Source organism: Brevundimonas vesicularis (genome assembly GCF_027105095.1).
GTDB lineage: Bacteria > Pseudomonadota > Alphaproteobacteria > Caulobacterales > Caulobacteraceae > Brevundimonas > Brevundimonas vesicularis_E.
The window spans coordinates 2,817,570-2,874,207 of record NZ_CP114278.1 but is presented as its reverse complement, the minus strand read 5'-3'; the positions used below and the strand labels follow the sequence as shown (position 1 = coordinate 2,874,207).

Genomic DNA, 56,638 nt, shown 5'->3' with positions numbered 1-56,638 from the left:
GGCACTGACGGGCGCGCTTGTTCAGCTCGCGCTCGGGCGGGGTCTGACAGCCGGGCAGGGTGCGGCTGACGGACTTCAACACGTCGATGGCGGGGAAGCGCCCACGCTCGGCGATCTTGCGATCCATGACGATATGCCCGTCCAGAATACCGCGCACGGCGTCGGCGATCGGCTCGTCATGGTCGCCGCCGTCCACCAGCACGGTGAACAGGGCGGTGATGGGCGCCGCCGTCGTACCGTCGGGCCGGATCGGCCCCGGCCCAGCGCGCTCCAGCAGCTTGGGCAGTTCGGTGAAGACGGTGGGGGTGTAGCCCTTGGTGGTCGGGGGCTCGCCGGCGGCCAGCCCGATCTCGCGCTGGGCCATCGCAAAGCGGGTGACGCTGTCCATCAGGCACAGGACTTCGAGATCCTGGTCGCGCAGATATTCGGCGATGGCCATGGTCATATAGGCCGACTGGCGGCGTTTCAGGGCCGGTTCGTCCGAGGTGGCGACCACGACGACGGCGCGTTTCAGCCCCTCTTCGCCCAGGGTCTCTTCCACGAACTCGCGCACCTCGCGGCCCCGTTCGCCGATCAGGCCGACGACCACGGCGTCGCACGTCGCCTCCTTGGCCAGCATGGACAGCAGCACCGACTTGCCCACGCCCGACCCGGCGAAGATGCCCAGGCGCTGGCCCCGGCAGGTGGTGGTGAAGACGTCCATGGCCCGCACGCCCAGGTCCAGCCGCTCGCCGACCCGGCCGCGCGAATGGGCCGGTGGGGGCGGGGCGCGCAAGGGATAGGGGGCGGGACCTTGGGGCAGCGGACCCTTGCCGTCGATCGGCTGGCCGAAGGCGTCGATGATGCGGCCCAGCCAGGCGGTTGTCGGGCGCACGCTGGCGGCCTGATCGATGATGCGGATGTCGGCGCCGGGGGCCACGCCCTCGACCGGGCCGAAGGGCATCAGCAGGGCTTTGGAATCGCGGAAGCCGACGACCTCGGCGGGCAGGGGATCGTGGCCGCGCCGTCCGATCTCGGCCCGGGCGCCGACGGCGAGGCGCGACAGGCCGCCGCGCGACTCGATCAGCAGGCCCGACACGCCCGCGACCTTGCCGGTCACGACCAGCGGGTCGATCGCTTCGACGGCGGCGACGAGATTGCGCAAAAATCAGACCCCAGGAACAGGCCTCAACAGATGCGGCAACGTGGTTAACGACCGATGAAGTCGCCTATGCATCTACAAACCTTATCCGCAAAAGTACCTAAGCGTTGCAACTCAGGCGAGAAACCATTTTTCAATGATTGGACGCGCTAATGTTGCAACCGAGGCGGGCGGGGGTCTGCCGATAGCGAAGAGGTTGGGGCCTATGTTCGCGCATAAATTCAAGTCGCCGGAAGCGCACGGTCGACTGGCTGATCTGAACGGAAAGCTGGAGGCCATCGGCCGGTCGCAGGCGCTGATCGAGTTCAATCTGGACGGAACGATCATCGACGCCAATGCAAACCTGCTGAACACGATGGGCTACAGTCTGGAGGAAATCCGCGGCGAGCATCACCGCAAGTTCATGGACCCGGTCGAGGCGGAGTCGCCCGACTACGCGGCCTTCTGGCGCGAGCTGAATGCGGGGCGGTTCCTGGCGCGCAAGTTCCGGCGGATCGCCAAGGGCGGGCGCGAGGTCTGGCTGCAGGCCTCCTACAACCCCGTCTTCGGACCCGACGGACGGCCGGTGAAGGTCATCAAGCTGGCCATCGACATCACCGCCGACGAACAGGAGGCCGCGCGTCGCGAGGCCGAACGGGTCGAGGCGGAAAAGGCGCAGGCCTTGCTGGTCGACGCGCTGGCGGGGGTGCTTAACAAGCTGTCGGCCGGGGATCTGACCGCGCGTATCGACGCACCCATGCAGGGCGCGCACGTGAAGGTGCGCGACGACTATAACTCAGCGGTCGAAAGCCTTCGGCAAGCCCTGGATCAGGCGTTGCGCGCGGTCGAGGGTCTGAGGGGCGGGGTCAGCGAGATTTCGGGCGCCTCCGACGACCTGGCGCGGCGCACCGAACGTCAGGCCGCCAGTCTGGAAGAGACGGCGGCGGCGCTGGACCAGATCACCGCCACGGTGAAACGCAGCGCGGAGGGCGCCAAACAGGCGTCGACGGCGGCCGTGGGCGCCCGGACCGAAGCCGACCGCTCCGGCGAGGTGGTGCGTCAGGCGATCGCCGCCATGGACGGCATCAAGCGCAGTTCGACCCAGATCAGCGACATCATCGGCGTCATCGACGAGATCGCCTTCCAGACCAACCTTCTGGCCCTGAACGCTGGGGTCGAGGCGGCGCGGGCGGGCGAGGCGGGACGCGGCTTCGCCGTCGTGGCGTCCGAGGTGCGGGCCCTGGCCCAACGCTCGGCCGAGGCCGCCAAGGAGATCAAGATCCTGATCACGACGTCCGGCCAGGAGGTGGCGCAGGGCGTGCGTCTGGTGGACGAAACCGGAGAGGCCCTGTCGGCGATCACGGTCAAGGTGGCCGAAATGGACGCCCTGATCTCGGAGATCGCCAGCTCGGCCCAGGAGCAGGCCGCCGGATTGAGCCAAGTGAACACCGCCATCAATCAGATGGATCAGCTCACCCAGCAGAATGCGGCCATGGTCGAGGAGACCACGGCGGCGGCGATGAGCCTGAAGAACGAGACCGAACAACTGGCGCATCTGGTCGAACGGTTCGAGACCGGAGAGGCGTCCGCGCCGGTCCGCGTCCACGATCTGTCCAAGAGCGCCGAACCCATCTCGCTGGACCGCGAGCGCGCTCGCGTCCGCGCCTATGCCGGCGGCGGCGGGCTGTCGGCGGCCCCGACGCAGGACTGGGAGGCGTTCTAGGGCGCGCTGGGCTCCAACTCGATCTTCGCATCCCGCGTCGTCGCGATCGCGCCGACCGAGGCGGCGACGATGGCGGCGATGGCGAGCCATTGCTGGCCGGTCAGGTGCTCGTGCAGGATCAGGAGCCCGGCCAGGGCGCCGACCGCCGGCTCGGCGCTGAGCACCACGCCGAAGGTGCGTTTGGGGATGCTGCGCAAGGCCACCATTTCCAGTGAATAGGGCAGGGCGCTGGAGAAGATCGCCACCGCCACGCCCGCCAGGATGATGGCGGGGTTCAGCAGGGCGGCGCCCGCATGGGCCACGCCGAACGGCACGACGACCAGGGCGGCGACGCTCATGCCCAGCGCCACCGACTGACCGGCGTGCAGGTGCGACAGCCGCTTGCCGAAGACGATATACAGCGCCCAGCACAGGCCGGCGAAGGCCGCCAGCGCCATGCCGACAGGGTCCAGCGCGCCGGCCCCGGCCTTGATCGGCAGCAGCAGGCCCAGCCCCACGACCGCCAGACCGATGCAGGCGAAATGTATGGGTTTGCGCGAATGGATCAGGGCCAGAATCAGGGGACCCATGAACTCGATGGCGATGGCCAGACCCAGCGGAATGGTGCGCAGGGCCATGTAGAAGCTGAGGTTCATCGCGCCCAGCACGACGCCATACAGCGCGATGGCGCCTAGGTCCGCGCGGGTCAGCCGGAACCGCCAGGGCCGGAAAACGGCAACCAGAAGAACGGCCGAAATGCCGACGCGATAGGCCGAGGTCCCCTCCGCCCCGATCACCGGAAACAGGGTCTTGGCGAAGGAGGTGCCGCACGCCAGCGTCACCATGCCCGCAAACAGCGCCAGATAGGGGATCAGGCGCGCCGCCAGCGGCGAGTTCAGATGGGTTTTCAGGGCCAGCGACGTCATGGCGTAAAGCTAGCGTAACGCCGCTTGCGCTTCCCGGCGATTTTCCGCTTGAATGCGACGGAAATCGTCGATGGAGGTTCCGTAATGACGAATTTCGTCACGCTCGACGATTTCGACCATAAGCTGCTGATGCGGGTCCGGCGCAACAATCTGGAGCCGGCGCGGGTGACGGCCGAGGCGGTGGGCCTGTCGGAATCCGCCGTCCTGCGCCGCCTGCGTCGCCTGCGGGCCGAGGGCGTCATCGCCGCCGACGTCGCCGTCATTGATCCCGCCCGTGTCGAACCGCGCATCGTCCTGCATGTCCAGGTCGAGATGAACACCCAGGATCGTAAAGTCATGGACGCCTTCCAGCGCGCCATGAAGGCCAGTCCGGAGGTGCAGGGCTGCTGGGATGTGACGGGCGAAACCGACTATCTGCTCACCGTCGCCGTCCGCTCCATGCAGGACTACGAGGCCTTCGGCATCCGCGAACTGGTCCCCGAAAAGGGCGTGCGCGGCTTCAAGAGCATGATCGTGATCCGCGAGGTCGTCGGCTTCGACCCCGCCCGCGCGGTGCTGGCGCGCTGAACCGTCAGAACAGCGGCACGGTGACGCGCAGGGACACCACTACGACATCGTCCGCGTCGCGCACTCCGCCCGGATTGCGGATCAACTGGATGTCGGGCTGGACGCCGAACCGGCCGATCGTGTCGGCATAGGTCAGTTCGATCCCCTCTTCGTGACGGCCGGGATCGAGACCCGTGTCGGCGATGTTGGCGCGCGCCTTGTCCGACAGCCAGCCCTGGTGAATGCCGAAGGACAGCTGACCGTCAGGACGGGCGGCGAAGATGCGCTGCATCAGCAGCCCGGCCTGCCAGCCGCCCTTGAAATCCGTGGTGTCGCCGTCCGACAGTCCCAGACGCGTGAAGCCGTCGATGCGCGGCCCCTCCTCGGCGTCTCCGAAAAGCTTGCCTTCCAGCAGGGCGTAGGCGCCGTGGGCGCGGCTTTGGGCGGGATCGCCGTCGGGGGTCAGGTCGCGGATGTCGTCCTGACGCTGGTCGTAGCGCCAGACGCCCACGGCGTAGCGGATCGGGCCGCTCATGCCGGCCTCGGCGATGCCCAGCACCCCTTCGTCCAGGCTGGTGTCCACGCCGCCGCGATCGCCCAGAGTGCGGGCGTCCGCGTTGACGACGGCGACCTGACCGTAAGGTCCCTTGGCCTGTCCCACCCGAAGGCGCGCCGCCAGCGACGACGACGGGAAGATGGCCGGGCCGTTCGGGCCGGTGGAGGCCAGTTCCGACCCGATGCCGAAGGGCGGCGCGATCAGCAGGCCGGACGCCTCTGTGGCGTAGAATTCGCTGTTGAGATCATACAGGCCCGCCAGCAGCGAGGCCGAGCCGCCCAGATCCTGTTCGATCCAGGCCTCGAACAGGCGCGCGCCCTGCTGGGCCACCTCGATATTGTCGACGCCCTGCAGCGTGCCGGCCAGGGCGTTGGGTTCGCCCCCGCCATTGTACAGGCCCGACATATGCAGCCGAGCCCCGCGCCAGCCCATCGCCTGTTCGAGGTCGCCGTCCAGCGTGACCGACAGTTTGTCCAGATAGCGACCCGCTCTGGTCGCTCCACCCGAGACGACGCCCGAGACATCGGCCGTGTATTCCGCCGCCACCCTCCAGGAGGGCTCGGCGACGCGGGCCGCGGCCGGAACGGCCGTTAGAGCGAGGCCTGCGGCCAGAACGGCCAGCAGGCAGGCGGTCTTCCGTGGCGTCGCATTCTGCATGCCAGGTCTCCTTCTTGTCGGAGACCTTCGTAATCCGAAAAGATGAAGAACGACCTTACCGTCGCCGTCGCCTGCCCTGACGCGGCGGAAGCGAAGCGTTAACCCTGGTTCGTCTATCGCTGCTATCCGCATCGTCATCGGGAGCGCGGCCATGATCTGGACTATCGGCAAGAAGGTCACGGCGACCGGGATCGGTGTGCTGCTGCTCTCCGTCGGCACAGCCAGTGTCGGACTGATGGTGAACACCCGGCTGGGCGAGGCCCTGGACCGCGCGGCGGTGTCCGGCGAGGTTCTTCGCAACCACATGCAGGCCGACATGATGCACGACGCCCTGCGCGCCGATGTCTTCGCCGCCCTGCTGTCCGCCGATCCGAAGAACGGCGTCGCCCTGGATGACGTCCGAGCCGGCCTGAGCGAACATCGCGCCACGTTCGAAAAGGCGATCGCCGAAAACACGGCCTTGGCGACGGACCCGGCCATCAAGGCGGCGCTGGAATCGGTTGATGCGCCGCTGAAGACCTATGTCGACGCGGCCGGCGAGGTCGTGGATGCCGCCGGGCGGGACCCGGCGCAGGCGCAGCGAATGATGCCGGAATTCCTGACGCAGTTCTCGACCCTGGAGACCGCCATGGGGGACGCGGCCGACAAGATCGAGGCGGCGGCGCTGAAGAACCATGACGCGGCCGAAGCGACGGCGGTCGAAGGGCGGCTGATCATGATTGGCGCGGTGATCCTGAGCCTGCTCATCAGCATCGGCCTGATTCTGGGCGGCGTGCGCGGCCTGGTGGCGCCCATCCGACGGCTGACCGGCGGCCTTCGCGCCATGGCCGAGGGCAAGACCGAGGTCCATCTGGGCGAGGCGCGCCGCAAGGACGAGATCGGCGACATCGCCTGCGCCGTGGTCGATATTCAGGCCCTGATCGTCAGCCGCGCCCAGGCCGAGGCGGCCCAGGCGGAACAGCGACGTTTGAGGGAAGATGAAGACCGCGCTGCCGGCGATCAGGCGCGTCAGGCCGCCGCGCGCGAGCAGGCCACGGTCGTGACCGGCCTGAGCCAGGGGCTGGAAGCTTTGGCCGGCGCCGATCTGACCTATCGCATCCAGGATCCGTTCCCCAGCGCCTATGAGCAGCTGCGCGCCAACTTCAACGCGGCGCTGGACGGGCTGCAGCAGGCCATCGGCTCGATCGCCGCAAACGCCGGGGCCATCAACGCCGGCGCCGGAGAGATCGCCCAGGCCGCCGACGACCTGTCGCGTCGGACCGAGCAACAGGCCGCCAGCCTGGAAGAAACCGCCGCCGCCCTGGACCAGATCACCGCCACCGTGCGGGCCACCGCCTCGGGCGCCGTTCAGGCCGCAGGCGCGGTCCAGGCGGCCCGCGGCGACGCCGACAAGAGCGGCGCGGTGGTCCGCGACGCCATTACGGCCATGGGCGAGATCGAACGCTCGTCCAACGAGATCGGCCAGATCATCGGCGTGATCGACGAGATCGCCTTCCAGACCAATCTTCTGGCTCTGAACGCCGGGGTCGAGGCGGCGCGGGCCGGCGAAAGCGGCCGGGGCTTCGCCGTCGTCGCCTCCGAGGTCCGGGCGCTGGCCGAACGCTCGGCCCAGGCCGCCAAGGAGATCAAGTCCCTGATCACCCAATCCGCCGGACAGGTGGAATCTGGCGTGCGTTTGGTCGGGGAAACGGGCGCTAGCCTGGAGCGGATCACCGCCCATGTGGCGCAGATCGAGACCCTGGTGACCGACATTTCCGAATCGGCCGCCGAACAGGCGACCGGGCTCCAGCAGGTCAATACGGCCGTCAACCAGATGGACCAGATGACCCAGCAGAATGCGGCCATGGTCGAGCAATCCACCGCGGCCAGCCATTCCCTGTCGCAGGAGGCCGGGGGGCTTAACGCCGCCGTCGCGCGCTTCAAGGTGGGGCAGACGTCTCAGCGCCAGCAGCGCCCGGCGCCCGCACGGCCCGCCCCATCGCCAGCGCCGCGCACGGTCACCGCCATGAAGACGCTTGGGCGCGGCGGCGCCGCCCCCGCGCCGATCTCCGACGCCGAGGGCTGGGAAGAGTTCTAAATCAGTGTGTCTTGGGTTCCGGCAGGCCTGCGGCGCCGGAACTCATCCGACCTTGCAGAAATGATCTCGTCGGCGCCCTTGCGGATCGAGATCGCGGTCTATCTTTTAGGCGCCGAGATTTGACCGGAGACCTTTTCCATGACCGACTTCAGCTATGACGCGTCCCGCCACCTGAAGAAGGGCCGGGGCAAGGTCTATGACTCGATCGTCGACACTATCGGCGACACCCCCATCGTGCGTCTGCCGCGTCTGTCGGCGGAATACGATACGAAGGCGACGGTTCTGGCCAAGCTGGAGTTCTTCAACCCGATCGCCTCGGTCAAGGACCGGATCGGCGTGGCCATGGTCGAGGCGCTGCAGGAGGCGGGCAAGATCGATCAGGACACGGTGCTGATCGAGCCGACCAGCGGCAACACCGGGATCGCCCTGGCCTTCGTGGCGGCGGCCAAGGGGCTGAAGCTGACGCTGTGCATGCCTGAAAGCATGTCGATCGAGCGGCGCAAGATGCTGGCGCTGCTGGGCGCGCGGCTGGAGCTGACGCCGGCCGAAAAGGGGATGAAGGGCGCGATCGCGCGGGCGCAGGAACTGCTGGAGACCACGCCGAACTCCATCAGCCCGTCGCAGTTCGAGAACCTGGCCAATCCCGCCATTCACCGCGTCACGACGGCCGAGGAAATCTGGAACGACACGGCCGGGGCGGTGGACATCGTTGTCGCCGGCGTCGGCACCGGCGGCACCATCTCGGGCGTCGGCCAGGCGCTCAAGGCGAAGAAGGCGTCGGTGCAGTTCATCGCCGTCGAGCCCGAGGCCTCTCCGGTGCTGTCGGGCGGCGCGCCCGGCCCGCACAAGATCCAGGGCATCGGCGCCGGCTTCGTGCCCGCCATCTATGATCCGTCGGTGGTCGATGGGGTCGAGCAGGTGTCGAACGACGACAGCTTCGACATGGCCAGAAAGGCTGCGCGGGTCGAGGGCATCCCGGTCGGCATCAGCTCGGGCGCGGCGCTGACCGCCGCCTTCCGCATCGCCGCGCGCGAGGAGAATGCGGGCAAGACGATCGTGGTGATCATCCCGTCCTTCGCCGAACGCTATCTGTCGACGGCGCTTTTCGAAGGGCTTTGATCCGGCTCACGCCCGATTAACCGCTCGCGTCTAGGGTGGGGGGATGGGCGATCCCGCAGGCATGATCGAGGACGAGGCGACGCCGCCGCCGCTGCGTGCGCGCCGGGCGCTGCTGAAGCGTCTGGCCGATGTGGTTTCGCTGCCCGCCAGCCGGATCAACGCCTTCGAGCGGGCGGTGACGGGCGACCTGCTGGTCGAGATGCTGCGGCTGGCCTCGCACGACGAGCGCAAGCGCGTGGCCTCGCGTCTGGCGCCGCTGGCTGAACTGCCCAACAGCGTGGCGCGCATCCTGTTGCGTGACGATCCGGACATCGCCGGCCTGCTGATCGAACAATGCGCCTCGCTGAGCGATGCGGACATCGTCGGCTGCGCGCGCGACGCCAGTTTCGAGCACCGGCTGCTGATCGCGGCGCGACGCGGTCTGTCGGAGATCGTGACCGAAACCCTGTTCTCCTTCGGCGAGATGGGGGTGATCGAGGCGGTGCTGCGCAATCCGACCGCGCGCCTATCCCAGTTGGGCGTCGAGACGGTCGTGGGCCTGAGCCGCCAATCGCCGGGCCTGTGCGCACCCTTGCTGAAACGGCCGGAGCTGAGGCCGTCGGGCGCCTATGTGATGTTCTGGTGGTGCGCGCCCGAGGATCGCCGCACAATTCTCCAACGGTTCGCCGTGTCGCGCGAAGTCATGCAGGAGGCGTCGGAGGACGTCTTTCCCATGGCCAATCAGGAAGGCTGGTCCGACCCGGTCGCTCGCAAGGCGTTGCAGTTCATCGAGCGTCGCCAGAGGAACCGCGCAGCCGTCGAAAAAAGCCCGTTCGACAATCTGGAACACGCGGTCATGGTCGCCGCGCGCGACGGCCTGACGCGCGAGACGGCGTCCGAGATCGCCTTCCTGGCCGGGATCAAGCCGCTGACGGGGGCCAAGCTTCTGGGCGATCCCGGCGGCGAGCCGCTGGCCATCCTGTGCAAGGCGACGGGGATGTCGCGCGTCGATCTGACCAATCTGTGGCGCTCGATGCGGCGGCCCGAGACGACGGCGGACGGCCATATCCATCCCGATTGGGAGCGGGTCCAGATCACCTATGAAATGTTGGCCGTCGATCGCGCCCAGACGGTGCTGCGTTACTGGAACTGGTCCCTATCTTCAGCCCTGACGCCGACGCTGTTGCGCGCCATTCGCGACGGCGAGGATGACGCCATCGATGAATATTCGGCGCCTGAACGCGCGGCGATGATGGTGTTAGCCGAAGACTTCGGTCGCTAGCTCTTACCATTAACTTCAACTGCATAGACGTGCATAGCGCACCGCCTTGGCGCGTGTTTGCTTCCTGGTTGAAATAACACTATGACGCTATACGCATCGTTCGGTTGGAGAATCAGCCGAACTCAATAGATCAGGAAAGCGAAGCCGATAATGGAAGATAAGCCCGAACTGCTGGAGATGACCGCAGACATCGTGTCGGCCTATGTCGGCAACAACTCGGTCTCGGCAGAGGCCTTGCCTGCGCTTATCGCCAATATTCACGCCGCCCTGTCGGGTGTGTCGAATGGTCCGGTCGAGGCCGAACCTGAACCCAAGGAACCGGCCGTGCCGATCCGCAAGTCGATCGCCCCCGATTTTCTGATCTGCCTGGAAGACGGCCGCAAGTTCAAGTCGTTGAAGCGTCACCTGCGCACCAAATACGACATGAGCCCCGAAGAATACCGCACCAAATGGGGTCTGCCGAAAGACTATCCGATGGTCGCCCCGAACTACGCCAAGGCGCGGTCGGAACTGGCCAAGTCGATGGGCCTGGGCCAGGGCGGCCGCAAGCCCGCCCGCGCCGCCGGAACCCGCGCGAAGAAGTAAACCGGATCAGTTTCGGTCTGGAGACGCCCGCTTCCGACAGGAGGCGGGCGTTTTCGTTTTGGCGGCACGAGCATTCTCCCTCCCCGGCGGGGGAGGGTGGTCGCGTAGCGACCGGGTGGGGCCGGCCCGGCAGGGACTCACTTTCTTGAAACAAGAAGGATGGTGGGACGTCGCTTGCCGTCCCCACCCGGCTTCGGCTGCGCCTCAGCCACCCTCCCCCGCAGGGGGAGGGAGAGGTCAGTGAGGCGTTACGCCGCCTGGGCGGTCCGGCGCATGCGCCAGAAGCGCAGGGTGCGCAGCGCCGCGTCGCGGGTCAGTTCGCCGTACAGGCGGCCGTAGGCTGCGGCCTTGCCCATTGGATTGTCTTCCGACCCCAGAATGGCCACGGCGTAGGTCAGATAGACGGCCCGATCCATGTCGGCCGCCTTGCAGACCACCGACAGGGCGTCCAGATCCTTGCGCTCGACGATGCCGCGCGCGGTGTGGAAGTCGATTTCGGCCAGTTTCGACAGGGCGATCAGGAACTGGGTCTTGGCGTTGGAGCGCAGGAAACGGATCAGGGTCTGGGGCGTCAGCTGCCCGGCCGCCTGAAGCTCGTCGATATAGGCCAGATTCTCGACGTAGTCGGCGGGCAGGGAGCCGTCGTGGGTGGCGACGCGGGTGCGGCCGGCGGTCAGCGCCGCCTCGAGCAGGGCCGGGTCCATACGGGCGTTCTGTTCCAGAATCTGGTGACGCAGGCGGGCCTCGACGACGAAATACATCTCGTTCAGCAGGTCGGCGGGCAGGCTCTGGCGCTCGACCGTAGCGGCGTGCAGGGCCGGATTGGCCTTGGCGCGTTCGACGGCGGTTTCGGACGCCGCGCGCGACAACCGGGCGCCGTCGTTTCGCAGCAGGGTGTCCAGCGTGTGGTCGTCGCCGTGTTCGACGATGACGTCCGACACGGCCTCCGACACGGTCGCGCGACCCGAGACGGCGCGCAGATGGCCCTGGCTGCGCTTGCGCACGATCTGGATCAGGTCGTCGTCGGTCAGGACGGTGGAGGCGCGCAGCACCTCTTCAGCGACTTCGATCTCGTCGTCGGCGAAGCGTCGGATCAGGCTGTGGGGCGCATTGGGGGCGTGGGCGAACCGCGTGGCCAGCTCGGCGCGAACCGCGACCTCCATCTCGTCGGACAGTTTGGCCAGCACGGCGCCGTAAAGCACGTTCTCATTGGCGTTGGGGGCGGGCACGCCGAAGAAATGCTCGGTCAGTTCGCGCAGAAGCAGGCGGCGCTTTTCGCTGGACTCCTCGCTGGCCAGCCCAATGAGCTCCGGCAGGCGCGAGCCCTTGATCTCGGCGGGTTCGATCACGGCGCGATCGCTCATGGCAGGTTGTCGGCTTCAGTCTGGGGCACGGCGCGCAGGGTGCCGTTGGCGTTGCGGATCAGGGCGGGCGGACCGTCCGGCTGGGCCAGGTCGCTGGATTGCGGCGTCTGGGCCATCTGGACGGGCATGGCATCGAGATAGGTCTGTTGCGGCGCGGGAATGGCGTCGGGGTGACGGCCGGCCTGGCGGTGGACCGAATAGTAGCGGGCGCTGTTGTCGCCGGCTGTGGGCGTCTGGGCGGCCTGGCCGCTGGCGGCGACGGCGGCGGCGTCCAGCGGCGCGCCGGCCTGGGGCCGCTGCAGGCGATAGATGGGGGCGTCGCGGCGTGGGGCCATCGGATCGGCGACCGCCGCCTGAGCCGGCTGAGGCGCGGGCTGCGGCTCGGCCTGCGCGGCCTGCTGCGGGACGGGCGCAGGCTCGGCCTGCATCTTAGGTTCAGGCTGAGGCTGAGGCGCGGAGGTTTGCGGCTCCGGAACATAGGGCGAGGGCGCGACGCGCGTCGCCGTCGCCGGGGCGGTTTCTACGGGTGCGGCCCCTACGGGCACACTATGCGCAGGCTCGGCCTGCGTCGGCGCGCGCTGGGGCATCCAGGCGCTGGCGGGCGTCAGGCCGTTGCTGCGCGGCGTGGCGATCGAGGGGGTGACCGAGGGGACGGGCGACAGGCGGGCCAGGGGCATGGCGCCGGGCAGGGTGCGATTGGCGGCGGTCACGGTCGGGGCGGGCGTCTCGGCCTGGATGACGGCGGGCGTCGGCGTCGCAAGGGCGGCGACCGGAGGCTTGCCGGGCCACGACAGGTAGCGCAGGCCTGAGGCGTTGGTCGGCGCCTGCTGGGCCACGGCGGCGCCAGCCGCCAGATTGGCGGCGGTCAGGACGATCGAAACTGCGAGGGCGCGGCGCATGGCGGCTCTTCGGAGAGGAATTCCAGCGCACACACTACGGATCGACCCCTTAATCCCGCGCTAATGTGAAGCCGGGATTCGACAACGACTGCGTGTCAGCCGCGACCGGGCAGATAGTTGTCGGTGAAGGCGTCGCGCCAGTTCAGACCGGCTTCGTAAACCCCCGCTTTCGAGGTCACGTCGAAGAAGGCCTGCCAGCGGTCCTCGGTCAGGGCGCCCAGGCCGTAAAGCGCCGCGTCGCCGCCATCGACGATGGCGTAGTCGCGTAGGCGCTCGCGGGCCTGGTCCAGCAGGCCTTGCGTCATGTCCGGGTTGTCCTTGCGGATCAAGGCGTCGGCGGCCGAGGCGTCGCCCCGGATGTAGTCGCGCCAGCCCTCGGCCGATGCGGCGATGAAGCTGCGCAGCGCCGCCGCATTGTCCCGGGCGAAGGCGTTGGGCGCCAGGACCATGGCGGCGTAGGAGGGATAGCCCTCGTCGGCCAGCAGAAAGACGCGCGGGTCGAAATCGGCCGCCTGTTCGATGGCGTAGGGATCGCTGGTCAGATAGCCCTGCTGCACCGCCCGCGCATTGGCGATGAAGGCGGCGGGGTCGTAGGCGAAGGGGCGCAGTTGTTCGTCGGTGAAGCCGTATTTGGCCTTCAGCCACACCCAGAAGGTGCTGATCCCGGCCTCGGACAACAGGAAGGGTCGGCCGGCCAGATCGGCGATGGTTTCCAGCGCCGCGTCGGGATGGGCCATCAGGACCTGCGGGTCCTTCTGGAAGAAGGCGGCGACCGCCTTCACCGGCGCGCCGGACGCGACCAGATTCAGGGGGATGAAGCTGTTGGAGCCCATGCCCAGTTCGACCGCGCCGGTGGCCAGCAGGTGCGGCACGTTCACGCCCGGCCCGCCCTGGACGATCTGGACGTTCAGCCCGCGCTTCTCATAGGCCCCGCTGGCGAGCGCCTGATAGAAGCCGCCCTGTTCGGCCTGGGCGCGCCAGTCGGTGGCGAAACGCAGGCGCACGCGGCCCTGTTCGTCCACCGGCGCCTCGGCCCGTCCGCAGGCCCGAAGCCCGATCGCTCCCGCCGCCACAGCCGCCCCGCCCGCGATCAGCGCACGGCGACGGGTCAGCAGGCGATTCCCCAACAAGCTCATGCCCCTGACTTACGGGGCGATAGGGGCCTTGGGAAGGCGGGGCGTCAGTCGGCCGCGTTGTCGTCCGACCTGTCGCCTCGGACCGGCTCTCCGCTGACCGGATTGGTGGGCAGGACGTAGCGGACGGGCACGACGCAGCGGACGCCGAAAGTGTTGGACGGTTCGGCGCGGCCCGATTGGACCGTGCGACGGCCGCTGTCGCCAAAGGCGGCGGCGGGTTGGGCGTCGATGATCTGGACATTGCCGACCTGGCCCCAGGTCGCGAGATCGAACCGCACCAGGGCCCAGCCCTCGATCCCGCGCTCGCGAAAGGCGATAGGGAAGGAATCCGGGGCGCCGCGCGCCTGCAACCGCGAGCGGACTTCGGCCGGACAGTTTTGCAGCGGGTCGTCCTCACGCTCGGGCAGGGCCGGCGCAGGCAGGCGGTCGCCGCCCCGGTGGAAGTTGAAGACGCAACCTTTCAGCGGCACGCCGCCTTGGACGACGGTGTTCGAGAGGGCGCGACGTGTCTCTGCGTCGAAGGCGGCGTCGCCGGACGAGCCCAGGGTTTCCACGTCCACAGCCCGGCCCTCAGCGTCTACGTCCCAACGCAGGACGGTCCAGGACCGACCACCAGGCGGTGGCCGTTGGCCGACCCTGTCGTCGGGGTGGCTGACGGTGCGCGGCGAGCGGCCGCCGCGACGATCCCCGCCGCAGTTGGCGTCTGGGCCAGCCAGGCGCGCGGCGACGGCGTCGCGGAGCGGACCACGCGTACGGGTGACGGCGAAGTATCGCAGCAGGTCGTTCTTACTCGCTTCGGCCACGGGCTTGGCGATGTAGCGGATTGTCAGGCGGCAATTACTGAGAGGCCCGCCTGCGAAGCGCCAGGCGGCAAGGGCGGCCTGTTCCTGATCGGAGGGAATTCTCGCCGGAATGACGATTTCATCGATTGGATCGGCCAACGATGCGGGACGGATGTCGCGGGTGCGCCCCGTCTCATCGACGGCGAAGTTCAGGACCACCTCGGGCTTCTGCAGGACGGACCCGTTGGAATAGTGGCGTGTGGATTCGATCCGGAGATCATCGGCATACGCTGGTCGGAGCGTCGCACCATCACACGTGACTTCGGTTGTGGGAATCTGAAGAAGGGTCGGCTCGATCGTCCGTTCACCTCGCCTGACGCTATCGACGCGAACCGGAGGCGTCTCAAGAGGTCGCGTCGCCTGATCGGTCGTGTTGGCCAAGGCCGATGTCGTTGTCAGGGTCAGGCCGAGGCCGAACAGGATCGCGCGCATGGGTGCCTCCGTCTGCACTCCATGGGTGCATCTGGCGCGGCGGCTGTCTAGCGTGATTTCGTGAAGTTAGCGCCGAATTGAGCGAGGGGACGAAGCGTGCGGGCGGACCCGTCAGCTTCGTCCCCTCGCCAAGTCCGGGTTGGACTTGGCCGTTCGGGTCTGGACCTTGGCTTCAGCGTCGTTTCGGGCGAACCCGAAAGGGCGGTCGGCTTTATCCTGTCGCGCTCCTGGTCTTCGGCGTTCCGCAGATTGCGCTGCGTCGTCCGTCGATCCCGATCCGGTTCTCCTGTCTGTCGTCGATCCGAAGACCGTCGAGGACTGGAGCCTGGATCCCGCCTGTCGCACGTTACGATCCGAAGATCGCCCGAAGCGCCGGGTCGGAGAGCCGGGCCGGTTCGCTGGAGGTCCAGGTCTCCCTGGATTTCCGCTGCCCCGTGTCCCTTGGCCTGTTGACGTTCGGACGAAACCGGCTATGAGGCAAGCGCCCGAACTCGCCCCGATGTTCGTCATTGGCCCGGCGGCGGTGGACAAGCCTGTGAACATCGGTGGACGGATCAAATTCGCGATTGCGGATCAGCGACTTGCCTTGTCCACAGAAACCCGGCGATAGACGCCTATGTTCGGTGTCGGACACATTGCGTGCAACCCAGCGGGGGCGCTTCGGGTTCTAGGCGCAGCGGACGACGGTCCTCGGGGGAATTGAGTGTCTATCAGCGGGTCTGACCACGCCTTGTCTATCGGCATCAATCGCAGCCAATTTGCGCAGATGTTCGCGCATGCGCCGGGGTTCATGGCGCTGCTGACCGGGCCGGAACACCGGTTCGAGCTGACCAATCCCAACTACCAGAAGGTGATCGGCCACCGCGAGGTGGTCGGGCGCACGGTGGCCGAGGTGCTGCCCGATGCGGTGGCGCAAGGGTATCTGGATCTGCTGGACCAGGTTTACCGCACCGGCGAACCGCACCAGGCCGAAAGCGCGCGCTATGCCGTTCAGGCCGAACCGGGCGGCGAGGTGGTGGAGCGTTACCTCGACTTCGTCTACCAGCCGCTGAAGGATGCCCAGGGTCAGGTCTGGGGCATCTTCGTGCAAGGGATGGACGTCTCGGATCGCCACCGCGCGGACCAGGCGCTGGCGCTGAGCGAAGCGCGATACGGCGCCGTGTTCGAGGCGATGGCGACGGGCTTCTGCGTCATCGAGATGAAGTTCGACGCGGCGGATCGGGCGGTCGATTACAAGATCGTCGAGGGCAACAAGGCCTTCGAGGAGATGACCGGCCTGGTCGACCCTTACGGCAAATGGGTCAGCGAGATCGCGCCGGGGTTGGAACAGCATTGGTTCGACCTGTACGGCGGGGTGGCGCGCACGGGCGAGCCGGTCCGCTTCGAGAACCCGGCCGACATCTTCGGTCGCTGGTATGATGTGCAGGCGCTGCGGATCGGCCAGCCGGGCGCCTGGCAGGTCGCCATCCTGTTCAACAACATCACCGAGCGCAAACAGAGCGAGACGCGCCAGAACGCGCTGCTGGAGCTGAACGACGCGATCCGCGACCTGACCGACGCCGGCGATATCGCCCAGGCCTCCGCCCAGGTTCTGGCCCGCACCATGGGCGTCAGCCGGGCCGGATACGGCACCGTGGACACCGGCGCCGAGACCATCACCATCGCGCGCGACTTCAACCAGCCGGGGGTGAACAGCATCGCCGGCGTCCTGTCGTTCCGCGACTACGGGTCCTATATCGAGGACATCAAGCGCGGCGAGACGGTGGCGATCGACGACGTCGCCCGCGATCCGCGCACGGCTGATACGGCCGAGGCTTTGAAGGCCATCAGCGCCGAGTCGTTCGTCAACATGCCGCTGATGGAACAGGGGCGGGTGGTGGCGATGGTCTTCGTCAACCATGCGACGGCGCGTCACTATACCGACAGCGACCTGCGCCTGATGCGCGAGGTGGCCGAACGGGTTCGCACGGCGACCGAGCGCGCCCGAAGCGAGGCGGCCCTGCGCGACAGCGAGGCCCAGTTCCGGGTCTTCGCCCAGGCCACGCCGATCCAGATATGGGCCAGCTGGTCGGATGGGTCGCTGTATTGGTTCAACCCCCAGGTCTATGCCTACTCCGGCCTTGCAGAGGGCGCGTTGGACGGCACGACCGGGTGGGGCAAGATCGTTCATCCGGACGACCTGGACTGGGCGTCCGAGCGATGGGTCCAGGCCCTGGCCAGCGGCCAAGTCTATGAGAACGAGTTCCGCATACGCCGCCACGACGGCGTCTATCGCACCTTCATGGTGCGGGCCGAGCCCGTCCACGACGAAGAGGGTCGGATCACCCGCTGGGTCGGGTCCAACACCGACATCGAGGATCTGCGCCGCCAGTCGGCCGAACTGGCGCGGTTCAACGAGACCCTGGAAGAACAGGTCGCCGAACGCACCAGCGCCCTGATGCAGGCCGAGGAGGCGCTGCGCCAGAGCCAGAAGATGGAGGCGGTCGGCCAGCTGACCGGCGGCATCGCCCACGACTTCAACAACCTGTTGGCCGGCATCAGCGGCAGCCTGGAGCTGATCACCAACCGCATCGCGCAGGGGCGTCATGCCGAGGTGGAGCGGTTCACGGTGGCGGCGCAGGGGGCGGCGAAACGCGCGGCGGCCCTGACGCACCGGCTGCTGGCCTTCTCGCGGCGTCAGACCCTGGATCCCAAGCCGACCGATCCCAACCGCCTGATCCGCGGGATGGAGGATCTGGTGCGGCGCACGACCGGGCCGGGCATCGAGGTCGAGGTGGTCGCCGGCGCCGGCCTGTGGCCCGTGCTGATCGACGCGCACCAGCTGGAAAACGCGGTGCTGAACCTGTGTATCAATGCACGCGACGCCATGCCGAGCGGGGGGCGTCTGACGATCGAAACCGGCAATCGCTGGATCGACGCGCGCACGGCCAAGGCCCAGGATCTGGAGCCGGGCCAATATGTCTCCATCTGCGTCAGCGACACCGGCACGGGCATGGCGCCCGAAGTGGCGGCGCGCGCGTTCGAGCCCTTCTTCACCACCAAGCCGCTGGGCGAGGGGACGGGCCTGGGCCTGTCGATGATCTATGGCTTCGTGCGCCAGTCGGGAGGGCAGGTGCGGATCTATTCCGAGGCGGGCGAGGGGGCGATGGTGTGCCTGTATCTGCCGCGCCACTTCGGCGAGGTGGACGACGCCGACCTGATCCCCGAGGTCGAACAGGCCCCGCGCGCCCAGGCCGGCGAGACGGTCATGGTCGTGGACGACGAGCCGACGGTGCGGATGCTGGTCGCCGAAATCCTGCATGAGCTGGGCTATCAGTGCATCGAGGCGTCTGACGGCGTGGCGGGGCTGAAGCTGCTGCAATCGGGGGCGCGGATCGACCTGCTGGTGACCGATGTGGGTCTGCCGGGCGGGATGAACGGGCGTCAGATGGCGGATGCGGCGCGGATCGATCGGCCGGACCTGAAGGTGCTGTTCATCACCGGCTATGCCGAGAATGCGGTGGTCGGCAACGGGCACCTGGACCCCGGCATGCACGTGATGACCAAGCCCTTCGCCATGGAGGCGCTGGGCAGCCGGATCCGCGAACTGATCGAGAATTAGGTCGGATCGTTAAGCGTTGATCGCGTCCCAGATCGTCATTCCGGGGCGTCCGAAGGACGAACCCGGAAGCCAGGAGGCGTTTCTGGATGTCGGATCGGCGGGCGTTGGGGGCTGCGGCCCTGGGTTCCGGGTTCCTCGCTGCGCTCGGCCCGGAATGACGAAAAGCCCACTCGCTGATCTAAAGCCGGGCGTTCAGCCAGGTGCGGATCGCCTTGCGCGCGCCGCGCGCGGCCGGGCCGCCGAAATGCAGGAAGCCGTGCGGGGTCTCGGGCACGCGGATCAGGTCGGCGTCCGAAGCCTCGCCCCAGCGCGTGGCCATCAACAGACTGTCTTCGAACAGAGGGTCCTGCTCGCCGGCGAGGAACAGGGCGGGCGGCAGGCCGGTCAGGTCGGCATACAGGGGCGAGACGTCGGGCTGGCGCAAGGCCGCCTCGTCGCGATCCGGCGCCAGGCGCGCCAGATCGGCCTGCATCGTCGGGCCGTTGAACAGCAGGGTCTCCGGCCCGGCCGAGCGCACGCTTTCGGTGCCCGACAGGTCGAAGACGCCGTAGGTGAAGACGCAGCCCTTCACCAGATCGATCAGCCCCTGGTCGCGCAGGGCGACGGCGGTGAGGGCGGCCAAATGTCCGCCGGCGGATTCGCCCGCCAGAAACAGGGTCGAGGCGCCCAGGCGATCGACATTGGTGACCGTCCAGTAGGCGGCGGCCAGACAGTCGTCGATGGCGGCGTCGATATAGATCTGGCGCCGTTCGGACAGCAGGCGATAATCCACCGAGACGACGCAGAAGCCGTGGTGCGCCAGATGGGCGTTCAGCCGGTCGTTCAGCCCGGCGCTGCCCAGCACCCAGCCGCCGCCGTGGATGTCCAGAATGACGGCGCGCGGCGTGCCCGTCGGATGCAGGATGCGTAAGGGAACGGGGTGATCGCCGTCCGTCTGGACGATCTCGACCGTGACGCCGCGCTTTTTGAGACGCGGCGTGGTGACCCGTCCGGCGGCGGCGTCCAGCCACAGCGACAGCCGCTGGCCCGCATCGATCCGCCAGCCGTCTGTGCGCAGACGCGGCGCGCGGGCGAGGACGGCGTTGATCCGCCGCACCGCCGCCTGCTGGGGTGGGGCGAATTCGACGAGGTGGCTGCGCAGGGTCATGAAGCTTGAGTGTGCAGCGGCGGGTTTGGTTTCAAATCGGGGCCTTTGGCCTAGCCTCGTCAGCCACGACAAAGCCGGTTATCGTCCGCCCCATGAAACGGCTCACCCCCTTCGGCGTCCTGTTGATCTTTGGCCTGATCGGGCTTTTGACGGGCAAGTTCGGCCTGTGGTTTGCGTTCGGCCTGGTCGCCTGCATCGCCGTCAGCGTGATGCAGAACCGGAGCGCGGCGAAGACGCCGCCCGGGGATTCGGACAGTCAGGGTTAGGCCCTCAAGCCGTCCTCGCCGGGTGACCAGCCGTTCGGTCCCTACCCCGCCAGGGCCGCCTTCTTCTCTTCCAGCTCCAGCCATTCCAGTTCGGCGGATTCCAGCTCGGTGCGGGCTTTTTCGGCGGCCTTCATGGCGGCGTCGAAGGCCTTGGGGTCGCGGGCGTAGAGGCCGGGGTCGGCCAGGGTCGCATCGTGTTTGGCGATGGTCGCGGGCAACGCATCGATCAGGGCTTCCAGCTCCTTCAGGCGGTGGGCGTCCTTGAAGGAGAGTTTGGCGGTTTTCTTTTGAGTGGCGAGTGGCGAGTGGCGAGTGGCGAGAGCCTTGTCCGCGCCAGTCGTTTGTTCCGCCTTCTTCTTCTCGCCACTCGTCACTCGTGACTCGCCACTCAGAAAGCCGGGGTTCTGGCGGATGAAGTCGGTCCAGCCGCCGGGGGTCTCGACGATGTCGCCGCGCCCGTTAAGGGCCAGGGTCGAGGTGGACAGCCGGTCGATGAAATCGCGGTCGTGGGAAACCAGGATCAGGGTGCCGTCATAGCCCTCCAGCAGCTCTTCCAGCTTGTCCAACGTGTCCATGTCCAGGTCGTTGGTCGGTTCGTCCAGGATCAGCAGATTGGCCGGCTTGGCCAGCGCCCTGGCCAGCAGCAGGCGGTTGCGCTCGCCGCCCGACAGGGTCGAGATCGGCTGGCGCAGCTGGGCCTCGGAGAACAGGAAGTCCTTGGCGTAGGCGGCGACGTGTTTGGACACGCCGCGCACCAGAATGCTGTCGCCGCCGCCCGGCGTCAGGGCGTCCCACAGGGTCATGTCCGACTTCAGCCCCTCGCGAGACTGGTCCAGATAGACCGGCTCCAGGTTCGCGCCCATGCGCACCGTGCCCTCGTCGGGCGCCAGTTCGCCCAGCAGGGTCTTGACCAGGGTGGTCTTGCCCGCGCCGTTGGGACCGACGATGCCCAGACGGTCGCCGCGGATGATGCGGGTGGTCAGGTCCTTGAACAGGGTGCGGCCGTTGAAGCCCTTTGAGACATGCTTGATCTCGGCGACCAGCTTGCCCGAGGTCGAGCCGGAATCGACGCCGAGATACAGTTCGCGCGGCACGTCCTTCATCTTCTCGGCCCGTTCGGCGCGCAGCGCCTGAAGCGAGCGGGCTCGGCCTTCGTTGCGACTGCGGCGAGCGGTGATGGAGGAGTAGAAGGTGGCGGTCTCGCGCTCGATGGTCTTGGTCAGGCGGCGCAGGGATTCGGCCTCTTCCTCCAGCACCTTGGAGGACCATTCGTCGAACTCGACAAAGCCCTTGTTCAGGGTGCGGACCCGACGGCCTTCCAGCCAGTGGACGGTGTTGGTGACGCGGTTCAGGAAGGCGCGATCGTGGCTGACGACCAGCAGGGCGAAGCGGGCCTGGATCAACTCGTTCTCCAGCAGTTCGATGGCCAGGATGTCGAGGTGGTTGGTCGGCTCGTCCAGCAGCAGCAGGTCGGGCTCTTCGGCGAAGGCCTTGGCGAGCGCCGCGCGGCGGGTTTCGCCGCCAGACAGGCCTTGGGTGGACTTCGCCGGGTTCAGGCCGAAGGTTTCCAGCCAGCTTTCGGCCGTCCAGGTCTCGGCCTCGCCCGACGACGCATAGTCCAGCAGGGTTTCGCCGGTGATGACCGGCTCTTGCGGCACATAGGCGAAGCGGACGGCGGACTGGATGGAGCGGTCGCCACTGTCGGGCTCGATCAGGCCCATGACGACCTTCATCAGGGTGGACTTGCCCGCGCCGTTGCGCCCCACCAGGGCGGCGCGGCTGCGCGGTTCGACCGCGAGGTCGACGCCGTCGAAGAGGGGGCGCTGGCCGTCCTGAAGACGGACGTCCTTGAGTGCGACGAGAGGGGGTCTGGCTGCCATGTGACTTTCGATCCTCCCCCGCGGGCGGGGGAGGGGTACCGCGCACGGCGCGGTGGAGGGGGCGGAAACGGGTGTGATCTAAGGGTTGTGATGCAGATATTCCACCTGAAAGGTCTGTGGGATGTTCGCCCCCTCCACCGCTTCGCGGTCCCCCTCCCCCGCCCGCGGGGGAGGATCAGCCTCGGTTGACAGTTACCGTCCGGTTGGTATGTAGCGTGGATGGATAGCACCACACGCCGTCGCGCGCCTGACGACACCCGCGCCGAGATTATCGAAAAGGCGCTGGAGGTCGCCGCCGAGTTGGGGGCGTCAGGCTTTACGCTGGATGCGGTGGCGGCGCGGACGAGCGTCAGCAAGGGCGCCCTGCTGCATCATTTCCCCAGCAAGATCGCGCTGTTGGAAGGGATGGTCGATCATCTGGGGCGGATGCATACGGACACGATCCTGGCCGAGGCCGCGCGCGATCCCGAACCCTATGGCCGGAATGCGCGGGCCTATCTGAGGGCGACGGTCAATGAGCCGGTGACGCCGCAGGACGTCAGCATCGGTCGGGTCATCATGGCCGCCTGCGCCATCGATCCGGCGTTGGCGCAACGCTGGAACGGCTGGATCGACAAGGTGAAGGTGGACGATCCCAGCGATCCGGTCGGGGCGGACGACGCCCTGATGCTGAGGCTGATCGCCGACGGGCTGTGGATGTCGGACCTGTTCGGCACCCATGCGGTGTCGCCGGAACAGAGGCAGGCGCTGCTGTCGCTGCTGACACCCGGCCATCCGATCACGGCGAACGACGCATGAGTCTCGTGACCTGGGCCGCGCTGCTCGGCGCCATCGCGCTGGAGGTGGCGGGCACGACGATGCTGCAGGCCTCGCAGCAGTTCACGCGGGTCTGGCCGACGGCGGGAATGGGGGTCTGCTACGGCCTGGCCTTCTATCTGCTGTCGATCGCCTTACGGCAGATGCCGGTGGGGATCGCCTATGCGATCTGGAGCGGGTTGGGGGTGGTGCTGATCTCGGTTATCGGGGCGGTGGTGTTCCGTCAGAGGCTGGACATGCCGGCGATGGTCGGGCTGGCGATGATCATTGGCGGAGTCGTGGTGATCAACCTGTTTTCCAAGACCGTCGGGCATTGAAACGATCCTCCCCCGCGGGCGGGGGAGGGGGACCGCGAAGCGGTGGAGGGGGCGGAAGCGGGCTGGGTGTCAGACGGTCGGCGCAGCGCGCGTCCTTGCCCCCTCCACCACGCTACGCGCGGTCCCCCTCGTGAACGGGGGAGGATCTAGAGGGACAGGATGAATTCGGCGACGGCGTCCGGGTCGTTCAGGACGGCGGTGGCGGGGATGCGGATCGTGCGGACATCCTTGTCGGCCAGCCAGGCATCGCGGCGGGCGTCGCGGGCGAGATCGTGCTGCTGGCCGTCGATTTCGATGCAGAGCCGGTCTCTGGCGCGGTAGAAATCCAGGATGAAGGGGCCGAGGCCGTGCTGCCGACGAAAGCCGTTGCCTCGAATACGCTGCCAGATCAGGACTTCCGGCAAAGACATCGACCGGCGGAGACTTCTGGCGCGTTTTTGGGTAAGGACCGGCGCTCTCATGGAGCGTATCACCATCACAAGCTGTGCTTTTGGCAAGGGGATGCGTCGCGCATGGTGCGGCGCCCGCCCCCTCCACCCCCTCGGGTCAAGCCCGAGGGCTAAAGGCGCGGTCCCCCTCCCCCGCAGGCGGGGGAGGATCTGATGGCGCCCTACTGGGAAACCAAGACCTTGGCCGAGATGTCGCCTTCCGAGTGGGAGGGGCTGTGCGACGGGTGCGGGCTGTGCTGCGTGATCCGGTTCGAGGACGAGGATACGGGCGAGGTCATTCCGACCCGGGTCCACTGCAAGCTATTCGATCCGCAGGTCTGCGCCTGTTCGGACTATGCGAACCGCAAGGCGCATGTGCCGGACTGCATCAAGCTGACGCCCGGCAATATCGAGGCGCTGGAGTGGATGCCCAAGTCGTGCGCCTATCGCCGGCTGCACGAGGGGCGGCCGCTGGCGAAATGGCATCATCTGATCTCGGGCAGTCGCGAGACGGTGCATACGGCCGGCGTGTCGGTGCGGGGGCAGACGATTTCGGAGCTGTCGCTTGCCGAACCGGAGGATGCGCTGGACTTCGAGGCGCCGGAATGGGCGGTCGAGCGGGGCCGACAGCGATAGGGTAGCACCCCCTAGCCAGCGCAATGACGCTGGTTGAAAGCGTGTGAAAACAGACCGTTGGCGAATTATGTGGGCGTTCTTCCGGCCTGAGGACGCTGGTCCGCTATGGTTTGGGCATGACGGGAAATCAGGACGACGAAGAGGGCGGCTGCGGCGGCGCGCGCGAGACGGCTGCGTCCTGCGCCGGGTGGATGGAGCCCCTGTTCCTGATGATGAAGGCCAAGATCGAGGAGACGGCGAAGAGCGTCTGCGAGACGGACGTCAAGGACGCCGCCGTCGCCGAGAAGGTCGCGCGCCAGATCGGGGTGATCGCGCGGTCGGCCAAGGCGGTCGAGGCGATGCGGCTGCTGTGCCTGAGCGACAACGAAGAGGACGAGATGGGTGGACGAACCTACGACCCCGCCGAGGACGAAATGCTCCGACGAAAGCTGGGCGTCGAATACGAAAGGCTTGATCGGATTCTGGAGGAAAAGCAGCGGGACGGATTGCTGAACCATGGGCGCGACGCGGGCGGGCCGGCGCGGCGCGCCGTGGCGGTGACGCCCAGCGATACGGCCGATCTGACGACCTACGCCAAGGCGCTGTATGTCGGTGGGGCGGGCAATGTCCGTGTGCTGACGGTCGGGGCCGAGGACGGGGACGCCGTGACCTTCGCCAACCATCCGGTAGGGTGGTTGCCAGTGCAGGTGCGCCGGGTGCTGACGACCGGGACGACCGCGACGCAGATCGTGGCGGCCTTCGACTGATGTCGGGGGTCGAGATCGGAGCGGCGACGGCGGCGCCGGGCGGGGTTCTGGGGAGGGCGCGGTTCGCCGCGCCCGACCTGCCCGTCTGGTCGGCGGCGGTCAGGACGATGCAGGCGGGCGGGCGCGAAGCGCGGCTGCTGTGCATCGGCGATAGCGTGACGCAAGGCTATGGCGCGGTCCCCGGCGGCTGGACGCCCAACGGTCGGGCTAGCGCCTGGCCCGAGCGGTTGGCGACGATGATGAGCGGGCGGGGCCTGCCGGCGTCGGCAGCGTCGGTCGCGGGCGCCGGGGCGGCGGATGGGGCCGGCGGAGGCTATTCCGCCTATGACCCGCGCGTGACCCTGGGGGCCGGATGGAGCGCGAACGCCCTGACCGGGATGGGCGGCAAGCTGTTCTCGGGCGCGGCGTCGTCGACCGGCGTGTGGAGTTTTCAGCCGGACGGGCCGGTGGATCGGTTCGACCTGTGGGCCGTGACCAATACGGCGCTGGGGGTGCTGACGGTCGAGACGGACGGCGCAGTGCGGGCGACGGTGAGCACCACCAAGGCGGCGTCGATGGAGGTCACGACCGTGGCCTTTCCCGAGACCGCCGGGCCGGTGAGCGTGCGCTGGGCCTCGGGCGGGGCGGTGTTCATCGCGGGCGGGGTCGCGTGGCGGTCGGATGTGCGGCGGGCGCGGGTGATCAATGCCGGATGGGGCGGGGCCAGGATCGCGGACTGGATCACGACGGACCAGCCATACCGGGCCTATGGGTCGATCCCGGCGGCGGCGCCCGATCTGTCGGTCGTGTGCCTGACGATCAACGACTGGAATGCGGGGACGGCGGTGGCGACCTACAAGGCCGGGCTGGGGACGTTGGTGGATCGGTGCCTGACGACGGGGGACGTGCTGCTGATGACCGGATGTCCGTCGGATCCGGCCCAGGGCAAGGCGAGCTATGCCGCGCAAGCCGCGATCCGCGATGCGGTGTTCGAGGTGGTGGAGACGCGAGGGTTGGCGGCGCCCATCGATGGGACGGCCCTGTTCGGCGGCAGCTTCGCCGGCGGTCTGATGTTCGATTCCGTTCATCCCAATGCGGCGGGCCAGGCGAGGATCGCAGAGGCGGTGCGGGCGCGGGTGATGATCTGAGGTTGTCGTGCGCGCTCGCCCGGTGGTAACCGTGGCGGATGGGGGAGCGGTTCCACGGGGTTCAGGCGCTGCGGTTCGCGGCGGCGACGGCGGTGGTCGTCACGCATGCCGTGGACTTGGCCGGGACGCGGCTGGGGTTGGAGACGGTGCTGGCTGGCGGGACGCTGGAGAACTTCGGCGCCGTGGGCGTGGACGTGTTCTTCGTCATCAGCGGCTTCATCATCGCCACGACGACGCAGGGGCAGACGGGCGTGGGCGCCGCCGGGGCTTTCCTGTGGCGGCGGCTGCGGCGGGTGGCGCCGATCTATTGGCTGCTGTCGCTGCCGATCCTGGTCGGGATGGCGCGGGGCGGGACGCTGAGCCCGCAGGTGGCGGCGGCCACGTTCCTGTTCTGGCCGTTCAGCGGACTGGAGATGACGTTTCCGGCGCTGGGGCCGGGGTGGACCCTGTGTTTCGAGATGCTGTTCTACGCCGGGTTCGGCCTGGCCATAGCGGGTAGGGCGATGGCGGGCGGCCGGCGGGGCGGCTGCGCGGGCAGCAGGGGACCGAGGTCGAGATGCGGGCGGGCGCCGGGGCGGGGGCGGTCGTGGTGTTTCTGGACGATCGGCTGGCGCGCGCGGAGATCGGGCGGGGCGAGCGAGGACTGCCGCTGGTCTGTCGCGCGGGACAGGCTGGCGCGGCGCCGGGCGGTGCGGGGTTCAGCGAGACCCTGTTCGTGGGGGCGGGCGTGCATGATCGGCCGTGGTCGCCGTCTGGTCTGACGGTCGAGACGTCCGCCGAGGGTCTGGCGATCCGATGGACACCGCGCGTGCGGCTGTTCGGCGACGGCTGGGACGGAGAACCGACAATCGTCGATCCGATGCGGTTCCGGCTGCGTGTGCGTGACGGAGATGTCGTGGTGCGTACAATGGAGGTGGAGGGTGTGTCGGCGTTCTATGCGGCGGCGGACTTGGCATCGGACTTTCCGGACGGTGTGACGGCGTTGGCGCGGATCGCCGTGGCCCAGTATGGCGAGGGGTTCGGGTGGGGCTCAGAAGCAGAGGTGGAGGCGGAAATCCGGCGGCTCTGACGAAATAGGGCGGGTCCAGCCCTTTGCGCGGGGCGGGGCATGGCTTAACTGACGGCCTCTCGACCTTTTTCAGCTGGAGCGACAACGGACGTGGCAGGCGACCCCTACAAGGAACTGGGCGTTTCGAAGGGCGCGAGCGCGGACGAGGTCAAGAAGGCGTATCGCAAGCTCGCCAAGGAGCTGCATCCCGACAAGAACCCCGGCGACAAGATCACCGAGGACAAGTTCAAACGGGTGACGGCGGCCTTCGACATCCTGGGCGACAAGGACAAGCGCGCCAAATACGACGCGGGTCAGATCGACGGCGACGGCAACGAACAGTATCGCGGCTTCGGCGGGGGCGGTCGCGCCGGCGGCAGCCCGTTCGGCCAGGGCGGCAATCCGTTCGGACAAGGCGGCGGGCCGGGCGGCCGCGCCAACTTCGAAGGCGTTGATCTGGACGACCTGTTCGGGATGTTCGGCGGGGCCGGGCGTCAGCGCGGCGCGCGGGACTTCACCTCACGCGGTCAGGACGTGAAGGCGACGCTGGACATCAGTCTGGAAGACGCCATCGCCGGGGCGACGCGGCGGATTCAGTTCTCGGATGGACGCACCCTGGACGTGACCATTCCCAAGGGGGCGTCGGAAGGCCAGACCATCCGTCTGCGTGGGCAGGGATCGCCGGGGCGCGGGGCCGAGAACGGCGACGCCCTGATCGAACTGAGGATCGAACCGCACCCCATCTACAAGCGCGACGGGGCGGACCTGGCGATGGACCTGCCGGTGTCGGTGCCCGACGCGGTGCTGGGCGCCAAGGTGCGGGTCCCGACGCCCGAGGGCGTGGTGCAGATGACGCTGCCGGCCGGATCGAACTCGGGCAAGGTGCTGAGGCTGAAGGGCCGCGGTGCGTTTGCGCAAGGCAGGCGCGGCGATCTGCTGGCGCGGGTGATGGTGACGCTGCCAGATGCGCCGGACGCTGAACTGACCCAGTTCGCCGAGGATTGGCGGGCCAAGCGGCCCTATACGCCGGGGCGGTGAGCGCGCTCAAGCCGCGCGAAGCGCGGCAGCGCCAAAGGAAGAGAGCATGAGCACGAAGCCTGATGTGAAGCCGGCGCGGCCGTGGTTTTCGGCGGGGCCGACGGCGAAGCGGCCGGGCTATGCGTTGGGCGGATTGCCGTCCGATCTGCTGGGACGCGGCATCCGCGCGCCGGAGGTGGTGGAGCGGTTCGCGCATGGCCTGCGGCTGACGCGCGAGGTGCTGGAAGTGCCCGACAGCCATCTGATGCTCTACACGCCGGGGTCGGACACAGGCGCGGTCGAGGCGGCGCTGTGGGGGATGTTGGGCGCCCGGCCCGTGCAGGTCGTGGCGTTCGAGAACTTCGGCTTGACCTGGCTGGCGGACGTGAAGGATCATCTGGGCCTGGAGCCCGAGGCGCTGACGGCGCCGTGGGGCGAGCTGCCGGATCTGAGCCGGTCGGACTGGTCCAAGGACGTGGTGTTCCCTTGGAACGGCACGACCTCGGGCGTGCGCGTACCGGACGCCGACTGGATCGCCGACGATCGCGAGGGGCTGGCGATCTGCGATGCGACCTCCGCCGCCTTCGCCATGCCGTTGCCGTTCGACAAGCTGGATGTCGTGACCTTCAGCTTCCAGAAGGCGCTGGGCGGCGAGGCGGGCATCGGGGTGATGGTGCTGTCGCCGCGCGCGGTCGAGCGGCTGGATACCTACCGGCCGGATCGGGCGATTCCCAAGCTGTTGCGGCTGACGGACGGCAAGGGACGGTTTGATAGGGCGCTGGCGGACGGGGTGGCGATCAATACCTTCTCGATCCTGACAATCGAAGACTGGATCGACGCCCTGGGCTGGGCCAAGGACATCGGCGGATTGAGCGAACTGATCCGGCGGACCGACGCCAACTACGCCGCGTTGGCGCAATGGGTGGAACGGACCGACTGGATCGCCTTCCTGCCGGATCGGCCGGAAATCCGGTCGACGCCCTCGGTCTGCCTGAAGTTCACCGATGCGCGGATCGCGGCGCTGGACGACAAGGCGCAGAAGGCCTTCGTCATGCGGTTCAAGGCCCTGCTGGAAGGCGAGGCGGCCGTGTTCGATATGGAGCCGCATCGCAATGCGCCGCCTGGTCTTCGACTATGGTGCGGCTGCACGGTCGAGACCGCAGATGTGATCGCGGCGACGCCCTGGCTGGAATGGGCGTTCGAGGAAGCTTTTCAATCCTCCCCCGAGTAGCAAAGCGGAACGGGGGAGGGGGACCGCGCGAAGCGTGGTGGAGGGGGCGGATAGCTCGCGGGCCTCGTCGGCCAGATTCGTGCGACTTGGCCCTTTGTCGGAGCGGCGTTCGCCCCCTCCACCACTTCGTGGTCCCCCTCCCCCGTAAACGGGGGAGGATCTTACGGAGACATCGGACGATTCCCTCGCTATAGGCTGCGCCCGCATTCCAGTGCGGAGAGACGGTTTTGGCGAACGTAGCGGTGGTCGGCGCTCAGTGGGGCGACGAGGGCAAGGGCAAGATCGTGGACTGGCTGTCCAACCGCGCCGACATGGTCGTGCGGTTCCAAGGCGGTCACAACGCCGGCCATACGCTGGTCGTGGACGGCAAGGTCTACAAGCTGGCGCTGCTGCCCAGCGGCGTCGTGCAGGGCAAGCCGTCGATCATCGGCAACGGCGTGGTCGTCGATCCGTGGCATCTGGTCGGCGAGATCGAGAAGATCGCCGCCCAGGGCGTGACGATCAGCCCTGAAATCCTGACCATTGCGGACAACGCCTGCCTGATCCTGCCCATCCACCCGGCGCTGGATGTGGCGCGCGAGGCGGCGGCAAGCGCGCCGGGCGCCAAGATCGGCACGACCGGGCGAGGCATCGGGCCGGCCTATGAAGACAAGGTGGGGCGTCGCGCCATTCGGGTCTGCGATCTGGCCAATGAAGACGATCTGAAGGTCAAGATCGACCGGCTGCGCTCGCACCACGATCCGCTGCGCGCTGGTCTGGGGCTGGAGCCGATCGATCCCGACGCGCTGTTGGCGCAGTTGCTGGAGATTGCGCCGAAGATCCTGCCCTATGTGAAGCCGGCCTGGCGCGTGCTGGATCAGGCGCAGAAGAACGGCAAGCGCGTCCTGTTCGAAGGGGCGCAGGGCGCCTTCCTGGACGTGGATCACGGCACCTATCCATATGTCACCAGCTCCAACACGGTGGCGGGACAGGCGGCGGCGGGTTCGGGCATCGGACCGCGCGGCGTCGGTTATGTGCTGGGCATCGTGAAGGCTTATACGACGCGCGTCGGCGAAGGCCCGTTCGCCTGTGAACTGAACGACGAGGTCGGCGAGCATCTGGCGACCGTGGGCCGTGAGGTCGGGGTGAACACCGGCCGCGCGCGTCGCTGCGGCTGGTTTGACGCCGTATTGGTGCGCCAGTCCGTGGCGATCAACGGCATTGACGGCATCGCCCTGACCAAGCTGGACGTGCTGGACGGATTGAAGACGCTGAAGATCTGCGTCGGCTACAGGGTCGATGGCGAGGTGCTGGACTATCTGCCCTCAAGCCTGAAGGCCCAGGGCGCGGCCGAGCCGGTGTTCGAGGAGCTGGAAGGCTGGAGCGAAAGCACCGCCGGCGTCCGCAGCTTCAAGGACATCACCGCCAACGCCATCAAATATGTTCGCCGGATCGAGGAGCTTATCGGCGCCCCGGTGGCCCTGCTGTCGACCAGCCCCGAGCGCGACGACACCATTCTTATGCGCGATCCGTTCCAAGGCTAGAGCCTTCTCGGGCACGGCGTGAGGCGGCGGACTACGCAGAAAGACCTATTCAACAGGTCTTAACCCGTGAGCGGTAAGGATAACGGCTCCTACTTCGGAGTCTGATGTGTTCGCCGCAAACGCCAGAACCATGAGCCGCATGGAGCCCGCGCTCCGTCGGGTGGTCATCGTGGACCCCAATCCGTCGTCGGCGCGGCTGCTATCGGACATCATGAAGGGCATGGGCGCGCGCGAAATCTATTCGGAGAGCGACGAGGAACGCGCGCTTGAGCTGCTGCGCGACGTCGAGCCGGGCGTGATCTTCACAGAACGGTCCGGAGACACGCTGAACGGCGAAACCCTTGCGCGGCGTATTCGACGTTCCGGCATGTCGTGCCGCATGTCGCCGATCATCATGGTGACGAGCGAGGCGACCGCCGCCGCCATCAAGGGCGCGCGCGACGCCGGTATCCACGAGTTTCTGAGAAAGCCGTTCACGACCGGCGACCTGTTCAAACGGGTCGAGAACGTGACGCTGAAGCCCCGGCCTTGGATCGAGGCCGTCGGCTATGTTGGGCCGGATCGTCGTCGGTTCAACTCGGGCGAATATTCGGGCGCTCGCAAGCGCCGCAGCGATGGCGCGGGCGGAGGCGGCCCCGCCGAAATCCGCGATCAGGCGTCGCGAATTCTGGTTTCGGCCCTGTCTCAGTTCGAACAGGACCCGTCGCAAGCGACGCGCGCCATTCGCCAACAGGCCGAGACGCTGAACGGTCTGGCCATCAAGACGGCGGACGCGCGACTGGCGATGGCTGTCGCGACCCTGCAGGCCTATGTGGCCAGCGGTCAGGTGACGAAGGCGGGACTGGCCCAGCCCATCGGCACGGTAGTGGCGGCTGCGAAAGCCGCCAACGATGCGGCGCCGGTGGCGCGCGCGTCGTGACAATCGACGGTCCGCCGCGCCGTTGAAGGCGCAGCGAACCAGGTTGCTCAAGCGTCGACCAGGTTCCGCTCTTCGGCGGCGGCGCGCATGGCCTTTTGCAGCTTCTCGAAGGCGCGGACCTCGATCTGGCGCACGCGTTCGCGCGAGACGCCATATTGGCCGGCGAGCTCTTCCAAAGTCACTGGATCATCCTTGAGGCGACGTTCCGTCAGGATGTGCTTCTCACGGTCGGTCAGCTCTTCCATGGCCTCCTGGAGGAGGCTCATGCGGATGCCCTTTTCCTCGTCGTCGGCGAGCTGGGTTTCCTGAGACACGGCCGTGTCGTCGGCCAGCCAGTCCTGCCATTCGCTTTCGCCGTCGGCGCGCAGAGGGGCGTTCAGCGAGGCGTCGCCGCCGAGACGGCGGTTCATGTTGGTGACCTCTTCCTCCGTCACGCCCAGTTTAGTGGCGATGGCGGCGAGGTGTTCAGGATGCAGATCGCCTTCCTCAAAGGCCGAGATCTGGCTCTTGGCCTTGCGCAGGTTGAAGAACAGCTTCTTCTGCGCCGCGGTGGTGCCCATCTTCACGAGCGACCAGCTGCGCAGGATGTATTCCTGGATCGAGGCGCGAATCCACCACATGGCGTAGGTCGCCAAGCGGAAACCCTTGTCGGCGTCGAACTTCTTGACGGCCTGCATCAAGCCGACGTTGCCCTCGGAAATCACTTCGCCGATCGGCAGGCCGTAGCCGCGATACCCCATGGCGATCTTGGCCACGAGACGAAGGTGCGAGGTGACGAGACGGTGGGCGGCTTCGGGGTCCTGGTGCTCAGACCAACGCTTGGCGAGCATGAACTCTTCGTCCTTGGTCAGCATCGGAAATTTGCGGATTTCCGTCAGATAACGCGACAGGCCTTGTTCAGGCGACATCACCGCGAGCGTACTATTGGCAGCCATATACAGGTCCCTCCGACCGTCTTGAACGAGCGGGCTCTTCGTCATCGGCCACGGTGTGTGCGCCGACGTCTCACCCCTCAACCGGTGAAGTAGCGATGGGTTGCCGCCATTTTTAGAGGCGGATCGTCACACGAAAGCGTGACCGTGGCCCTGGCGCCACTCGCGCCGATCGACATCCTATATAGAACTTCGTCAGTTTCTATTCAAGACCCGCTCGAACGGGCGGCTGTTCAGAGTTCGGCGAGGCGCGTTTCGAGACGTTGCATGTCGGACGGCGGCGCGGTCTCGAAGCGAAGCGCCTCGCCCGTGACAGGATGGACAAAGCCCAAAACGGCGGCGTGGAGGGCCTGACGCACAAGGCTCGCTTCGGCGATGGCGGCGCGGACGGGAATGGCGGGGCTGCCTGAGCCATAGGTCGCGTCGCCGAGGATGGGCGCGCCTTTGGACGACAGATGGACGCGAATCTGATGGGTGCGGCCGGTGTGAAGGGTGCAGGCGACGCGGGCGGCCATAGGCGCGCCACCGGCTTTGGCCGGTTCGCCGAAGGTCGCCTGAACGACATAGTCGGTGATGGCCTCGCGACCGCCGGCCTTGAGGACCGCCATCTTCTTGCGGTCGCCGGTGGAGCGGCCGATGCGGGTGTGGATGCGGCCGGTCGCGGGCGACGGCGCGCCGCGTGTCAAGGCGATGTAGGTGCGCTCGATGTCGTGCGCAGCGAACAGGGCGGAGAGGCCGGCGTGGGCGCGGTCGGTCTTGGCGGCGACCATGACGCCGGAGGTGTCCTTGTCCAGCCGGTGGACGATGCCGGGACGGGCGACGCCGCCGATGCCCGACAGACTGTCGCCGCAATGGGCTAGCAGCGCATTGACCAGGGTGCCGTCGGGCGTGCCGGGCGCGGGGTGGGCAGCCATGCCCGCCGGCTTGTCGATCACGATCAAGTCGGCGTCCTCGTAGAGAACGGACAGGGGAATGGCCTGGGGCTGAGGCTTAGCCGGCGCGACGGGCGGCAGGGCGACGGCATAGAGGCCAGGTTGGGCCTTGGCGGAACCGCCGGTCAAGACTGCACCATCGCGACTGACGGCGCCCTCGGCCAGCAGGGCCTGAAGCCGGGCGCGTGACAGGGCGGGGAAGGCGCCGGCCAAGGCCTTGTCCAGGCGAACGCCGGCCGCGTCGATGCGGGCCTCCAGCACCTCGGCGGGGACGCCGGTCGCGGGGTCTTCGTCTTCGTCGATCAGATCTTGGGCGGACACGTCGTCTCCCTAGCACGGCCGGCCGCTTGCGCGAGGGGCGCGGGTGAGGCGATAGTCAAGCTTGGGGGCGTTGGGGACATCCGATGAAGCGGTTGATGATCGTCGGGGGGCGTTCGCCGCGGCGGCGCTGCTGAGCAGTTGCACGACCATGAGCAAGGACGAATGCCTCGCCGGCGCCTGGGGCGAGAAGGGCTATGTGGACGGGTCGTCGGGCTATCCGATGACGCGACTGGACGACCATACAAAGGCCTGCGCCAAGTTTCAGATCGCACCCAATCCGGCCGCCTATGGCTCGGCGCGTGAGGATGGCTTGCGGACCTATTGCACCTTCCGGCGCGGCTGGGAGGAGGGGCGGGCGGGCAATGCCTATTACGGCGTTTGTCGGCCGGAGGAGGAGCAGGCGTTTCTACCGGCCTATCGTGACGGCCGAATGCTGCATGAGGTCGAGGATGCGTACGACACGGCGCAGGACGCGCTGAACAGTGCCGAGGCCCGGATCGAGAACCGCGAAGACAAGCTGGAGGCCAAGGAGCGTGAACTGCGCGGCGAAGGCCTGACGGACGAAGAGCGGGAGCGCATTCGTGACCGCATTCAAGAGGTCAGAGGCGAGATCCGGGATGCGCGTCGCAATGCCCGAGAGGCACGCGACGCGCTGGATCAGGCGGAATGGGACGTTCGACGGTTGCGGCGCGAACTGAGCGGCCGCTACCCGGTCTAAACCTCGGTCCTAGGCGGCCTTGACCGATGCGCCGCGGAAGGACGGATCCAGGTCGCCCGAGGCGTAGCGCTTGGCCATCTGGGCGGTGGAAAGCGGGCGGATCTTGGAGGCCTGACCCTCGCAGCCGAACTGCTGGTAGCGCTCCATGCAGAGCTTCTTCATCGCCTCCTTGGCGGGCTTCAGATAGTAGCGCGGGTCGAACTCGCCCGGCTTCTCCATCAGGGCCTTACGGATGGCGCCGGTGATGGCCATGCGGTTGTCGGTGTCGATGTTGACCTTGCGCACGCCGTGCTTGATGCCGCGCTGGATTTCCTCGACCGGAACACCCCAGGTCTGGGGCATTTCGCCGCCGTACTGGTTGATGATGTCCTGCAGATCCTGCGGCACCGACGACGAGCCGTGCATCACCAGATGGGTATTGGGCAGGCGGCGGTGGATTTCCTCGATCACGTTCATGGCCAGGACTTCGCCATCCGGCTGACGTGTGAACTTGTAGGCGCCGTGGCTGGTGCCCATGGCGATGGCGAGGGCGTCGACCTTGGTGGCGGCGACGAAGTCGACGGCCTGATCCGGGTCGGTCAATAGCTGCGAGTGGTCCAGCTTGCCCTCGAAGCCGTGGCCGTCTTCGGCCTCGCCCATTCCGGTCTCCAGCGAACCCAGCACGCCCAGTTCACCCTCGACCGAAACGCCGCAGGCGTGGGCCATTTCGGTGACGCGACGGGTGACGTCGACGTTGTATTCATAGCTGGCAGGGGTCTTGGCGTCTTCCTCCAGCGAGCCGTCCATCATCACGCTGGTGAAGCCGTACTGGATGGCGGTGGCGCAGGTCGCCGGGCCGTTGCCATGGTCCTGGTGCATGCAGACCGGGATATGCGGATAGAGCTCGGCCAGGGCGTCGATCAGCTTGGCCAGAACGATGTCGTTGGCGTAGTTCCGGGCGCCGCGCGAAGCCTGGATGATGACGGGGGCGTTGACCTCATGGGCCGCCTCCATGATCGCCAGACCCTGTTCCATATTGTTGATGTTGTAAGCGGGCAGGCCGTAATCGTTCTCTGCCGCGTGGTCGAGCAGCTGTCGCAGCGTGATGCGCGCCATTGGGTAGTCTCCTGAGCCGAATAGTCTTTTTGGTTGGGCGAGAGATTAGACACGGGACAGCGCGAAGTCACGCCGTGTTACAGCCGTTTCAGCGCCGATTTCGAAGACAGGATGCAGGCGTGATCCGCCTGCATCGCTGAGCCTTCAGGCGCGCAGGGCCTCGACGCCGGGCAGGGGCTTGCCCTCCATCCATTCCAGGAAGGCGCCGCCGGCGGTGGACACGAAGGTCAGGTCTGCGCTGACGCCGGCATGACCGACGGCCGCCACCGTGTCGCCGCCGCCCGCCACCGCGATCAGGGCGCCGGCCTTGGTCCGCTCGGCGACGTGCTTGGCTGCGGCCACCGTGGCGGCGTCGAAGGGCGGCACCTCGAACACGCCCAACGGGCCGTTCCAGATTAGGGTCTTGGAGCCGTCGATCGCGGCGTTCAGGCGGGCGACGGTGTCGGGGCCTGCGTCCAGGATCTTGTCTTCAGTCGCTAGGGCTTCGCCTGTCTTGACGGTGCGGGCGTCGGCGCCGGGCTTGACCTCGGTCGCCACCACGACATCGACGGGCAGCAGGATGTGGCAGCCCTTGGCTTCGGCTTCCGCCAAGATCTCGCGCGCCGTGTCCGCCATATCCTTTTCGGCCAGCGAGCCGCCGATATCGATCCCTTGCGCATAAAGGAAGGTGTTGGCCATGCCGCCGCCGATGGCCAGCGTGTCCAGCTTGCCGACCAGGTTCTTCAGTAGGTCCAGCTTGGTCGAGACCTTGGAGCCGCCGACGATGCCGACCACGGGCTTCTGCGGATTGCCGAGCGCCGCCTCGAGCGCATCGAGTTCGCGCCGCATGGATTCGCCGGCATAGGCCGGGATGTAGTGGGCGACGCCTTCGGTCGAGGCGTGGGCGCGGTGGGCGGCCGAGAAGGCGTCGTTGACGTAGAGGTCGCCGAGGTCCGCCAGCTTCTGGGCGAAGACCGGATCATTGGCCTCTTCCGCCGCGTGAAACCGCACGTTCTCCAACAGGACCACGCCGCCGGCGTCCAGATCGCGGATGGCGTCCACGGCGTCGGGGCCGATGCAGTCGTCGGCGAAGCGGACGGGGGCGCCGAGCAGTTCTTCCAGCGGCTGGACGACGGGTTTCAGGCTCATCGACGGAACGCGCTGACCCTTGGGGCGGTCGAAGTGGGCCAGAAGAGCGACCTTGGCGCCCGCGTCGCGCAGGCGCTGGATCGTGGGCAGGGCGACGCGCAAACGGGTGTCGTCGGTGACCTTGCCGCCCTCCATCGGGACGTTGAAGTCCACGCGGACCAGAGCCGTCTTGCCGGCGAGATCCTTGGCGTCGTCAAGGGTGCGGAAGGTCATGATCGTTTCCCTGTCTCCTCCCTGTCGCAAAGCGATACGGAGGTGGCGCGGCGCGCTTGCGCCGTGACGGAGGGGCTTTGGCCCCGAGTTCGGTGCGGTGGAAAGAGCCCCTCCACCACTTCGTGGTCCCCCTCCCCACGGTGTGGGGAGGAGACTTTTGCGATCTTACAGGAACTTCGCCATCTGCAGGGCGGTGTCGCTCATGCGCGTCGCGAAGCCCCATTCGTTGTCGTACCAGCTCAGCACGCGGGCCAGCTTGCCGTCGACGACCTGGGTCTGGGGCAGGGCGGCGGTGGAGGAGGCGGCGATGTGGTTCAGGTCGTGCGAGACCAGCGGGTCGGTCGTCGTGAACAACACGCCCTTCATCGGACCGTTGGCGGCCGCCTGAAGCGCCGCGTTGATCTCTTCGACCGTGACCTCGCGACCGGCGACGACCTTCAGATCGACGACCGAGACGTTAGGCGTCGGGACGCGGATCGAAGAGCCGTCCAGCTTGCCCTTCAGTTCCGGCAGGACAAGGCCCAAGGCCTTGGCGGCGCCGGTCGAGGTCGGGATCATGGACAGGGCCGCGGCGCGGGCGCGGTACAGGTCCTTATGCATCGTATCCAGCGTCGGCTGGTCGCCGGTGTAGGAGTGGATGGTGGTCATATAGCCGCGCTCGATGCCGAACAGGTCGTTCAGCACCTTGGCGACGGGGGCCAGGGCGTTGGTGGTGCACGAGCCGTTCGACACGACGATGTCGTCGGCGGTCAGGGTCTCGTGGTTGACCTTGTAGACGATGGTCTTGTCGGCGTTGTCGGCGGGCGCCGAAACCAGGACACGCTTGGCGCCGGCCTTCAGGTGGGCGCTGGCCTTGTCCTTGGAGGTGAAGATGCCGGTGCATTCGAAGGCGATGTCCACCTTCAGCTCGGCGTGCGGCAGATTGGCGGGATCACGCTCGGCCGTGACCTTGATCTTGCCGGTGCCGACGTCGATCCAATCCTCGCCCGAGGTTACAGTGCCGGGGAAGCGGCCGTGGACCGAATCGTAGCGGAACAGGTGGGCGTTGGTCTCGACCGGACCCAAGTCGTTGATCGCCACCACCTCGATGTCCGTGCGGCCATGCTCGATGATCGAGCGAAGGACGAGACGGCCGATGCGGCCGAAGCCGTTGATGGCGACGCGGACGGTCATGGTGGAAGGCTCCTCTGAACGGATAGGTGTGACGCTTATATAGGTGGGCGTCTCAATGGAGCGGTCGGGCGCGGCTTGCAACCCTGGGCTTGTAACATGATGTGATGAACAGTTACGCTTCCAGAGCTCTCCGTCCAGTGTTGTGGCAAGAAACACCCTTTGAAGGGCGCTGAGACGCCCATTGAGCAAAATTTTTGCGACAGGGCTTGTGCCTGTCCGGGCGGTATGGTTTCTTGGCGTCAGAACAGGGAGCCACCGGTGGCCACGATGACGCGCGACATGACGAAGGGACGCACCGCCAAGGCGGCCGCAGCCGTTCGCGCGCCGGTCGGCCTGGAAAGCCCCGTATTCCTCATTACCCTCGTACTTCTTGGCCTGCTTACGCAAGCGGCGTGGATGCACGCGACCTGACCCTAGACACACTCAGGATCGCCTCGCACCACCCCGCCTCCGAAAGGGAGCGGGGTTTTTAGTGCGCGGCGGTTCGAAACGAACCGGATCGATGACGCAAAATTCTACCTCTCAGCCCAGAAAGCCCAACGCGCGCAGCGCGGCGGTGACGGCTGGCCCGAACCGGGCCGCCGCGCGGTCGTATCTGCGCGCCGCCGGCATGCAGGACGCCGACTTCGACAAGCCGATGATCGGCATCGTCAACACCTGGTCGACGGTCACGCCGTGCAACATGCACCTGGACCGTCTTGCCAAGGACGTGCGCGCCGGCATTGTCGCGGCAGGCGGCTATCCGGTCGATTTCAACACCATCGTCGTCACCGACGGCATCTCGATGGGCACGGCGGGCATGAAGGCCTCGTTGATCAGCCGCGAGGTCGTTGCCGACTCGATCGAGCTGGCCATCGAGGGCCACCAGCTGGACGGCGTGGTCTGCATCGTCGGCTGCGACAAGACGATCCCGGCGGCCGCCATGGCTTTGGCCCGGATGGATATCCCCGGCCTAGTCTATTACGGCGGCACCATCATGCCTGGCGTGATCGGGACGAAAGAGGTCTCGGTCCAGGAGGTGTTCGAAGCCATCGGCGCCCATTCGGCCGGCGCCCTGGACGACGAAGGGCTGAAGGCGGTCGAACAGGCCGTCTGCCCCGGCGCCGGGGCCTGCGGCGGCCAATTCACGGCGAATACGATGGCGATGGCCTTGTCAGTCATGGGCATCAGCCCCATGGGGGCCAACGACGTGCCCGCCGTCGATCCGAATAAGGCCGCCGAGGGCGAGCGCTGCGGTCGGCTGATCGTCGAACGCGTCTTCTCGGGCGACACGGCGCGCAAATACATCACCCGCGCCAGCCTGAAGAACGCCGCCGTCGCGGTCTCGGCCTCGGGCGGGTCGACCAATGCGGTCATGCACCTGACGGCCATCGCGGCGGAGGCCGGCGTCGAATTCGGCGTCGAGGACTGCCACCAGGCCTGCGTCGAGGCCCCCGTCATCTGCGATCTGAAGCCGGGCGGCCGCTTCCTGGCCTCGCACCTGTTCGCCGCCGGCGGCACGCGTCTGGTCACCCAGCGGATGGCCGAGGCGGGCAAGATCGTGAACACCCCCACCGTCAGCGGCCGCAGCCTGTTCGCCGAGGCCGCCGAGGCCGAGGAAACGCCGGGCCAAGTGGTGGTGACGACGTTTGACGCCCCCGTGATGGATCGCGGCAGCTTCGCCGTCATCTATGGCGACGTCGCCCCGGAAGGCGCGGTCATCAAGCTGACGGGTCATAAGGTCGATACGTTCGAAGGCCCGGCCTGCGTCTTCGACTCGGAAGAGGACGCCTTCCACGCCGTTCAGGATGGATCGGTCGGCGAGGGCGACGTGATCATCATCCGCTACGAAGGGCCCAAGGGCGGTCCGGGCATGCGCGAAATGCTGCAGGTCACAGCCGCCCTGAAGGGGCGCAAGATCGACAATGTCGCCCTTCTGACCGACGGCCGGTTCTCGGGCGCCAGCTACGGCTTCGTCGCCGGACACGTCTCGCCGGAAGCCGCCGTGGGCGGCCCGATCGCTTTAATTCGCGATGGTGACCGCATCACCATCGACGTCACCAACCGCCGGATCGACGTCAATGTCGATCTGGCGACGCGCCGGGCGGGCTTTACGCCCCACGTGGTCCGCCCGGCGCGAGGTGTCTTCGCCAAATACCGCGCCTCGGTCGCCTCGGCGGCCCAGGGCGCCGTCACCATCCCCAACCCGCCGCCGGCCCAAGTCCCGGCAAGCCACAAAACCAACGCTGCTCAGGACGCCTGACCCATGGCCATCACCATCTACACCAACGAAGACATCAAGCCGGGCGCCATCGCGGGCCAGCGCATCGCCATCATCGGCTACGGCTCGCAGGGTCGCGCCCATGCCCAGAACCTGAAGGACAGCGGCCATGACGTGGTCGCCGGCGTCCGTCACGGCGGCACGGGCTGGAAACACGCCACCGCCGACGGCGTGCCGACCGCTGAGCCGGCCGAGGCCGTCAAGGGCGCCGACATCATCGCCATCCTGACCCCCGACATGGTTCAGGGCGACGTCTATCGCGACATCATCGAGCCGAACGCCAAGGAGGGCTCGGCCCTGCTGTTCGCCCATGGCTTTTCAATCATCTACGAGCGCATCACCCCGCGCGAGGACATGGACGTGATCCTGGTCGCGCCGAAGGGACCGGGCGATCTGGTCCGTCGCGAGTTTCAGCGCGGTCGCGGCGTGCCCAGCCTGTTCGCCGTCGAGAAGGACGTCACTGGCAAGGCCCGCGACCGGGCCATGGGTTACGCCAAGGGCAACGGCGGCGCGACCGGCGGCCTGCTGGAGACCACCTTCCGCGAAGAGACCGAGACGGACCTGTTCGGCGAACAGGCCGTCCTGTGCGGCGGCGCCAAGGAGCTGGTCATGCAGGGCTTCAACACCCTGGTCGAGGCCGGTTACCAGCCCGAGATCGCCTATTTCGAATGCCTGCATGAGCTGAAGCTGATCGTGGACCTGTTCTACGAAGGCGGCATCTCGAAGATGCACCACTTCATCTCGGAAACCGCCAAATACGGCGCGGTCGCCAGCGGCCCGCGCGTCGTGACCGAAGAGACCAAGGCCCGCATGAAGACCATTCTGGACGAGATCCAGGACGGCACCTTTGCGCGCAACTGGATCGCCGAGAACGAGGCCGGCAAGCCGCAGTACGAGGCTTGGCTGAAGGCGGACCGCGAGAGCCAGATCGAACAGGTCGGCGCGCGTCTGCGCGAACGCATGGCCTGGCTGAACACGCCCAAGGCTGAAGCGGCCTGATCGCCGCCTGAACGACCGGATGACCCTGATGACCGCCGCCGCCTTCAAACCCTCAGCCGAGAACGCTCCCCAGTCGGGTGCGCGTCTGCTGGTCTCCACCCTGGAGCGGCTGGGGGTGGAGGTGGTGTTCGGCTATCCGGGCGGCGCCATCATGCCGGTCTATGACGCCCTGGCCGGCTCCAAGCTGAAGCACATCCTGGTCCGCCATGAGCAGGGCGCAGCCTTCTCGGCCGACGCCTATGCCCGAAAAAGCGGCAAGGTCGGCGTCTGCATGGCCACGTCTGGTCCGGGCGCCACCAATCTGGTCACCGGCATCGCCAATGCGATGATGGATTCGGTGCCGATCGTCTGCATCACCGGCAATGTCGCCCAAGGCCTGATGGGCACCGACGCCTTTCAGGAGATCGACATCCTGGGCGTCACCCTGCCGATCGTGAAACATTCGATCCTGGTCCGCTCGGCCGCCGAGGTTCCCGCCGCGATCGAGGAAGCCTTCCATATCGCCCGGTCGGGCCGACCCGGCCCGGTTCTGGTCGATCTGCCCAAGGATGTGCAGTTCGAGACGACGGCGGATGACTACGGTTTCTCCATTCCCAACGAAACGCCGCGCGTCGATCACGACGCCATCGCCGCCGCAGAGGCTGCGATCCGGGCCGCGAAAAAGCCGTTGGTCTATATCGGCGGCGGCGTGAAGATCGGCGGCGCGACCCAGGCCCTGCGCGCCTTCGTCGCCGCGACCGGCATCCCTCAAGTTTCGACGCTGAACGCCCTGGGCACGATCCCGACGGATGCGCCCGGGATGCTGGGCATGCTGGGCATGCACGGCACGCGCGCCGCCAACCATGCGGTGCAGGACAGCGATCTGCTGATCGTCGTCGGCGCCCGGTTCGACGACCGCGCCACCGGCAAGCTGGCCGAGTTCGCGCCCAACGCCAGGATCGTCCATTTCGACATCGACGCCTCGGAAGTCGGCAAGCTGCGCAGCGCCAATGTCGCCGTCGTCGGCGAACTGCGCGAGGGCGTTGAGGCGCTGACGGCGCGGATGCGGTCGGGCACCGCACTGGATATTCAGGCCTGGGCCGACGACTGCGCTGGTGCGGCCAAAGCCGGCGCCCACCGCTATGACGCGCCGGGCGAGGGGGTCTATGCGCCCGCCGTGCTGAAAGAAATCTCGGAAGCGGCGGGCGATGACTTCGTCGCCGCCTGCGACGTGGGTCAGCATCAGATGTGGGCGGCTATGCACTGCCGCTTCGCAAAGCCGGAAGCCCACATCACCTCGGGCGGTCTGGGCGCGATGGGCTTTGGCCTGCCCGCCGGCATCGGGGCCAAGCTGGCCGATCCGTCGGCGACGGTCGTTACCATCGCCGGCGACGGCGGCTTCATGATGAACATCCAGGAGCTGGCGACGCTGAAGCGTTACGGCATCCCGCTGAAGATCGTGCTGATCGACAACTCCTCCCTGGGCCTGGTGCGCCAGTGGCAGGAGCTGTTCTTCGCCGAGAACTATTCCGAGATCGATCTGTCCGACAATCCGGACTTCGTAAAGGTCGCCGAAGCCTTCGGGATCGAGGCCTTCCGCATCGATCGCCGCGATCAGGTGTCTGACGGCATCCAGCGCCTGCTGGCGGCCGACGGTCCCTGCCTGGCCCACGTGGTCATCGACCCCCGAGACAATGTCTGGCCGCTGGTTCCGCCGGGCAAGAGCAATGCTGAAATGATGGAGGGCTCCTGAGATGAGCAACACGATCCACATCCAGATCGACCGTGCGGACGGTTCGCTTCAGCGTCTCATCGGCCTGGTGGAGCGCCGCGGCTTCCACATCGACGGCATGGCCCTGGCTGACGAGGGCGCCTTCCGTCGCATCGCCCTGACCGTGCGCGGCCGCGACGCCGGCCGCTGCATGGACAACCTGGGTCGCCAGATCGACCGGCTGTTCGGGGTGCGCCGCATCAGCGCCGACATTATTCAATCCGAGGCCGCGTAATGATTACCCCCGAAAGCGTACGCGTATCGGGCGTGTCCCGCACCGAGGAGATCGCCGCCGATCCAAACCGCGTCATCATTTTTGACACGACGATGCGGGACGGGGAACAGGCTCCGGGCTTCTCGATGAGCGCCCAGGCCAAGGTGAAGATGGCCCAGGTTCTGCGGGACCTGGGCGTCGACGTTATCGAGGCCGGCTTCGCCGCCGCCTCGCCCGGCGACGAGGACTGCATCCGTCGCGTGGCGGGCGAGGTCGAGGGGCCGATCTTCTGCTCCCTGTCGCGCGCCAACGAAAAGGACATCGACGCCACCTTCCGCGCCCTGGCGCCGGCGCCGAAGTCGCACCGTCGGTGCCACACCTTCATCGGCACCAGCCCAATCCACCGCTCCGCCAAGCTGAAGATGTCCACCAATGAGGTGTTGTCGACGGCCGTGCGGTCGGTCGAGTACGCCCGCAGCCTGTTCGACGACGTCGAGTTCTCGGCCGAGGACGCCTTCCGCACCGAGCCGGAGTTCCTGGCCGATGTGCTGGAGGCCGCCGCAGACGCCGGCGCGCGCACTCTGAACGTCCCCGACACCGTCGGCTATGCGACCCCGGAAGAGGTGCGCGAAACCTATCGCGCCCTGGCCGCGCGCATCAAAAAGCGCCATCCGTACGTGATCTTCTCGGCCCACTGCCACGACGACCTGGGCATGGCGGTCGCCAACTCCTTGGCCGCCGTCGAGGGCGGCGCGCGTCAGATCGAGGGCGCGATCAACGGTATCGGCGAACGGGCCGGCAACTGCTCGATCGAAGAAGTCATCATGGCGCTGAAGGTCCGCGAGGACCGCTATGGCGTCACGACCGGCGCCGACAGCCGTCATCTGGTGCGCGCCTCCAAGATCCTGTGCGAGATCACCGAGACGGTCATCGCCCGAAACAAGTCCGTGGTGGGCATCAACGCCTTCGCCCACGAGGCGGGAATTCACCAGCACGGCATGCTGGCCGACAGCCGCACCTATGAGATCATGCGGCCCCAGGATGTGGGCTTCGAGGGCAGCTGGTTCGTGCTGGGCAAGCATTCGGGCCGTCACGCCATCGCCAAACGCGCCGAGACCATCGGTCGTCCCATCGAGGGCGAGCGTCTGGCGGCGGTGGTCGCCGGCTTTAAGTCGCGCGCGGATCAGATCGGCGAGATCAATGACGCCGAACTGATCGCCATCATCGACCGGGTCGACGGCGTGTCCGAGGTCGTGGCCCAATATGCCTGACCCCAAAACCCTGTTCGACAAGGTGTGGGACGCCCACGTCGTGCGGTCGGAAACGGCCGATACGCCGGGGGTGCTGTATATCGACCTGCACCTGGTCCACGAAGTCACCAGCCCACAGGCCTTCAGCGAGATCGAGGCGCGCGGTCTGAAGGTGCGGCGTCCAGACCGGACCTATGCGACCCTGGACCATTCGACGCCGACGCTGCCGGCGGGGCTGAATGGTCTGAAACCCTATGTCACGGCCCAGGCCGAGGCTCAGGTCCATACGCTGGAGCGCAACTGCGCCGCCCACGGCGTGCCGCTGGCGGGGTGGGATTCGGACGATCGCGGCGTGGTCCATGTCATGGGGCCGGAACTGGGCCTGACCCAGCCGGGCATGACGGTGGTCTGCGGCGACAGCCATACGGCGACGCACGGCGCCTTCGGGGCGCTGGCCTTCGGCATCGGCACGTCCGAGGTCGGTCACGTGCTGGCGACCCAATGCTTGTTGCAGCGCAAGGCCAAGGCCATGCGGGTGACGGTGGACGGTCAACTGCAGCTCGGCGTCTCGGGCAAGGATGTCGCGCTGGCGGTCATCGCCGCCATCGGCTTCGGTGGCGGCACCGGCTATGTCATCGAATACGCGGGCGAGGCGGTGCGGTCGCTGGGCATGGAAGGGCGCATGACCCTGTGCAACATGTCCATCGAGGCCGGCGCCCGCGCGGGCATGATCGCCCCGGACCAGACAACGATCGACTGGCTGCGCGGACGCAAGCACGTCCCCGCCGACTATGAGGCGGCGACGACCGAATGGCTGAAACTGGCGACGGATGCAGGCGCGGTCTTCGATAAGGAAGTGACCCTCGACGGCGCCGCCATCCGGCCCATGGCGACCTGGGGCACGACGCCGGATGCGGGCGCGCCCATCGGCTCGCCCGTGCCGCAACCCCAGTCGGACTCAGACCGCAAGGCGATCGCCTATATGGGCTTCACAGCTGGGGAGGCGACGACCAGCCAGCCGGTGGATGTGGTCTTCATCGGCTCCTGCACCAACGGGCGCCTGCCCGATCTGCGCGCCGCCGCCGAGGTGCTGCGCGGCAGGAAGGTCAAGCCGGGTCTGCGCATGCTGGTTGTGCCGGGGTCCGAGGCCGTGCGTCGTGACGCCGAGGCCGAAGGATTGCACGAGGTCTTCATCGCCGCGGGGGCCGAATGGCGCATTCCCGGCTGTTCCATGTGCATCGCCATGAACGGTGATTTCGTCGCGCCGGGCCAACTGGCCGTATCCACGTCGAACCGCAACTTCGAAGGGCGTCAGGGCAAGGACGCCCGCACCATCTTGGCCAGTCCAGCGACGGCGGCGGCGACGGCGGTCGCTGGCGTGCTGACCGATCCGCGCGTCTTTCTGAAGGAGGTCGAGCATGTCTGAACCCTTCCAGGTGCTGACCTCCAAGACCGTGACCCTGAGCCAGGCCAATATCGACACCGACCAGATCATTCCGGCACGTTTCCTGACCACGACTACGCGCGAAGGGCTGGGCAAGGCCGCCTTCTATGACTGGCGTTACGAGGACGACGGCTCGGAAAAACCCGAGGCCATTCTGAATCGCATCGATCCGGCCGAGCATCGCATCCTGCTGGCGGGCCGGAACTTCGCCTGCGGTTCGTCGCGCGAACATGCGCCCTGGGCCCTGCTGGACTATGGGTTCCGGGCGGTGATCTCGACCGAGATCGCTGACATTTTTACATCGAATGCGCTGAAAAACGGCCTGCTGCCCATCGTGGTCAGTCAGGCGGTTTGGGACGATCTGGCGTCGCAGCCGGACCAGCCGGTCACGATCGACCTCCAGGCCAATCAGATCCAGCGCGGTAATGCCGAACCCGTGCCGTTCGGGGTCGAATCCTTCGCCCGCCAATGCCTGCTGGACGGGGTGGACACCCTGGGCTGGCTGCAATCAAACATGCCTGAAATCGAAGCCTACGAGCGATCGAAAGAGACCGTAAGATGAGCACCGCCGCCACCAAGACCTACAACATCGTCCTGCTGCCCGGCGACGGCGTCGGACCGGAGGTCACTCGGGCCGCGCGTGATGTCTTGCGGGTCATCGGCGACTTCTATGGTCACCATTTCGAGTTCGCCGAGCATCTAATCGGTGGTGCGGCCATCGACGAAACGGGCGAACCCTTGCCCGAGGCGACGCGCGCCGCCTGCGTCGCTTCCGACGCCGTGCTGCTGGGCGCCGTCGGCGGACCGAAATGGGATGGCGGCAAGGCGCGTCCGGAACAGGGGCTGTTGGCTATCCGCAAGGCGATGGGCCTGTTCGCCAATCTGCGGCCGTTGCAGGTGTCGCCGGTGCTGGCGCACCGCTCCCCGCTGAAGAAGGAGATCGTCGAGGGCGTCGATCTGATCGTCTTCCGCGAACTGACCGGCGGCGTCTATTTCGGCGAGAAGACCCGCACCGCCGACCGCGCCACCGACCTGTGCGAATACACCGTGCCGGAGATCGAGCGGGTGACCCGCGCCGCCTTCCAGACCGCCCAACAGCGTCGCGGCAAGGTGACCTCGGTCGACAAGGCCAATGTCATGGAGACCAGCCGTCTGTGGCGCGAGGTCGTGACCCGCATCCATGCCGAGGAGTTCCCAGACATCACCCTGGAGCACGCCCTGGTAGACTCCATGGCCATGCACCTGATCCGCAAGCCGCGCGAATACGACGTCATCCTGACCGAAAACATGTTCGGTGACATCCTGTCGGACGAGATCTCTGTCCTGGGCGGCTCCATCGGCCTGTTGCCGTCGGCGTCGCTGGGCGCGGGCGGGCCGGGTCTGTTCGAGCCGATCCACGGCTCGGCTCCGGACATCGCCGGTCAGGATCTGGCCAATCCGGTCGGGACCATCCTGTCGGCCGCCCTGCTGCTGCGTCACAGTCTGAAACTGGAGGACGAGGCTGATTCCATCGAGGCCGCCGTCGCGGCGGTTCTGGCGGCCGGCGCCGTGACGGCCGATCTGGGCGGCGCACTGGGCACGCGCGCGGCGACCGAAGCCGTCATCGACGCCATCCGCGCCATCCACTGGGCGGCAGCGCACCGGGTGCAAATGCACTGGGCCTGACGGCTTAAACTGAAGCTGAAAATCCTGCCGCTCAGCTTGGCTTTTTCGGCATAAAAAATCTGATATCGGGCCTCAGGATCGCAAGATCGTGTGGCCCTGTTCTTTTTCTTCATGACCGTTGCAAGAAAGTTGCGCCGTTCACGGTCTAGCCCCTTGCGCCTATCGCAAATGCGGTAAAATCTTCGCAACTGCGAGATTGCATAGGGGGTACTAGCTCATGTCGCAGACCACGAAACGACTTACGGGAGCGGCTGCGCTCCTTCTTCCTACACTCTGTCTGATGGCCGCTGGCGCAGCCAATGCGCAGGACGCCGCGCCCGCCTTGCTCGGCCACCAGGCCGCGCTTGAGCTGGACAGCGCTGGCGCCTCGTGGCTCGGCACCTCGACCGCCCTGGTTCTGCTGATGACCCTCCCCGGTCTGGCGCTGTTCTATGGCGGCATGGTGCGCAAGAAGAACGTCATCGCCACCATCACCCAGTCCGTCGGCGTCTTCGCCGTAGTGTCCCTGGTATGGTTCATCGCCGGCTATAGCCTGGCCTTCGGCAAGAACGAGAGCGCCGGCCTTCAGCCCTTCATCGGCAGCCTGAACATGCTGTTCCTGAACGGCGTGTCGCTGAAGACAGCCAACGCCCTACTGCCGGGCATTCCCGAGTTCCTGTTCATCTCCTTCCAGATGACCTTCGCCATCATCACCCCGGCGCTGATCACTGGCGCCTTCGCCGAGCGGTTCAAATATTCGGCGCTGTTGCTGTTCACCGCCCTCTGGTCGCTGCTGGTCTATGCGCCGATCTGCCATTGGGTCTGGGGCGGCGGTTTCCTGGGTTCGGCGGGCGTGCTGGACTTCGCGGGGGGCGCGGTCGTTCACGTCAACTCGGGCGTCGCGGGCCTGGTCTGCGCCATCTTCCTGGGTCGCCGTAAGGGTTACGGCACAGAGGTCATCACCGCCCACAACCCTGTCCTGACCATGATCGGCGCCTCGCTGCTGCTGGTCGGCTGGATCGGCTTCAACGCCGGCTCGGCGGGCGCCGCCAACGATCTGATGGGCGTGGCGCTGCTGAACACCATCCTGGCCGCCGCCGCCGCCGCCCTGACCTGGAAGGTCGTCGAATATATCGAGAAGAAGAAGGTCTCGCTGATCGGCATGCTGTCGGGCGTCGTCGCCGGTCTGGTCGCCATCACCCCGGCGGCCGGCTTCGTCGATCCCAAGGGCGCGGTGATCATTGGTCTGATCGCCGGCCCGGCCTGCTACGCCTCGTCGGTGTGGATCAAGAAGCTGCTGCGCTACGATGACAGCCTGGACGCCTTCGGCATCCACGGCGCGGGCGGCCTGATCGGCGCCCTGCTGACCGGCGTGTTCGCCACGACCGCGATCAACAGCCTGTCGGAAGGCGCCAACGTCGGCGCCCAGGCCCTGGGCCTGCTGTGGACCATCGTCTACAGCGCCGTCGGCACCCTGATCATCCTGTTCATCTGCAAGTTCACCACGGGCCTGCGCGTGAGCGAAGCGGAAGAAGCCGCTGGTCTGGACACCTCTCTGCACGGCGAAGCATTGGAACACTGAAATCCGTGTATAGGGCGCGGCTCCCAATCCGCGCCCTTTCTCGGCCAACAAAAATAAAAGGGGATAGACTATGAAGAAGACCACCATCCGCGCGGCCGCCGCCGCGACTCTCGCCGCAGGTCTGATCGGCCTCGCCGCGCCGGCCTCGGCCCAGAGCGACGTCGACGTCGACGTCGCCTGGAACGTCGGCGTCGTCAGCGACTATGTCTTCCGCGGCTTCACCCAAACCAGCGAAGACCCCGCCATTCAAGGCGGCGTCGACCTTACGTCGGGCAGCTTCTATGCGGGAGCCTGGGCCTCCAACGTCGACTTCGGCGACGACACCGACGCGGAAGTCGACCTGTACGGCGGCTATCGCACCGAGGCGGGCGGCTTCGCGCTGGATTTCGGCGCGATCGGCTATTTGTATGTCGGGGAGCCGGACGGCGCGGACTATAACTACGCCGAGTTCAAGGCTGCGGCCTCGCGCGCGGTCGGTCCCGCCACGTTTGGCGCGGCCGTCTATTACTCGCCCGACTTCTTCGGCGCGGACAAGGAAGCGACCTATGCCGAGGTCAACGCCGCCTTCTCGCCGGCGCCCAAGTGGACAGTGTCCGGCGCGCTCGGCAAGCAATGGCTCGACGTCAGCGACGACTACACCACGTGGAACGTCGGCGTCGGCTATGCCTTGACCGACAAGGTGGGCGTCGATGTCCGCTATCACGATACCGATGTGGACGGCGTGCCCGGCGCCGAAGATCGGATCGTCGGGGCGGTGAAGCTCACCTTCTGAGCCGCATCAGCCCGAAATGAGTTCGGCCCCGGAGAGCGATCTCCGGGGCCGTTTTCGTATCAGCGGGCGTAGCGGTCGCGGACGGGGTCGTAGCTGTCCCAGACCTTGCCGTCGGCCAGCGACCGCAGCAGCTTCAGATATTCCGCGTGGGTCCAGGCCAGGGGCGTCGCCGAGTCCGTATTCTGACCCACGGCGTAATCCTTGACCGTCGGGTTTCCGACGCCGTCCCACACCTGTTCGGCCAGCATCAGTCCGCCGTTGGCGAACCGCTCCATGCCGCGCACATAGGTCTGGCGGATGGCGGCGATGTCGGCGGTCGAAGGGGCGCCGTTCACGCTGACGCGAGCCAGCTCATAGTGACCGCGTTCGCCCGTGAAGAAGGGCCAGACCCGGCCGCGCTGACCGGGGCTCATCTCCCCGCCGACGCCGTAGTTGGCGCCCGTCAGATGATCCTCGCCATAGCCGTCGACGCCATAACGGCGCCAGCCCGGCGTCTTGTCGCCCTCGGGACCGAAGTCGTAGCGAACGCGATACAACGGTTCCAAGGACTGATCGTCATAGACGGGCAGGGTTGCCAGGATGTGCGGATCGTCGGCCTTGCGCACCCCATAGCGCACCAGCTCCAGGAAGCCGCCGTCCACGACCCGGTCTTCGGCCGGGGCGATCTGGCCGTTGGCGGCGCCGATCGGGGCCTTGTCGTTCGGGTTCTCGTTCTGGGTGATGCGGACGAAGTAGCGACCGTCGCCGAAGTCGCCGTTGGTGGTGAACATCCGGTCTTCGATCTTGGACGCATAGCTGTCGGCCGCGATTTGGTAGCGCGTCGCGCTGGCGGCGTCGCCAGAGGCGCGCGCCATTTCGGCGGCGACCGTCAGGCCCGAGACCACGGCGGCGGTCGAGGACGGCGAATAGCCCTGCTGCTCCTCCCAGCGTTCCTGCTGGGTGAAGGGGGGCTTGATCTCCGCGTCGTTCCACATCAGCCCGATCTTGCCGCCGTCGACCAGGAAGTCGGCCGCTGGCTTCAGCATGGACCGATAGTGTTCGGTCATTTGGGCGTCGGACAGCCAGCCCATCTTCCACAGACGATAGCCCAGCATGATCGGCATGGCGGTCTGGTCCAGTTGGACCGCGACCCATTCCAGTTCGCCGTCGACGTGCGTCTTCTGCAGGAACCAGCCGCCGACGCCGGTGTTGCCGGGCGTGTTCGGGCCGACCTGAACCTGGGGCAGATAGTTGAAGGCCGCCAGCGGCGTCTCCTTGTCGCCCAGCGCCGCCAGAGCCATCGCCACCTGATAGAAGTCACGCGGCCAGACGGCCTTGTAGCCTGTCGAGGACTTCGACGCGTCCACCGTGTCGCCCCACGGGTTCGACAGTGACGCGATCAGGGCGCCGGCGTGCGTGCGATCCTCCTGCACCTTGAGCATCAGGGCCGAGGCGTAGGCCAGCTTGCCGCCGTCGGTCGCCTGTTCGGCGATGCGCGGTAGCTCGGTCAGGGAGCCGACATAGTCTTCCCAGCCGACGCGCTCGCCCTCGCCGTTGAAGCGGGCCAGCACCTCGTCCAAACCGGTCGCGAACGAACCGTCCGCAGCCGCGCGCGCCTCAGCTTCGCTGGCGCCGAAGCCGATGACGAAGTCGCGCGTGATCCGGCGGCTTTGGCGCAGGCGCGGCAGAGCGCCGGTCATCATGGTGTTGCCGGCCTGATCGCCGGTGGAGGCGTAGATCCATTCCAGCTTGCCGTCCTTCAGATCCGTCAAACCGTCGGAGGCGCCGACGAATCCGACGCTGGCCTTTTCGAAGGCTTCGCTGGGCTTCAGGAACAGGTGGGTGTCGCCCTCCCAGGCATGGAAACCGTCGCGCGTCACCGCGCCTCGATCGTCGACGCCGGTGTTGGCGATGTGCGGCTCCAGCATCAGATAGGGCGTCACATCGCCCTTCAGCGCCGTGATGGTGACGCGCAACACCAGGGCGTTGCGGTCGGGATCGCTGAAGATCTGCTTTTCGATCTCAAAGCGGCCGTTCTTATCCTGCGTCGTGACGCGATAAGCCGGCGAGAGCGGACGTCCCTGGGCGTCGACGTGCAGATATTCGGTGCGGCTGGTGGTGTCGTCGCCTTCGACGACCAGACCGTCCTGGGTCACGCCGGCGAAGCGCAGGGCCTTGATCTGGGCCTCATGGATCAGGCCGTACATGGTCTCGGTCAGGACGCCGTCGGCGATGGAGAACCAGACCTTGGACACCGCGCCGGTCGGGCCGCCGTCGCGATATTGGCCGTCGACATAAGCCTCGTATGAGGCGCCGGCGCCGGTCTTGGCCGCGCTGGACCAGACAGGCGGGGCGCCGGGCGCGCCGGGGGCGACGCCCGATTGGGCGCTTGCGGCGGAAGCGAGGGCCAGGCCGGCGGCGCCGGCGAAGCAGAAGGTACGGAAGTGACGCATTGTGGTCCTCACGGGTTGCGCGTGGGGGCGGGGGAAAGAAGGATGGTCAAAGGCACGTCGAGGCGCTGGTTCCAGGACGCTTCATTGTGCTGGGCGCCGGGGAAGACCAGGCTGCGGAAGTCGCCGGGGCCATAGCCGCGACGGCGGAACGTCTGGTCCACCTGGGTCTGGAAGACGGCGTAGAACTGATCCAGCGTCTCGTCGCCCCGGTCGAAATAGAATCGGTGGTCGCCCGGCGCGGGCAGGCCGCGCTCGATCACGCCCGTCCAGGCGGCGACCAGACGTTCGCGCCAGGCGTCCAGCGTCGTACCGGGCTCAAGCCCTTCGACCTTCAGCGGCCAATGGGTGGACAGACAGGCGGCGGCGGAAAAGACCTGCGGCCGCTTCATCACCGCATACATGGAGATCAGGCCGCCCATGCTGGAGCCGGCGATCATCGTGTCCTGCGGACCGCTGAGGGTGCGGTAGGCGCCGTCGATGAAGGGCTTCAGCTCCTCGATCAGGAACCGCAGATAGGCGTCGGACAAGGACGGGCCGCCGTAGATGGCCTGGACCTCGTCGCGCATGTCGGCGGGCAGGGCGGCGATCAGGTCGGCGGGGACATATTCCCTCAGCCGCAGGTCGGTGTTCCAGATCCCCACCACGATCGGCGCCCGTACCTGACCGCTCTCGATCAGACGCGTCAGATGTTCATCCACGCCCCATTCGCCGAAGTTGGCCGTGGCCGGGTCGAACAGGTTCTGGCCGTCGTGCATATAGACGACTGGCCACGCGGCGTCGGACGCTTCGTATCCGGGCGGCAGCCAGACCGAGACGTTGCGCGCCTTCACATGGGCCGACGCGACCGCCTCATGCAGCACCAGTCGCCCGCCTGCGATGGCGCCCTCAGCACGCGCCGTGCTGGCGAAGGGAAGGGCGGCCATGAGGGCCAGAAGACCCCGACGGTTCATCCGCGATGCTCCTTGACCATCAGCGCGCTGGCGGCCGCCAGGACGAAGGAAACGGCGCCCAGCACCAGGGCCCAGATCGCCTGACCATCGAACAGGGTCTTCAGGATCAGGCCCAGAACCGTGGCGGCCAGCAGCTGGGGCACGACGATGAAGATGTTGAAGACGCCCATATAGACGCCCATCTTTCGGTCCGGCACCGCCGCCGACAGGATGGCGTAGGGCATGGAGACGATCGACGCCCAGGCGAAACCGACGCCGATCATTGGCAGCCACAAGAGGCCCGGCTCGCGGATGGCGAAGACGCCGAACAGGCCGGCCGCGCCAAGCAGCAGCATCAGCGCGTGGGTCGCCTTGCGTCCGATCCGTTTGGCGATGACCGGCAGGGTGAAGGCCGCCAGGGCCGCCACGCCGTTGTAGACCCCGAACAGAACCCCCACCCAGTCCGCGCCCGTGGCGTAGGCGGCCGAGGTGGTGTCGGTCGCACCGTAATGGACGCGGGTCACGGCCGCGGTGGTGTAGATCCACATGGCGAACAGAGCGAACCAGCTGAAGAACTGAACAACGGCCAGGCCGCGCATCGTCTCGGGCATGCGGAAGATGTCGTTCAGGATTTCGGTCGCGGCGTTGGTGATGCGGCGACGCTGCATCATGCCGACGGCGATCTGCAGCAGGCCGAACCCGGCGAAGAAGCCCGCCAGGATCAGCAGCTCCTTCTCCAGATCGAGCGCGCCGATCAGCACGAAACCCAGCCCGCCGAGGACGGTGCAGACCAGGCCCGAAGTCATCCAGCCCTGGACGCTGCGGGCCGGCGCTTCGGCCTCGACGGGCGCGGTCGGCGCGTCGTCTCGGGCGCGTTCGAAGGCCGCGATCTGTTCGGGGCTGTATTCCTTGGTAGAAAGCACCGTCCACAGCACGGCCGAGAACAGGCCGGCGGCGCCGACGTAGAAGGCGATCTTGACCGACAGGGGCACCACGCCCGCCTCGGCGGTCGAAGCGATATCGAAGACGTTGGACAACAGCCACGGCAGGACCGAGGCGAAGACCGCGCCAGCGCCGATGAAGAAGCTCTGCATTGCATAGCCGGCGGTGCGCTGCTCCTCCGGCAGGTTATCGCCGACGAAGGCGCGGAACGGCTCCATGGTGATATTGATCGAGGCGTCCATGATCCACAGCATGGCCGCGGCGAACCACAGGCTGGGGCTGTTGGGCATGGCGATCAGGCCCAGGGTGGTGGCGATGGCCCCAACCAGGAAATAGGGTCGCCGCCGGCCGAACCGGGTCCAGGTCTTGTCGCTGAAATGTCCGATGATCGGCTGGACCAGCAGACCCGTCAGCGGTGCGGCGATCCATAGGATCGCCAGGCTGTCGACCTCGGCGCCCAGCGTCTGGAAGATGCGGCTGGTGTTGGCGTTCTGCAGGCCGAAGCCGATCTGGATGCCGAAGAAGCCGACGCACATGTTCCAGATCGCCAGGCCGGACAGGCGCGGGCGGTGCGAGAGCAGGGTCATCCGCGTCGCGCCCGGCCGACCGGCACGAACCGGATGGCCTGACCGCCGCCGGGGGCCAGCGCCAGGGTCAGGGTGTCAGACGACGTCACCTCGCGCTGCTCGATGACGATGTCCTCGCGCTTGCCGCGATAGTCGGCGTTGGGCCCATCGCGATAGATTTCGGCCCGATATCGACGGCCGGCGTCCAGGAAGTCGAGTGGGGCCTTCAGCACACGCGGATGCTCGTCGGTGACGGCGCCCAAGGCCCAGACGTCCGTGCCGCGCTGCTTGCGAACCGTGACGACATAGTCGCCCATGGCGGCGTCCAGCGTGCGGCTCTCGCTCCAATCGACCGACACATCCTTGATGAACTGGAACGGGCCGGGGTTGGCCTCATAGTTGACCAGCAGATCCGCCGCCATCTGGATCGGGCTGTAGATCACGACATAGAGCGCCAGTTGTTTGGCCCAGGTCGTCTGCACGCCGCCGGGGCTGCGCGTCTCCATGCCGAAGATGCCGGGCGTATAGTCCATCGGCCCGGCCAGCAGGCGGGTGAACACCAAGTTCGGCTCATGCTCGGGCGGATTGCCGGGATTGCCCCAGGCCGAATATTCCATCCCGCGCTGGCCCTCGCGGCTGATGATGTTCGGATAGGTGCGGCGAAGGCCGGTGTCCTTGAACGGCTCGTGAGCGTTGACGGCGACCTTGTGGCGATAGCCGGCTTCGACCACGCGCATGTGGTGCTGGGCCATCGCCTGGCTCTCGTGCCAGGCCATGACCATCTGTCCGTCCGGCCCGGCGACGCGGGCGCCTTGCGCGTCGGCGACGTAGCCGGTCTTCACCGAATGGATGCCGAGGCGTTCATACAGGGCCATCGCCGGCTCGAGCTGCTGCTCATAGTGGAAGGCGTTGCCGCCTGTCTCGTGGTGGCCGATCAGTTGCACGCCCTTGGACCGCGCGTGGGCGCAGACTGCTTCGATATCGAAGTCGGGATAGGCCTCGGTGAAGCTGAAGTCCGCGCCGTTGGCGAACCACTGGCCGTCCCAGCCCTTGTTCCAGCCTTCGACCAGCACTCCGCCCAGCCCGTGCTTGGCCGCGAAGTCGATGTGTTTGATCGCATTCTCGGTGGTCGCGCCGTGCTTGGGCCCGGAGTTCCAGGTCTTCAGGTCCAGGTGCATCTCCCACCAGACGCCGACGTATTTCATCGGCTTGAACCAACTGACGTCACCCAGTTTGTTGGACTCGTTCAGGTTCAGGATCAGGCTGGAGTCCAGTAGGCCCGAGGCGCTGTCGGAGATTTGCAGGGTTCGCCAGGGCGTGTTGAACGGCGCCTCGCGCACCACCGCCGCATTGGTCAGGCCTGGCGTCAGCTGAGCGCGGAACTTCGTTTCCTCCGACCGGCGCAGGTTCATCCCTGC

Annotated in this window: 50 protein-coding genes (2 of these 50 only partly in view); 31 read left to right on the top strand and 19 right to left on the bottom strand. The window is 67.2% G+C overall.

Annotated elements, in window-relative coordinates; genetic code table 11:
- On the bottom strand, positions 1 to 1,144 hold the 5' portion of the coding sequence (gene fliI, locus O2K97_RS14255) for a flagellar protein export ATPase FliI (protein ID WP_066552424.1). Its footprint begins 200 nt before the window's first position; the window shows 1,144 of its 1,344 coding nt (coding positions 1–1,144); the start codon lies at positions 1,142 to 1,144; its stop codon lies off the left edge, out of view.
- Positions 1,145 to 1,346: 202 nt separating this feature from the next.
- On the opposite strand from fliI, the gene O2K97_RS14250 reads away from it, so the two are divergent.
- Positions 1,347 to 2,843, top strand: a complete 1,497-nt coding sequence (locus tag O2K97_RS14250) for a PAS domain-containing methyl-accepting chemotaxis protein (protein ID WP_269219770.1) — start codon at positions 1,347 to 1,349, stop codon at positions 2,841 to 2,843.
- Here O2K97_RS14250 and O2K97_RS14245 read toward each other — a convergent pair.
- Positions 2,840 to 3,748 carry an EamA family transporter gene (locus O2K97_RS14245; RefSeq protein WP_269219769.1) on the bottom strand — a complete coding sequence of 303 codons (909 nt, stop codon included), beginning with the start codon at positions 3,746 to 3,748 and terminating at the stop codon, positions 2,840 to 2,842. The two genes, O2K97_RS14250 and O2K97_RS14245, sit on opposite strands and share 4 nt — an antisense overlap.
- A gap of 84 nt (positions 3,749 to 3,832) precedes the next feature.
- Between O2K97_RS14245 and O2K97_RS14240 the strand changes: the two genes are divergently transcribed.
- Positions 3,833 to 4,315, top strand: a complete 483-nt coding sequence (locus O2K97_RS14240) for an Lrp/AsnC family transcriptional regulator (protein ID WP_017505839.1) — start codon at positions 3,833 to 3,835, stop codon at positions 4,313 to 4,315.
- A 4-nt stretch (positions 4,316 to 4,319) separates the two neighbouring features.
- On the opposite strand, the gene O2K97_RS14235 is transcribed toward O2K97_RS14240, so the two are convergent.
- A complete protein-coding gene (locus tag O2K97_RS14235; RefSeq protein WP_269219768.1) occupies positions 4,320 to 5,507 on the bottom strand; it encodes a carbohydrate porin in 1,188 nt (395 codons plus the stop codon).
- Between the two features lie 151 nt (positions 5,508 to 5,658).
- On the opposite strand from O2K97_RS14235, the gene O2K97_RS14230 reads away from it, so the two are divergent.
- The 4 genes from O2K97_RS14230 (at position 5,659) to O2K97_RS14215 (ending at position 10,549) form a co-directional block, all read left to right on the top strand.
- On the top strand, positions 5,659 to 7,584 hold the full coding sequence (locus O2K97_RS14230; protein ID WP_269219767.1) for a methyl-accepting chemotaxis protein: 1,926 nt from the start codon (positions 5,659 to 5,661) through the stop codon (positions 7,582 to 7,584).
- Positions 7,585 to 7,722: 138 nt separating this feature from the next.
- Complete coding sequence (cysK, locus tag O2K97_RS14225) at positions 7,723 to 8,703, top strand: cysteine synthase A (protein WP_017505835.1); 981 nt, start codon at positions 7,723 to 7,725, stop codon at positions 8,701 to 8,703.
- Positions 8,704 to 8,746: 43 nt separating this feature from the next.
- Positions 8,747 to 9,964, top strand: a complete 1,218-nt coding sequence (locus O2K97_RS14220) for a DUF2336 domain-containing protein (RefSeq protein WP_269219766.1) — start codon at positions 8,747 to 8,749, stop codon at positions 9,962 to 9,964.
- 150 nt (positions 9,965 to 10,114) lie between these two features.
- Positions 10,115 to 10,549, top strand: coding sequence for a MucR family transcriptional regulator (locus O2K97_RS14215; protein WP_017505833.1), 435 nt, complete (start codon positions 10,115 to 10,117; stop codon positions 10,547 to 10,549).
- A 248-nt stretch (positions 10,550 to 10,797) separates the two neighbouring features.
- Here the strand turns inward: O2K97_RS14215 and O2K97_RS14210 are convergent, their stop codons facing one another.
- From O2K97_RS14210 to O2K97_RS14195, 4 genes are all read right to left on the bottom strand, one after another.
- Positions 10,798 to 11,913 (bottom strand): DUF2336 domain-containing protein, encoded by a 1,116-nt coding sequence (locus O2K97_RS14210; RefSeq protein ID WP_269219765.1) that lies wholly within the window; start codon positions 11,911 to 11,913, stop codon positions 10,798 to 10,800.
- On the bottom strand, positions 11,910 to 12,812 hold the full coding sequence (locus O2K97_RS14205) for a hypothetical protein (RefSeq protein ID WP_269219764.1): 903 nt from the start codon (positions 12,810 to 12,812) through the stop codon (positions 11,910 to 11,912). The genes O2K97_RS14210 and O2K97_RS14205 overlap by 4 nt, the downstream gene beginning before the upstream one ends.
- A 95-nt stretch (positions 12,813 to 12,907) precedes the next feature.
- Positions 12,908 to 13,948 carry an ABC transporter substrate-binding protein gene (locus O2K97_RS14200; protein ID WP_269219763.1) on the bottom strand — a complete coding sequence of 347 codons (1,041 nt, stop codon included), beginning with the start codon at positions 13,946 to 13,948 and terminating at the stop codon, positions 12,908 to 12,910.
- A gap of 44 nt (positions 13,949 to 13,992) precedes the next feature.
- Complete coding sequence (locus O2K97_RS14195; protein ID WP_269219762.1) at positions 13,993 to 15,222, bottom strand: TonB family protein; 1,230 nt, start codon at positions 15,220 to 15,222, stop codon at positions 13,993 to 13,995.
- Positions 15,223 to 16,012: 790 nt separating this feature from the next.
- On the opposite strand from O2K97_RS14195, the gene O2K97_RS14190 reads away from it, so the two are divergent.
- Positions 16,013 to 18,823 carry a PAS domain S-box protein gene (locus tag O2K97_RS14190; protein ID WP_269219761.1) on the top strand — a complete coding sequence of 937 codons (2,811 nt, stop codon included), beginning with the start codon at positions 16,013 to 16,015 and terminating at the stop codon, positions 18,821 to 18,823.
- A gap of 178 nt (positions 18,824 to 19,001) precedes the next feature.
- Here O2K97_RS14190 and O2K97_RS14185 read toward each other — a convergent pair whose 3' ends face one another.
- On the bottom strand, positions 19,002 to 19,970 hold the full coding sequence (locus tag O2K97_RS14185) for an alpha/beta hydrolase (RefSeq protein ID WP_269219760.1): 969 nt from the start codon (positions 19,968 to 19,970) through the stop codon (positions 19,002 to 19,004).
- A 92-nt stretch (positions 19,971 to 20,062) separates the two neighbouring features.
- Here O2K97_RS14185 and O2K97_RS14180 point away from each other — a divergent pair, with 92 nt between their 5' ends.
- A complete protein-coding gene (locus O2K97_RS14180; protein WP_269219759.1) occupies positions 20,063 to 20,236 on the top strand; it encodes a hypothetical protein in 174 nt (57 codons plus the stop codon).
- Between the two features lie 41 nt (positions 20,237 to 20,277).
- On the opposite strand, the gene O2K97_RS14175 is transcribed toward O2K97_RS14180, so the two are convergent.
- Entirely contained in the window at positions 20,278 to 22,116 is a 1,839-nt protein-coding gene (locus tag O2K97_RS14175; RefSeq protein WP_269219758.1) for an ABC-F family ATP-binding cassette domain-containing protein, read from the bottom strand.
- Positions 22,117 to 22,335: 219 nt separating this feature from the next.
- On the opposite strand from O2K97_RS14175, the gene O2K97_RS14170 reads away from it, so the two are divergent.
- Positions 22,336 to 22,914, top strand: a complete 579-nt coding sequence (locus O2K97_RS14170; RefSeq protein WP_137721040.1) for a TetR/AcrR family transcriptional regulator — start codon at positions 22,336 to 22,338, stop codon at positions 22,912 to 22,914.
- On the top strand, positions 22,911 to 23,249 hold the full coding sequence (locus tag O2K97_RS14165; protein WP_269219757.1) for a DMT family transporter: 339 nt from the start codon (positions 22,911 to 22,913) through the stop codon (positions 23,247 to 23,249). The genes O2K97_RS14170 and O2K97_RS14165 overlap by 4 nt, the downstream gene beginning before the upstream one ends.
- 146 nt (positions 23,250 to 23,395) lie before the next feature.
- On the opposite strand, the gene O2K97_RS14160 is transcribed toward O2K97_RS14165, so the two are convergent.
- The gene (locus O2K97_RS14160; RefSeq protein ID WP_269219756.1) at positions 23,396 to 23,710 is read right to left on the bottom strand and encodes an endonuclease domain-containing protein; all 315 of its coding nucleotides are present in this window, start codon (positions 23,708 to 23,710) and stop codon (positions 23,396 to 23,398) included.
- A gap of 141 nt (positions 23,711 to 23,851) precedes the next feature.
- On the opposite strand from O2K97_RS14160, the gene O2K97_RS14155 reads away from it, so the two are divergent.
- From O2K97_RS14155 to O2K97_RS14115, 9 genes are all read left to right on the top strand, one after another.
- Positions 23,852 to 24,313: a YcgN family cysteine cluster protein gene (locus O2K97_RS14155; protein WP_269219755.1), complete on the top strand. Its 462-nt coding sequence runs from the start codon at positions 23,852 to 23,854 to the stop codon at positions 24,311 to 24,313.
- A 116-nt stretch (positions 24,314 to 24,429) separates the two neighbouring features.
- Entirely contained in the window at positions 24,430 to 25,059 is a 630-nt protein-coding gene (locus O2K97_RS14150; RefSeq protein WP_269219754.1) for a spike base protein, RCAP_Rcc01079 family, read from the top strand.
- The gene (locus O2K97_RS14145) at positions 25,059 to 26,186 is read left to right on the top strand and encodes an SGNH/GDSL hydrolase family protein (protein WP_269219753.1); all 1,128 of its coding nucleotides are present in this window, start codon (positions 25,059 to 25,061) and stop codon (positions 26,184 to 26,186) included. Before O2K97_RS14150 ends, O2K97_RS14145 begins: the two co-directional genes overlap by 1 nt.
- Positions 26,187 to 26,224: 38 nt before the next feature.
- Positions 26,225 to 26,947 carry an acyltransferase family protein gene (locus O2K97_RS14140; protein ID WP_269219752.1) on the top strand — a complete coding sequence of 241 codons (723 nt, stop codon included), beginning with the start codon at positions 26,225 to 26,227 and terminating at the stop codon, positions 26,945 to 26,947.
- Entirely contained in the window at positions 26,914 to 27,255 is a 342-nt protein-coding gene (locus tag O2K97_RS14135) for a hypothetical protein (RefSeq protein ID WP_269219751.1), read from the top strand. The genes O2K97_RS14140 and O2K97_RS14135 overlap by 34 nt, the downstream gene beginning before the upstream one ends.
- 90 nt (positions 27,256 to 27,345) lie before the next feature.
- Positions 27,346 to 28,272 carry a DnaJ C-terminal domain-containing protein gene (locus O2K97_RS14130; RefSeq protein WP_269219750.1) on the top strand — a complete coding sequence of 309 codons (927 nt, stop codon included), beginning with the start codon at positions 27,346 to 27,348 and terminating at the stop codon, positions 28,270 to 28,272.
- A gap of 46 nt (positions 28,273 to 28,318) precedes the next feature.
- A complete protein-coding gene (locus O2K97_RS14125) occupies positions 28,319 to 29,482 on the top strand; it encodes a phosphoserine transaminase (RefSeq protein ID WP_269219749.1) in 1,164 nt (387 codons plus the stop codon).
- Between the two features lie 227 nt (positions 29,483 to 29,709).
- Entirely contained in the window at positions 29,710 to 31,005 is a 1,296-nt protein-coding gene (locus tag O2K97_RS14120) for an adenylosuccinate synthase (protein WP_269219748.1), read from the top strand.
- 106 nt (positions 31,006 to 31,111) lie between these two features.
- Positions 31,112 to 31,924, top strand: coding sequence for a response regulator (locus O2K97_RS14115; protein WP_112861436.1), 813 nt, complete (start codon positions 31,112 to 31,114; stop codon positions 31,922 to 31,924).
- Positions 31,925 to 31,971: 47 nt separating this feature from the next.
- Here the strand turns inward: O2K97_RS14115 and rpoH are convergent, their stop codons facing one another.
- Positions 31,972 to 32,859 carry an RNA polymerase sigma factor RpoH gene (rpoH, locus tag O2K97_RS14110; RefSeq protein WP_026108409.1) on the bottom strand — a complete coding sequence of 296 codons (888 nt, stop codon included), beginning with the start codon at positions 32,857 to 32,859 and terminating at the stop codon, positions 31,972 to 31,974.
- Positions 32,860 to 33,089: 230 nt separating this feature from the next.
- Positions 33,090 to 34,109 (bottom strand): RluA family pseudouridine synthase, encoded by a 1,020-nt coding sequence (locus tag O2K97_RS14105; RefSeq protein ID WP_269219747.1) that lies wholly within the window; start codon positions 34,107 to 34,109, stop codon positions 33,090 to 33,092.
- A 148-nt stretch (positions 34,110 to 34,257) separates the two neighbouring features.
- Between O2K97_RS14105 and O2K97_RS14100 the strand changes: the two genes are divergently transcribed.
- Positions 34,258 to 34,827 carry a DUF2799 domain-containing protein gene (locus O2K97_RS14100; protein WP_269219746.1) on the top strand — a complete coding sequence of 190 codons (570 nt, stop codon included), beginning with the start codon at positions 34,258 to 34,260 and terminating at the stop codon, positions 34,825 to 34,827.
- A 9-nt stretch (positions 34,828 to 34,836) separates the two neighbouring features.
- Here O2K97_RS14100 and fba read toward each other — a convergent pair whose 3' ends face one another.
- The 3 genes from fba to gap form a co-directional block, all read right to left on the bottom strand.
- Positions 34,837 to 35,922 carry a class II fructose-bisphosphate aldolase gene (gene fba / locus O2K97_RS14095; protein WP_055803694.1) on the bottom strand — a complete coding sequence of 362 codons (1,086 nt, stop codon included), beginning with the start codon at positions 35,920 to 35,922 and terminating at the stop codon, positions 34,837 to 34,839.
- A 144-nt stretch (positions 35,923 to 36,066) separates the two neighbouring features.
- Positions 36,067 to 37,263 (bottom strand): phosphoglycerate kinase, encoded by a 1,197-nt coding sequence (locus O2K97_RS14090; RefSeq protein WP_269219745.1) that lies wholly within the window; start codon positions 37,261 to 37,263, stop codon positions 36,067 to 36,069.
- Positions 37,264 to 37,428: 165 nt separating this feature from the next.
- Positions 37,429 to 38,436 (bottom strand): type I glyceraldehyde-3-phosphate dehydrogenase, encoded by a 1,008-nt coding sequence (gene gap, locus O2K97_RS14085; protein WP_269219744.1) that lies wholly within the window; start codon positions 38,434 to 38,436, stop codon positions 37,429 to 37,431.
- Between the two features lie 258 nt (positions 38,437 to 38,694).
- Here gap and O2K97_RS14080 point away from each other — a divergent pair, with 258 nt between their 5' ends.
- The 11 genes from O2K97_RS14080 to O2K97_RS14030 all read left to right on the top strand — a co-directional run bounded on the left by O2K97_RS14080 (position 38,695) and on the right by O2K97_RS14030 (position 50,351).
- Positions 38,695 to 38,847, top strand: coding sequence for a hypothetical protein (locus tag O2K97_RS14080; RefSeq protein ID WP_242078115.1), 153 nt, complete (start codon positions 38,695 to 38,697; stop codon positions 38,845 to 38,847).
- A gap of 91 nt (positions 38,848 to 38,938) precedes the next feature.
- Complete coding sequence (locus tag O2K97_RS14075; protein ID WP_269219743.1) at positions 38,939 to 40,678, top strand: dihydroxy-acid dehydratase; 1,740 nt, start codon at positions 38,939 to 38,941, stop codon at positions 40,676 to 40,678.
- 3 nt (positions 40,679 to 40,681) lie between these two features.
- Entirely contained in the window at positions 40,682 to 41,695 is a 1,014-nt protein-coding gene (ilvC, locus tag O2K97_RS14070; RefSeq protein ID WP_269219742.1) for a ketol-acid reductoisomerase, read from the top strand.
- 19 nt (positions 41,696 to 41,714) lie between these two features.
- Positions 41,715 to 43,427, top strand: coding sequence for an acetolactate synthase 2 catalytic subunit (ilvG, locus tag O2K97_RS14065; protein ID WP_269219741.1), 1,713 nt, complete (start codon positions 41,715 to 41,717; stop codon positions 43,425 to 43,427).
- 1 nt (position 43,428) lies between these two features.
- Positions 43,429 to 43,680, top strand: coding sequence for an ACT domain-containing protein (locus O2K97_RS14060; RefSeq protein ID WP_269219740.1), 252 nt, complete (start codon positions 43,429 to 43,431; stop codon positions 43,678 to 43,680).
- Complete coding sequence (locus tag O2K97_RS14055) at positions 43,680 to 44,930, top strand: 2-isopropylmalate synthase (protein WP_269219739.1); 1,251 nt, start codon at positions 43,680 to 43,682, stop codon at positions 44,928 to 44,930. The genes O2K97_RS14060 and O2K97_RS14055 overlap by 1 nt, the downstream gene beginning before the upstream one ends.
- The gene (gene leuC, locus O2K97_RS14050; RefSeq protein ID WP_269219738.1) at positions 44,923 to 46,335 is read left to right on the top strand and encodes a 3-isopropylmalate dehydratase large subunit; all 1,413 of its coding nucleotides are present in this window, start codon (positions 44,923 to 44,925) and stop codon (positions 46,333 to 46,335) included. Before O2K97_RS14055 ends, leuC begins: the two co-directional genes overlap by 8 nt.
- On the top strand, positions 46,328 to 46,915 hold the full coding sequence (gene leuD, locus O2K97_RS14045) for a 3-isopropylmalate dehydratase small subunit (protein ID WP_017505141.1): 588 nt from the start codon (positions 46,328 to 46,330) through the stop codon (positions 46,913 to 46,915). The genes leuC and leuD overlap by 8 nt, the downstream gene beginning before the upstream one ends.
- Positions 46,912 to 48,018, top strand: coding sequence for a 3-isopropylmalate dehydrogenase (gene leuB / locus O2K97_RS14040; protein ID WP_091748404.1), 1,107 nt, complete (start codon positions 46,912 to 46,914; stop codon positions 48,016 to 48,018). Before leuD ends, leuB begins: the two co-directional genes overlap by 4 nt.
- Before the next feature lie 280 nt (positions 48,019 to 48,298).
- Positions 48,299 to 49,579, top strand: a complete 1,281-nt coding sequence (locus O2K97_RS14035) for an ammonium transporter (protein WP_269219737.1) — start codon at positions 48,299 to 48,301, stop codon at positions 49,577 to 49,579.
- A 70-nt stretch (positions 49,580 to 49,649) separates the two neighbouring features.
- Entirely contained in the window at positions 49,650 to 50,351 is a 702-nt protein-coding gene (locus tag O2K97_RS14030; RefSeq protein ID WP_269219736.1) for a TorF family putative porin, read from the top strand.
- A 59-nt stretch (positions 50,352 to 50,410) separates the two neighbouring features.
- On the opposite strand, the gene O2K97_RS14025 is transcribed toward O2K97_RS14030, so the two are convergent.
- The 4 genes in view from O2K97_RS14025 to O2K97_RS14010 are tightly spaced (at most 8 nt apart) and all read right to left on the bottom strand, a layout consistent with a single transcriptional unit that may run on beyond the window.
- Entirely contained in the window at positions 50,411 to 52,783 is a 2,373-nt protein-coding gene (locus tag O2K97_RS14025) for a glucan 1,4-alpha-glucosidase (protein ID WP_269219735.1), read from the bottom strand.
- 8 nt (positions 52,784 to 52,791) lie between these two features.
- Positions 52,792 to 53,733, bottom strand: a complete 942-nt coding sequence (locus tag O2K97_RS14020) for an alpha/beta hydrolase (protein ID WP_269219734.1) — start codon at positions 53,731 to 53,733, stop codon at positions 52,792 to 52,794.
- Entirely contained in the window at positions 53,730 to 55,241 is a 1,512-nt protein-coding gene (locus O2K97_RS14015) for an MFS transporter (RefSeq protein ID WP_269219733.1), read from the bottom strand. Before O2K97_RS14015 ends, O2K97_RS14020 begins: the two co-directional genes overlap by 4 nt.
- Positions 55,238 to 56,638: the 3' portion of a glycoside hydrolase family 97 protein gene (locus O2K97_RS14010; RefSeq protein WP_269219732.1), read on the bottom strand. 663 nt of this gene lie beyond the right edge of the window; the window shows 1,401 of its 2,064 coding nt (coding positions 664–2,064); its start codon lies beyond the right edge, outside the window; the stop codon is at positions 55,238 to 55,240. Before O2K97_RS14010 ends, O2K97_RS14015 begins: the two co-directional genes overlap by 4 nt.

Bases quoted from the DNA above. Each gene is read 5' to 3' on its own strand.
- O2K97_RS14250 (WP_269219770.1), top strand. From the start codon at position 1,347: ATGTTCGCGCATAAATTCAAGTCGCCGGAAGCGCACGGTCGACTGGCT.
- O2K97_RS14245 (WP_269219769.1), bottom strand. From the start codon at position 3,748: ATGACGTCGCTGGCCCTGAAAACCCATCTGAACTCGCCGCTGGCGGCG.
- O2K97_RS14240 (WP_017505839.1), top strand. From the start codon at position 3,833: ATGACGAATTTCGTCACGCTCGACGATTTCGACCATAAGCTGCTGATG.
- O2K97_RS14235 (WP_269219768.1), bottom strand. From the start codon at position 5,507: ATGCAGAATGCGACGCCACGGAAGACCGCCTGCCTGCTGGCCGTTCTG.
- O2K97_RS14230 (WP_269219767.1), top strand. From the start codon at position 5,659: ATGATCTGGACTATCGGCAAGAAGGTCACGGCGACCGGGATCGGTGTG.
- cysK (WP_017505835.1), top strand. From the start codon at position 7,723: ATGACCGACTTCAGCTATGACGCGTCCCGCCACCTGAAGAAGGGCCGG.
- O2K97_RS14220 (WP_269219766.1), top strand. From the start codon at position 8,747: ATGGGCGATCCCGCAGGCATGATCGAGGACGAGGCGACGCCGCCGCCG.
- O2K97_RS14215 (WP_017505833.1), top strand. From the start codon at position 10,115: ATGGAAGATAAGCCCGAACTGCTGGAGATGACCGCAGACATCGTGTCG.
- O2K97_RS14210 (WP_269219765.1), bottom strand. From the start codon at position 11,913: ATGAGCGATCGCGCCGTGATCGAACCCGCCGAGATCAAGGGCTCGCGC.
- O2K97_RS14205 (WP_269219764.1), bottom strand. From the start codon at position 12,812: ATGCGCCGCGCCCTCGCAGTTTCGATCGTCCTGACCGCCGCCAATCTG.
- O2K97_RS14200 (WP_269219763.1), bottom strand. From the start codon at position 13,948: ATGAGCTTGTTGGGGAATCGCCTGCTGACCCGTCGCCGTGCGCTGATC.
- O2K97_RS14195 (WP_269219762.1), bottom strand. From the start codon at position 15,222: ATGCGCGCGATCCTGTTCGGCCTCGGCCTGACCCTGACAACGACATCG.
- O2K97_RS14190 (WP_269219761.1), top strand. From the start codon at position 16,013: ATGGCGCTGCTGACCGGGCCGGAACACCGGTTCGAGCTGACCAATCCC.
- O2K97_RS14185 (WP_269219760.1), bottom strand. From the start codon at position 19,970: ATGACCCTGCGCAGCCACCTCGTCGAATTCGCCCCACCCCAGCAGGCG.
- O2K97_RS14180 (WP_269219759.1), top strand. From the start codon at position 20,063: ATGAAACGGCTCACCCCCTTCGGCGTCCTGTTGATCTTTGGCCTGATC.
- O2K97_RS14175 (WP_269219758.1), bottom strand. From the start codon at position 22,116: ATGGCAGCCAGACCCCCTCTCGTCGCACTCAAGGACGTCCGTCTTCAG.
- O2K97_RS14170 (WP_137721040.1), top strand. From the start codon at position 22,336: ATGGATAGCACCACACGCCGTCGCGCGCCTGACGACACCCGCGCCGAG.
- O2K97_RS14165 (WP_269219757.1), top strand. From the start codon at position 22,911: ATGAGTCTCGTGACCTGGGCCGCGCTGCTCGGCGCCATCGCGCTGGAG.
- O2K97_RS14160 (WP_269219756.1), bottom strand. From the start codon at position 23,710: ATGAGAGCGCCGGTCCTTACCCAAAAACGCGCCAGAAGTCTCCGCCGG.
- O2K97_RS14155 (WP_269219755.1), top strand. From the start codon at position 23,852: ATGGCGCCCTACTGGGAAACCAAGACCTTGGCCGAGATGTCGCCTTCC.
- O2K97_RS14150 (WP_269219754.1), top strand. From the start codon at position 24,430: ATGACGGGAAATCAGGACGACGAAGAGGGCGGCTGCGGCGGCGCGCGC.
- O2K97_RS14145 (WP_269219753.1), top strand. From the start codon at position 25,059: ATGTCGGGGGTCGAGATCGGAGCGGCGACGGCGGCGCCGGGCGGGGTT.
- O2K97_RS14140 (WP_269219752.1), top strand. From the start codon at position 26,225: ATGGGGGAGCGGTTCCACGGGGTTCAGGCGCTGCGGTTCGCGGCGGCG.
- O2K97_RS14125 (WP_269219749.1), top strand. From the start codon at position 28,319: ATGAGCACGAAGCCTGATGTGAAGCCGGCGCGGCCGTGGTTTTCGGCG.
- rpoH (WP_026108409.1), bottom strand. From the start codon at position 32,859: ATGGCTGCCAATAGTACGCTCGCGGTGATGTCGCCTGAACAAGGCCTG.
- O2K97_RS14100 (WP_269219746.1), top strand. From the start codon at position 34,258: ATGAGCAAGGACGAATGCCTCGCCGGCGCCTGGGGCGAGAAGGGCTAT.
- fba (WP_055803694.1), bottom strand. From the start codon at position 35,922: ATGGCGCGCATCACGCTGCGACAGCTGCTCGACCACGCGGCAGAGAAC.
- O2K97_RS14090 (WP_269219745.1), bottom strand. From the start codon at position 37,263: ATGACCTTCCGCACCCTTGACGACGCCAAGGATCTCGCCGGCAAGACG.
- gap (WP_269219744.1), bottom strand. From the start codon at position 38,436: ATGACCGTCCGCGTCGCCATCAACGGCTTCGGCCGCATCGGCCGTCTC.
- O2K97_RS14075 (WP_269219743.1), top strand. From the start codon at position 38,939: ATGACGCAAAATTCTACCTCTCAGCCCAGAAAGCCCAACGCGCGCAGC.
- ilvC (WP_269219742.1), top strand. From the start codon at position 40,682: ATGGCCATCACCATCTACACCAACGAAGACATCAAGCCGGGCGCCATC.
- ilvG (WP_269219741.1), top strand. From the start codon at position 41,715: ATGACCCTGATGACCGCCGCCGCCTTCAAACCCTCAGCCGAGAACGCT.
- O2K97_RS14060 (WP_269219740.1), top strand. From the start codon at position 43,429: ATGAGCAACACGATCCACATCCAGATCGACCGTGCGGACGGTTCGCTT.
- O2K97_RS14055 (WP_269219739.1), top strand. From the start codon at position 43,680: ATGATTACCCCCGAAAGCGTACGCGTATCGGGCGTGTCCCGCACCGAG.
- leuC (WP_269219738.1), top strand. From the start codon at position 44,923: ATGCCTGACCCCAAAACCCTGTTCGACAAGGTGTGGGACGCCCACGTC.
- leuD (WP_017505141.1), top strand. From the start codon at position 46,328: ATGTCTGAACCCTTCCAGGTGCTGACCTCCAAGACCGTGACCCTGAGC.
- leuB (WP_091748404.1), top strand. From the start codon at position 46,912: ATGAGCACCGCCGCCACCAAGACCTACAACATCGTCCTGCTGCCCGGC.
- O2K97_RS14035 (WP_269219737.1), top strand. From the start codon at position 48,299: ATGGCCGCTGGCGCAGCCAATGCGCAGGACGCCGCGCCCGCCTTGCTC.
- O2K97_RS14030 (WP_269219736.1), top strand. From the start codon at position 49,650: ATGAAGAAGACCACCATCCGCGCGGCCGCCGCCGCGACTCTCGCCGCA.
- O2K97_RS14025 (WP_269219735.1), bottom strand. From the start codon at position 52,783: ATGCGTCACTTCCGTACCTTCTGCTTCGCCGGCGCCGCCGGCCTGGCC.
- O2K97_RS14020 (WP_269219734.1), bottom strand. From the start codon at position 53,733: ATGAACCGTCGGGGTCTTCTGGCCCTCATGGCCGCCCTTCCCTTCGCC.
- O2K97_RS14015 (WP_269219733.1), bottom strand. From the start codon at position 55,241: ATGACCCTGCTCTCGCACCGCCCGCGCCTGTCCGGCCTGGCGATCTGG.